The organism is Neisseria bergeri (assembly GCA_003044455.1).
Taxonomy (GTDB): domain Bacteria; phylum Pseudomonadota; class Gammaproteobacteria; order Burkholderiales; family Neisseriaceae; genus Neisseria; species Neisseria bergeri.
Genome location: POWY01000003.1, coordinates 1 through 54,377, shown reverse-complemented (window position 1 = coordinate 54,377; position 54,377 = coordinate 1). Strand labels below are relative to the sequence as shown.

Below are 54,377 nucleotides of genomic sequence, written 5' to 3'. Positions count from 1 at the left end.
ACCGATAGACGAAGAGTTGATTGTCCGCCTTGCCCGAAGCCACGACCGCATCGTTACCCTTGAAGAAAACGCCGAACAGGGCGGCGCAGGCAGCGCGGTGCTGGAAGTGTTGGCGAAACACGGCATCTGCAAACCCGTCTTGCTTTTGGGCGTTGCCGATACCGTAACCGGACACGGCGATCCGAAAAAACTTTTAGACGATTTGGGCTTGAGTGCCGAAGCAGTGGAACGGCGTGTGAACGGTTGGTCGGCACGTCAGGTCTGAACGGATACGGAAATGCCGTCTGAAACCCGATTCGGGCTTCAGACGGCATTGTTGCGGTTTTGTTCGGCAAGCTTACCAAATTCCGTCAAAGTTCCTCGTACCGCGCCAGAATTTCCACCTGTCCGCAGCGGTAAACGTCAGCGTGCCGCCGTTTAATCCGTCTGTGGCGATGTCCAGCCGTTTGATTTTGCCGGTGCGGACGGCTTCGTAGATCGGTGCGAACCAGCGTTCTTCCCACTGCTGCAATATTGCCGCATACCGTTCCCTGTCCCCTGTCAGGGCGGTCAGGCGCAAATCGTCCATAAACAGGATGTGGTGCGTATCGGGCAGGTGTGCCGCCGTTTCCGCATAAGCTCGGAAGCTGTCGGGCAATGCTCGGCGGTTCGGATGAAAACGGCTCCAAACCGTATCGGCGAAAAGCGTGCCGCCCTGCCCGCCACCGTTCAGACCGTCCCAAAGCCATAAGCCGTTCAATTCGGGCAGCCCGCGTTTTTTGCGGTTATGGTTGACGGGGTGCGCCGCCAGCCACATTTGGATTTCGGTTTGGACGCGCAGCCATTCCAACGCGTCTTCCCCGTCCGGCTGGTCGTCCGCGCCCAACAGTCCGCCCAAGTCCAAAACGGGCTTCGCGCCCCAGCGGTACGCGCGGGGAAGGGAAACCAGCCATAATTCGGGCAGGACGGGAACGAAACGCCACGGAATGTCGCCGTAAAACGCCGACAGATCGCGGCAGAGCCGTTCCGCTTCATCCGTACCGACATCCAAATATTCCGCCGTCAGCACATTTGCCTGATGCAGTCCCATTTTCTGCCACACGGGCGCGGCGAGCGCGACGGCTTCAGACGGCATATTCAGGCTTTGCGCCGCGCGTTCCGCCAGTCTGCCGCACCACAAATAACGCGCGTAAAATGCCGAAGCCGTGCAGCTTTGGCGGTGCAGCGAGCCGTATTGCAGGATTTTGTTGAAGGCGTGCAGGCAGAGAGGTATTCGGGTTTCGTCTTCATCCAAATTGAGCGAGGGGAGGGCGAGGGTGAGTTTCATCGTTTGACGTTTCAGAAATGCAGGTCAGGCGCAACATTATAGAGGATTCGGCGCAAACGCCGTCAAAAAGGAACAATATGGCTGTCTTCCCACTTTCGGCAAAACATCGGCGATACGCGTTGCGTGCGCTTGCCGTTTCCATTATTTTGGCTTCGGCGGCGGTCATCGCCCTGTCGGGGCGGACGGAGCGCGTCAGGCGGCAGCGCGTGGAACAAGAACTGCCGCCGCTGTCTTGGGAGGGGAGCGGCGTTCAGACGGCATATTGGGTGCAGGAGGCGGTGCAGCCGGGCGACTCGCTGGCGGACGTGCTGGCGCGTTCGGGTATGGCGCGGGACGAGATTGCCCGAATCACGGAAAAATATGGCGGCGAAGCCGATTTGCGGCATTTGCGTGCCGACCAGTCGGTTCATGTTTTGGTCGGCGGCGACGGCGGCGCGCGCGAAGTGCAGTTTTTTACCGACGAAGACGGCGAGCGCAATCTGGTCGCTTTGGAAAAAAAAGGCGGCATATGGCGGCGGTCGGCTGCTGAGGCGGATATGAAGGTTTTGCCGACGCTGCGTTCGGTCGTGGTCAAAACTTCGGCGCGCGGCGCGTTGGCGCAGGCGGAAGTACCCGTCGAAATCCGCGAATCCTTAAGCGGGATTTTCGCCGGCCGCTTCAGCCTTGACGGTTTGAAGGAAGGCGATGCCGTGCGCCTGCTTTACGACAGCCTGTATTTCCACGGGCAGCAGATGGCGACGGGCGATATTCTGGCGGCGGAAGTCGTCAAGGGCGGCACAAGGCATCAGGCGTTCTATTACCGTTCGGACAAGGAAGGAGGAGGGGGCGGCAATTATTACGATGAAGACGGCAGGGTGTTGCAGGAAAAAGGCGGCTTCAACATCGAACCGCTGGTTTACACCCGTATTTCTTCGCCGTTCGGCTACCGTATGCACCCCATCCTGCACACTTGGCGGCTGCACACGGGCATCGATTATGCCGCACCGCAGGGAACTCCGGTCAGGGCTTCCGCCGACGGCGTGATTGCCTTTAAAGGCCGGAAGGGCGGATACGGCAACGCGGTGATGATACGCCACGCCAACGGTGTGGAAACGCTGTACGCGCACTTGAGCGCGTTTTCGCAGGCACAAGGCAATGTGCGCGGCGGCGAGGTCATCGGTTTTGTCGGTTCGACCGGGCGTTCGACCGGGCCGCACCTGCATTACGAGGCGCGCATCAACGGGCAGCCCGTCAATCCTGTTTCGGTCGCATTGCCGACACCCGAATTGACGCAGGCGGACAAGGCGGCGTTTGCCGCGCAGAAACAGAAGGCGGACGCGCTGCTTGCGCGCTTGCGCGGCATACCGGTTACCGTGTCGCAATCGGATTGAAGTTTGAACCGCGACGACAAAAACAATGCCGTCTGAAAATCTGCAAACAGGTTTTCAGACGGCATTTATAGTGGATTAACAAAAATCAGTACGGTGTTGTCTCGCCTTGCCGTACTACGCGCCTCCAATGCAGAAGAATAGAAAATGCCGTCTGAAAAAATCAGACGGCATTTTATCGGAAGCGCATCAGAAAAAACGGATAGCGATATATGCGGTAAAAGCAAGGGCAACTACATAGATAAACCCCTTTATAAATTCAAAAGTCTCATCTATATCGCTATATTTTTCTTTCAGTTTGTCAGATTTTCGATAACGTTTCATTTTCAAGACCACTTTATGACCGACAAGACCATAAATATTATTCTCAAAGCCGCCGACAAAGCAAGCGGACAGTTCCAGCGCGTCAGCAAAGCCGCAAGCGTCTTGGTTTGTACTGTCTGCGGCTTTGTCGCCTTGTTCTGATTTTTGTTAATCCACTATGTAGTTGGTTAAAATAAAACTAAGCCAAGGAAGCACTGCCGTCATTCCCGTACCGGCGGGAATCCGGACACCACGGCACGGAAACCCATCCGCCGTCATTCCCGCGAAAGCGGGAATCTAGAAACACAACGCGGCAGGAGTTTATCGGAAATGACTGAAACCCAACGCACCGGATTCCCGCTTTCGAGGGAATGGCGAAGTGGCGGGAATCCAGATTTATCCGTTCCGGCAGTGTTTGCAAATATAGTGGATTAACAAAAACCAGTACGGCGTTGCCTCGCCTTAGCTCAAAGAGAACGATTCTCTAAGGTGCTGAAGCACCAAGTGAATCGGTTCCGTACTATCTGTACTGTCTGCGGCTTCGTCGCCTTGTCCTGATTTTTGTTAATCCACTATAAAAGAAAGCCCAACCGTCCCGATTCCCGGCAGGGCTGTTTACGGATTTTGCAGCGAGGGCACGGGGCGGTCTTGCGCCTGTTTGGTTTGCAGGGCCGTCAGTTTTTTCGTCAGCAGATTCAGTATCACGCCGTAGGCAGGCAGGAAGAAGAGGGTGCAGACGGTGAGTTTGAACAGATAATCGACAAATGCGATGCCCTGCCAGTTTGCCGCCATAAATTCATCGCTGCTGGCGTAAAAGGCAACGGCGAAAAATACCAACGTATCCAAGGCGTTGCCGATGACGGTTGATGCGGTTGGTGCAATCCACCACGCTTTCAGACGACGTAATTTGTTGAACACAAAAATATCAAGGATTTGTCCGAGCGCGTAGGCGGCAAAACTGGCTAAGGCGATGCGTCCGACAAAGGTGTTGAATTCGGACAGCGCACCCAAGCCTGTCCAACTGCCGTTGTGGAACAAAACGGAAAAGATGTAGGACAGTAAAAGGGCGGGGAACATGACCCAAAAGATAATCCGCCGTGCCAAGTGCGAACCGAAAATGCGGACGGTCAGGTCGGTGGCAAGGAAGATGAAGGGGAAGGAAAACGCACCCCAAGTGGTGTGGATGCCGAAAATTTGGAAGGGGAACTGCACCAGATAGTTGCTGGCGGCGATGATGAGGATATGAAAAAGCACCAGCCAGAAGAGTGCCTTCTGTTGCTGTGCGGCGGTAAATGCGTACATAAAAATCTTTCGGAAAGGCGTTCAGACGGCATATCGTATCGAAGGAATGCCGTCTGAAATATGGGAAGGATGGTTTATTGTGCGTCGTGCTCAAACAGGCGTTTGCGTGCCAATACTTCAAACTCTGTGCCTGCTTTGCCGTAGTTGGCAAAGGGGTGGATGGCGATGCCGCCGCGCGGTGTGAACTCGCCGAACACTTCGATGTATTTCGGATCCATCAGGGCGATGAGGTCTTTCATAATGATGTTGACGCAGTCTTCATGAAAATCGCCGTGGTTGCGGAAGCTGAAGAGGTAGAGTTTCAGGGATTTGCTTTCCACCATTTTGATGTGCGGAATGTAGCGGATGACGATGGTGGCGAAGTCGGGCTGCCCGGTCATGGGGCAGAGGCTGGTGAATTCGGGGCAGACGAATTTGACGAAATAGTCGTTGTCGGGATGTTTGTTGTCGAACGCTTCCAAAATTTCGGGCGCGTATTCGGCCGGATATTGGGTTTTTTGATTGCCCAAAAGCGAGATGCCTTGCAGCTCTTCGTTGTTGCGGGACATAGGGTTTCCTTAGTTTTTTAGTGTGGGAGGTTTTCGAACCACGGGCGGCGATTGTAATATAAGTGGCGGTATCTGTGTAGTTTTCTTCAGACGGCATGGTTCGGGCGGCGGTGTTTTCCGTGTCATATATAGTGGATTAACAAAAACCAGTACGGCGTTGCTTCGCCTTAGCTCAAAGAGAACGATTCTCTAAGGTGCTGAAGCACCAAGTGAATCGGTTCCGTACTATTTGTACTGTCTGCGGCTTCGTCGCCTTGCCCTGATTTTTGTTAATCCACTATATAAACGAAATATATTTTCAGTTTTGCCGCCTGAAGCGTTGTTTTTTGAATATTGCATCTAAAATACTGACTTGATTGCGTTATTGCGCGGATATAGAATCTGCTTCCTATTGAAAGAACATTGTTTATATGAAATCAGGAAATTCGGAACCCAATCTTATGGAAACGCACACGGACGAAACAAAACTTCAAAACACGCAAGCCAAACGCAAACGCCGCCTGACGGCATTGACGCTGCTGTTCGCGCTTGCCGCCGTAGCCGCCGGGTCGGCGTTTTTTTTATGGTGGCAGCACGAAGAGGAAACGGAAGACGCTTATGTTGCCGGACGCGTGGTTCAGGTTACGCCGCAAACGGGCGGTACGGTGCGGAAGGTGTTGCATGATGATACGGATGTTGTGAAGAAAGGCGATGTGTTGGCCGTATTGGACGACGGCAATTATGTGTTGGCGTATGAACGGGCGAAAAACGAGCTGATTCAGGCGGTGCGGCAAAACCGCCAGCAAAATGCCGCCACTTCTCAGGCGGGGGCGCAGGTTGCTTTGCGCCGCGCGGATTTGGCACGTGCGCAGGATGATTTACGCCGCCGGTCTGCTTTAGCGGAATCAGGAGCCGTGTCCGCCGAAGAGCTGGCACATGCCCGTGCGGCAGTGTCTCAGGCTCAGGCGGCAGTTAAGGCGGCTTTGGCGGAAGAATCTTCGGCGCGTGCGGCTTTGGGTGGTCAGGTCGCTTTGCGCGAACAGCCGGCGGTTCAGACGGCAGTCAGCAGGTTGAAAGATGCGTGGTTGAACCTTCAGCGGACGCAAATCCGCGCGCCTGCGGACGGTCAGGTGGCGAAGCGTTCGGTGCAGGTCGGGCAGCAGGTGGCGGCAGGCGCGCCGCTGATGGCGGTGGTGCCGTTGTCGGATGTGTGGGTTGATGCCAATTTTAAAGAGACGCAGTTGCGGCATATGAAAATCGGACAGCCTGCCGAGCTGGTGTCCGATTTGTACGGTAAACAAACCGTTTATCGCGGCAGGGTGGCAGGGTTTTCGGCAGGTACGGGCAGCGCGTTTTCGCTGATTCCGGCGCAAAATGCCACGGGTAACTGGATTAAAGTGGTGCAGCGTGTCCCTGTCCGTATTGAATTGAACCGTGAAGATGTGGACAGGCATCCGTTGCGCATCGGTTTGTCGATGACGGTAAAAGTGGATATTTCCGCCGCAGGCGCGCCTATTTCAAAAACGCCGGATGCCGTGTTGCCGGAAACTGAAGGCACGGATTGGTCGGAAGCCGACAGGCTGGTGGACGAAATTCTTGAGCAATACGCGCATTGATGCCGTCTGAAACGGAGAACGCAATGGATTATCCACCGCTTAAAGGTGCGGCATTGGCATGGATTACGCTGTCTTTGGGGCTTGCCGTATTTATGGAAGTTTTAGATACGACTATCGCCAATGTCGCCGTTCCCGTTATCGCCGGCAACCTCGGTGCGGCAACCACTCAGGGGACGTGGGTCATTACTTCTTTTGCTGTGGCAAACGCCGTTTCCGTGCCGTTAACGGGATTTTTGGCAAAACGTATCGGCGAGGTCAAATTGTTTACCGCCGCCGCCGTCGGTTTCGTCATCACATCGTGGCTGTGCGGCATCGCGCCCAACCTTCAGGCTTTGGTAATTTTCCGTATCTTGCAGGGCTTTATCGCCGGACCGCTGATTCCCTTGTCGCAAAGCCTGTTAATGGCATCCTATCCGCCCGCAAAACGGACGCTGGCACTGGCATTGTGGGCAATGACCGTCGTTGTCGCCCCTGTTCTCGGGCCGATACTCGGCGGTTGGATTTCCGGAAACTGGCATTGGGGTTGGATTTTCTTCATCAATATCCCTATCGGTATCATATCGGCATGGATTACATGGAAACATTTGAAATATCGGGAAACGGAAACCGTTAAAATGCCGACCGACTATGTCGGGCTTACATTGATGGTAGTCGGTATCGGCGCGTTACAGACGATGCTGGACAGGGGTAAGGAACTCGACTGGTTTGCTTCGGGAGAAATCATTACCTTGGGCATAACCGCGCTGGTGTGCCTGTCGTATTTTATTGTTTGGGAATTGGGAGAAAAATATCCGATTGTCGATTTATCGCTGTTTAAAGATCGGAATTTTACCGTCGGCGTCATTGCCACCTCATTGGGTTTTATGGTGTATATGGGGACGCTGACCCTGCTGCCGTTAGTGTTGCAGACCAACCTGGGCTATACCTCCACGTGGGCAGGGCTTGCCGCCGCACCTGTCGGCATCCTGCCTGTTTTCCTGTCACCCATTATCGGCAGATTCGGCAACAAGGCCGATATGCGCCTGCTCGTAACTGCCAGCTTCCTGACCTTTGCCTTTACTTTCTATTGGCGTACGGATTTTTATGCCGATATGGATATCGGCAACGTCATCTGGCCTCAGTTTTGGCAAGGTGTCGGTGTCGCCATGTTTTTTCTGCCGCTGACGACCATCACACTGTCGCACATGAAGGGCGGACAGATTGCCGCCGCCGGCAGCCTGTCGAATTTCCTGCGCGTGCTGATGGGCGGTGTCGGCGTATCCGTCGTCAGCACCCTGTGGGAACGGCGCGAAGCGTTGCACCACACGCGCCTTGCCGAACACATCACGCCCTATTCCGCAACATTGCACGAAACGGCGGTGCATTTGTCCCAACAAGGCATTTCCGACAGTCAAACCCTAGGCATCATCAACAACACCATCACGCAACAGGGCTTCATTATCGGATCGAATGAAATCTTTATGGCAGGCAGCCTGCTGTTCATCATCATGATTCCTGTCATATGGCTGGCAAAACCGCCGTTCCACAGCAGTGGCGGTGGTGGGCATTGAGGGATTTGAAAACTTGAAATGCCGTCTGAAAATACTGGAAATATGTTCGGACGGTATTTTGAATGCAGCAGTTCCCGAAATCCGCTATAATCGCGCGCCATCTGTTTTGCACCTGCAAACGTTCCGCAGATGCGACACTCGGGCGGCTTACCCGCGCAAAACAGCAGTTTTTCTTTAAAACACTTGAACTAACACTGTTTTTCGTGGTATAAATCGCGTTTTACTATTTTAGAAGTTTGGAGACTGATTATGGCACGAGTTTGCAAAGTGACTGGCAAACGTCCGATGTCCGGCAACAACGTATCGCACGCCAACAACAAAACCAAACGCCGTTTTTTGCCCAACTTGCAATCACGTCGTTTTTGGGTAGAAAGTGAAAACCGCTGGGTTCGCCTGCGCGTTTCCAACGCTGCATTGCGTACCATCGACAAAGTAGGCATTGATGTCGTATTGGCTGATTTGCGTGCTCGCGGCGAAGCTTAATTTAAACACTATTTAATTAAGGATTACTGCAATGCGCGATAAAATCAAACTGGAATCCAGTGCAGGTACTGGTCATTTCTATACCACTACCAAAAACAAACGCACTATGCCCGGCAAATTGGAAATCAAAAAATTTGACCCAGTTGCCCGCAAACACGTAGTGTATAAAGAAACTAAACTGAAATAATTTCCGTTTGGCAAACAAAGCCTCCGACTGTTCGGAGGCTTTGTTTTTAAGTATTGTAAATTTCTTATTTTCAGTCGGTGTCAGATGATATTGTGTAATCAGTCAATTTATACAGGGTAATGGATTTGTCTGTCGAACTTGAACGGCAATATAGCAGGCAGTCAAATAAAATGCCGTCTGAACATGTTTCAGACGGCATTTTTTATATGATTTTAACCGGTCAGTTGTTTGGTAATCAGCTTTTTCAGCGGCGGGAAATTGTTGCTGGCACGCAATACCAAGCCGCGCAACAGTTTTGCCGGTGCGGTCTCATTGGTAAACAGTTTCAGCATCATATTGGTTCCGTGATAAAGCGGATGGGCGTGCAGCATATGTTTGCTGCTGTATCTTTCCAACAAGGAAGCCGCGCCGATATCCTGACCGCGCTGTTCGGCTTCGAGTATCAGTTTGGCCAGAATATCCGCGCTGGACAGACCCAAGTTGAAACCGTGTGCGGTAACGGGGTGCATACCGACGGCAGCATCGCCAATCAGCGCGCTGCGTTTGCCGTAGAAACGTTTGGCAATCATACCGACAAGTGGGTAATGGTGGATGCTGCTGACCAGTTCCATGTCGCCGAGCCTGCCCTTGAGCTGTTCTTTTACGCTTGCCGCCAATTCTTCGGGCGAAAGGTTTTGAACGCTGTTGATTTTATCGGTATCGACGGTAATGACGGTATTGGTCAGGTGCTCTTCCAGTGGCAGCAGTGCGATGGTGCGTCCGTAATGGAAGCATTCGTAAGCGGTATGTTGGTTGGAAAGAGTATGTTTCATGCGGCAGACGAACATGGTTCGGCTGTAATCGTGCATATCGGAGGAAATGCCCAGTTGACGGCGTGTTTGCGAGAAGCGGCTGTCTGCCGCCAAAAGCAGGCGTGCAGTCAGGATTTTGCCGTTTTCCAAAATGACTTGTGCTTCGTTGTCAGATGTTTTGACTTCTTTGACAACCGTATCGGTCAGAATGCTGACATTGTCGAGTTGTGATACGACTTCATAGGCGGCGCGGCGGATATTGTGGTTGGAAATCAGATAGCCCAAACAGTCGGCAGGCTCGCCGCGCGCTTCAGTCGGTTGGGGAAAGTGGAGTTGGTAATCGGAACGTCCGTTCAGCACTTTGGCATCGCGCAAAGGGTAAATTTCATTTTCGGGAATTTTGTCCCACATACCCAAACGCTGCATGATTTCGCGGGAAAAATGGGTCAGGGCGATTTCGCGTCCGTCATATGGAGGATTTTGCAGAACAGTCAGTGGGCTGCGTTCGATCAGGGTAACTTTCAAACCGCTGCCGGCAAGTTCGGCTGCAAAACTTAAACCCGCCGGGCCTGCGCCGACGACGAGGATGTCGCTGTGTAAACTCATAAAATATCCTTTGCATAGACGGATGCCGATGATTTCAGACGGCATTTGTAAGGGTTTGAATGCCGTTTGAACTATCTGTAATAGATAGGCGATTATATCAAAACCCGCTGTTGAAGAAATATGCAGGGGAGGGTGTATGCGGATTTTTATAGTGGATTAACTTTAAACCAGTACGGCGTTGCCTCGCTTTGCCGTACTATCTGTACTGTCTGCGGCTTCGTCGCCTTGTCCTGATTTAAATTTAATCCACTATACTTTCAGCTTAATGTGTATCAAATCGGGTATGGGGGTATGTAAAAAGCCGCATCGTGAAAAGATGCGGCTTCAGGTGTCAGTTGGATTATTCTTCAGAACCGGTGTAAGGACGGATGCTGACAGTTTTACGGTTCAGCGCGCCTTTGGTTTTGAATTCGACATAACCGTCAACTTTGGCGAACAAAGTGTGGTCTTTGCCCATGCCTACGTTGTCGCCTGCGTGGAATTTGGTACCGCGTTGGCGTACGATGATGGAACCTGCGGGAATCAGCTCGTTGCCGTAGGCTTTAACGCCCAAGCGTTTGGCTTCTGAATCGCGACCGTTGCGGGTGCTGCCGCCTGCTTTTTTACTTGCCATTTGTAATGCTCCTAAGTTTTAAGGTTAGGCGATTGCCACGATTTCGATTTGGGTGAAATTTTGGCGGTGGCCTTGGCGTTTTTGGTAGTGTTTGCGGCGGCGCATTTTGAAGATGCGGACTTTTTCGCCACGACCGTGTGCCACTACTTTAGCTGTTACTTTTGCACCTTCGATAAAAGGTGCGCCAACTTTTACAGATTCGCCGTCAGCAATCATCAAAACTTCGGTCAGTTCGATTTGGCTGTCGAGTTCGGCTGGTATCTGTTCTACTTTCAATTTTTCGCCGACGGAAACTTTATACTGTTTGCCGCCGGTTTTTACGACCGCGTACATACTCAACTCCATAAGGGTTATGGTTAATATCCGCACACCATTGTGCGAAACTCAGCATTGTATTGTTATTTGCCTGTTTTGTCAAAGTTTGCGCGGTTCGGATAACCATATGCCGTCTGAAAAGATGTGCCCTGATGGCTTTGCTGATATAATTGCCCGCTATTTGAATCAGCTTTCAAGCGGTATCTGCCGTTTGACGGAAACGTAAACCTGAGAGTCTGCCATGCTCGAGAATCTGCCCTATTTCCGGCGACATCTGCCTGAAGACCTTGCCAAAGTCAATGAAGTCATCAACCGTGCGGTGCAATCCGATGTCGCACTGATTTCGCAAATCGGTACATATATCATCAGCGCGGGCGGCAAACGCCTGCGTCCGATTATGACGATTTTGGCGGGTAAGGCGGTCGGTTATGATGACGAGAAACTATATTCGCTGGCGGCGATGGTCGAGTTTATCCACACTTCGACGCTGCTGCATGATGATGTGGTCGATGAAAGTGATTTGCGCCGTGGGCGGGCAACGGCAAACAATCTGTTCGGCAATGCGGCGGCAGTGTTGGTTGGCGACTTTTTATACACGCGCGCCTTTCAGCTGATGGTTGCCTCGGGCAGTATGCGCGTTTTGGAAGTGATGGCGGATGCGACCAACATTATTGCCGAGGGCGAAGTCATGCAGCTGATGAACATCGGCAATACGGACATTACCGAAGAACAATATATCCAAGTCATCCAATATAAAACGGCAAAATTGTTTGAAGCTGCCGCTCAAGTCGGCGCAATTTTGGGCAATGCCCCGCCCGAACACGAACAGGCGTTGAAAGACTACGGTATGTACGTCGGCACGGCATTCCAAATTATTGACGATGTGCTGGATTATTCGGGGGAAACCGAAGAAACAGGTAAAAACGTCGGCGACGATTTGGCAGAAGGAAAACCGACCCTGCCTTTAATTTATCTGATGCGTCAGGGTTCCGAACAGGTTGCGAACGATGTGCGTACTGCTTTGGAAAATGCAGATCGCAGCTATTTTGAGAAAATCCACGATTATGTCGTCCGTTCGGATGCTTTGGCATATTCGATAGGCGAGGCGCGCAAAGCAGTCGATTGTGCCGTTGCCGCGTTGGATGCTTTGCCCGACAGCGAAGTGAAGGATGCCATGATTCAGCTGGCGAAGGAATCTTTGGTCAGGGTGTCGTAACCGATGAATTTCAGTTTTGTTCCCCTGTTTCTGGTTACGCTGATTCTGTTGGGTGTGGTCAGCAACAACAATTCGATTACCATCTCGGCAACCGTATTGCTGCTGATGCAGCAGACGGCATTGGCGCAGTTCGTCCCATTGGTCGAGAAGCACGGGTTGAATCTCGGTATCATTCTTTTGACCATAGGGGTTTTGAGTCCGTTGGTTTCAGGAAAGGCGCAGGTTCCTCCTGTTGCCGAATTTTTGAATTTTAAAATGATATCCGCCGTTTTTATCGGTATTTTCGTGGCTTGGCTGGCGGGACGCGGCGTGCCTTTGATGGGACAGCAGCCGGTATTGGTAACGGGCTTGCTGATCGGTACGGTCATCGGGGTGGCATTTATGGGCGGTATCCCTGTCGGGCCGCTGATTGCGGCCGGCATCTTGTCTTTTGTCGCCGGAAAGGTTTAAAATCTCCCTTTTCATTTCGGCTCGCCATAGTTCAACGGATAGAACGTATGCCTCCTAAGCGTAAAATACAGGTTCGATTCCTGTTGGCGAGGCAGAAGCCCTAAAAACGGGGTTTTCAAGCCGATGCAATGCGTAACAATCGGCAATAGCAAACCAAAGTAAAACAAGCCTTTCAGCGATATGAAAGGCTTTTTTGCGTCGTATGGAAACTTTTCTGCCCGGAAACGGGGTATGTTTTTCTGGGGTGCATTTTTTAATGTGGATGATATGGCAGAAGAAGAAAATATTAATTTTGATGATGGCATAAAACCTTTTTACTCGGCTGTCAACGGGGATGGTTAAAAAAGTAATGCACCCTTTGATGGGGCGCAATATATAAGGGAGGAAAGGCGTATGCCGTCCGTTTGCCGGGATATATGGAAATATGCCGAATTTGCAAGGCGGTTGTTTTTTTGATAATCTGTTCGCCGATAATATTCAATGACAAAAGTCATATTGGTATAACAATGAATAAATTTGGGGATAAGGTCGTATGAGCGTAGGTTTGCTGAGGATTCTGGTTCAAAACCAGGTGGTTACTGTTGAGCAGGCCGAGCATTACTACAAGGAGTCGCAGGCGGGTAAGGAAGTATTGCCGATGCTGTTTTCAGACGGCGTCATTTCGCCCAAGTCGCTTGCGGCATTGATTGCGAGGGTGTTCAGTTATTCGGTTCTTGATTTGCGCCATTATCCGCGCCACAGGGTGCTGATGGGGGTGTTGACGGAGGAGCAGATGGTGGAGTTCCACTGTGTGCCGGTTTTCCGTCGGGACAACAAAGTATTTTTTGCGGTTTCCGATCCGACCCAGATGCCGCAAATTCAGAAAACCGTTTCTGCCGCAGGGATTGCGGTTGAGTTGGTCATTGTCGAGGATGACCAGTTGGCGGGTTTGCTCGATTGGGTGGGTTCGCGTTCGACATCGCTGCTTCAGGAGCTTGGAGAGGAGCAGGAGGAAGAGGAAAGCCACACCCTGTATATCGACAATGAGGAGGCTGAGGACGGTCCTGTTCCGAGGTTTATCCATAAAACTTTGTCTGATGCCTTGCGCAGCGGGGCATCAGACATCCATTTTGAGTTTTACGAACACAATGCCCGTATCCGTTTCCGTGTGGACGGGCAGCTCCGCGAGGTGGTTCAGCCGCCCATTGCGGTAAGGGGGCAGCTTGCTTCCCGGATTAAGGTGATGTCGCGTTTGGACATTTCCGAAAAACGGATACCGCAGGACGGCAGGATGCAGCTGACCTTTCAAAAGGGTGGCAAGCCTATCGATTTCCGTGTCAGCACATTGCCGACGCTGTTTGGCGAAAAGGTCGTGATGCGGATTTTGAATTCCGATGCCGCGTCTTTGAACATCGACCAGCTCGGTTTTGAGCCGTTTCAGAAAAAATTGTTGTTGGAAGCGATTCACCGTCCTTACGGCATGGTGTTGGTAACCGGTCCGACGGGTTCGGGTAAGACGGTGTCGCTCTATACCTGTTTGAATATTTTGAATACGGAGTCGGTAAATATTGCAACGGCGGAAGACCCTGCCGAGATCAACCTGCCGGGCATCAATCAGGTTAACGTCAATGAGAAGCAGGGGCTGACTTTTGCCGCTGCTTTGAAGTCTTTCCTGCGTCAGGATCCGGACATCATTATGGTCGGTGAGATTCGTGATTTGGAAACTGCCGATATTGCGATTAAGGCGGCACAAACAGGGCATATGGTGTTTTCCACCCTGCACACCAATAATGCGCCGGCGACGTTGTCGCGTATGCTGAATATGGGTGTCGCGCCGTTTAATATTGCCAGTTCGGTCAGCCTGATTATGGCGCAGCGTCTTTTACGCAGGCTGTGTTCGAGCTGCAAACGGGAAGTGGAACGCCCGTCTGCCTCTGCTTTGAAGGAAGTCGGTTTCACCGATGAGGATCTTGCAAAAGATTGGAAACTTTACCGCGCCGTCGGTTGCGACCGTTGCCGGGGGCAGGGTTATAAGGGGCGTGCGGGCGTGTATGAGGTTATGCCCATCAGCGAAGAAATGCAGCGTGTGATTATGAACAACGGTACGGAAGTGGATATTTTGGACGTTGCCTATAAGGAGGGTATGGTGGATTTGCGCCGGGCCGGTTTGTTGAAAGTTATGCAGGGCATTACTTCATTGGAAGAGGTAACGGCAAATACCAACGATTAGGTTTGAGAATGAAAATGCCGTCTGAAGCGTGTTTGTTTCAGACGGCATTTGACTTTCAGGGTGCTTGCCGGGAAGGCGGGGCGGTCAGCGGTATGCCCCGTCGGGTTCGGATATTTCCGGCAAACTTTCCGTTTGGCCGGAAACCGTATATTTCCCGTCTGCCCATCCGCCCAAGTCGATCAGTTTGCAGCGTTGCGAACAGAACGGGCGGAATGCGTTTTCCGATTTCCATACTACTGCCGTTTGACAGGTCGGACATTTGACTTGAAGGCGTGTTTGCCGCGATTCAGCCATTGTGTTTTCCTTGTGTTGGTTTTAAGGCGAAAATCCCTGAATAAAACGCGTGCAGGCGCATTGTTTTCTCGCGCAGGCTTTTGAGGCTGCCGTCATTGAGCAGCACATCGTCTGCAAGCAGCAGGCGTTCGGATTCGGATGCCTGATGGCTGATGATGTCCGCCACTTCGCCGCGCGTCAGCCCGCTGCGTGCCATCACCCTGCCGATACGTTTTTCCAAAGGTGCGCTTATGGTCAGGACACGCCGTATCAGGTTGATAAATTGACGCTTTTCCGTCAGCAGCGGGATTTCGACAATGCCGTAGGCCGCATCGGTAAAGGTTTCTTGCTGTTTTTTGATTTCTAAGAAAATCAGCGGCAACATCACGGATTCGAGCAAGGCTTTGCGCGATGGGGAGGCAAAGATTTCTTTACGCAATATGTCGCGCCGCAACAAACCCTGTGTGTCGAAAACGGTGTCGCCGAACAGCCGCCTGATTTCCGGCAGGGCGATGCCGTCTGAAGCCGTTAGCGAGTGCGCCGCCGCGTCCGCATCGATGCGCGGCACGCCCAAATCGGCAAAACATTGCGCGGCTGCCGATTTGCCGCTGCCGATTCCGCCGGTCAGCCCGACCCATACCGTCATCTTACAGCACCGGATGGGTCAGCCACCAGTTGACCGCCCGCCATACGGAATCGTTTGCCGTAAAAATTATCCAGCCCGAAACTGTCAGTGCGGGGCCGAAGGCAAAATGCTGCCCCTTGGCGATACGCATAACGATTGCCGCAATCAAACCGATCAGTGAGGAAACAAAAATCAGCACGGGCAATGCGGATATGCCGAGCCACGCGCCCAATGCGGCAATCAGTTTGAAATCTCCGTTGCCCATACCGGTTTTTCCTGTGAGCAGTTTATACACTGCACATAAGAGCCATAATGAACCATAGCCGGCGACCGCACCTAAAACGGCAGACTGCAAAGGCACGAAGCCGCCGTCCAAATTAAATATCAGCCCCAGCCAAATCAAGGGCAGTGTCATCGAGTCGGGCAGGTATTGGGTGTCCGCATCGATAAAGGTCAGGGAAATCAGAAACGCGGTCAGCACCAATCCGCCCAGCGTAATCCAAGACCAGCCGTATTGCCAGGCGACCAGCCCGAACAATACGCCGGTCAGCAGCTCGATTAAGGGATAACGTATGCTGATTTTTGTGCGGCAGGAGGCGCATTTGCCGCGCAGGAGCAGGTAACTGACAATCGGGATGTTCTGCCACGCGCGTATCGGCACACGGCATTTCGGACAGCAGGAATCCGGTTTCATCAGGTTGAAGGTGCGGCTTTCCTCATCGGTCAGCGGCAGGTTTAAATGTTCTTTGGCAAATACCGTCCAGCCGCGTTCCATCATAACGGGCACGCGGTAAATGACGACATTCAGGAAGCTGCCGACCAGCAGCCCCAAAACCGCCGCCAAAGGTACGGCAAACGGAGGCAGTACAGATAAAGCAAACATATTTTGCCCTCGATATATTCAAAGCAAAAACAAACCGGCGCAGAACCAATCCGCGCCGGATCCGTATGACGGGTCAGCCGACCACGTTGCCCAAGTTGAACAGCGGCAGATACATAGCGACCAGAAGCGTACCGATGACCAAGCCCAAAATCACAATAATAATCGGCTCCATCATAGCGGACAGCCTGCCGACCGCATTGTCCACCTCGTCTTCATAAAATTCGGCGGCTTTGTTGAGCATATCGTCCAAAGAACCCGATTCCTCGCCGATGGAGGACATCTGCACCATCATATTGGGGAACAGTTCCGTCGCACGCATCCCGGAAGTCATGGACAGGCCTTGGATGACGCGCGTACGGATTTCCCGGGTGGCTTCTTCATAGATTAAATTGCCCGCCGCACCGGCGGTGGAGTCCAAGACATCGACCAAAGGCACGCCTGCCGCAATCAGTGTCGCCGTCGTCCTGCCCCAGCGGGCAATCGTCCCTTTACGGACGATGTCTCCGAAAATCGGCATACGCAGCAGCAGGGCATCCATACGCCGTTGGATTTTAATCGAACGCGCCTTCAATTTGAGGAAGCCGTATATGGCAAAGCCGAGTGCGATCAGCACCATCCAGCCGTATGAGACGAAAAAGTCGGACATATCCATCACTGTTTGGGTCAGTGCGGGAAGCTCCGCGCCCATATTGGCGTAAACCTCTTTAAAGGCGGGCAGTACGAAAATCATCATCACGAATACCAAACCGATGGCGACGGCGATGACGGATACCGGATAGGTCAGTGCGGTTTTTACCTTTTTGCGGATGGCCTGGGTTTTTTCCTTGTAAACTGCCAATTTGTCCAACAGGCTTTCCAACACGCCGCCCGTTTCGCCCGCCGCAACCAGGTTGCAGTAGAAGCGGTCGAAATATTTAGGGTGGTTGGAGAATGCGCGGCTCAACGTGCTGCCCTGTTCCACATTGTTGCGGATTTCCATCAGCATTTCCGTCATAGACGGGTTGCCGTGTCCGCGCGCCACAATTTCAAACGCCTGCATCAACGGAAGGCCCGCTTTAATCATCGTGGACAGCTGGCGGGTGAAGACGGTAATGTCTTCTTGTGTGATTTTGCGCTTGGAGCTTGTTTTCACACGGGTAATCTGCAATGGGCGGATGCCGCGTTTGGCCAGTTTTTTGCGTGCCTCTTCTTCGGTAAACGCGGATACTTCGCCGTTGACCAGTTTGTCGGAGGCGGAATGCCTGCCTTCAAAGATAAAGCGTTTTTCTTTCTTTGCGAACAAAGAAAATCCCCCATTTTTAGCCATATTCTAGCCCCGTAAAGTAATTGGAATAAAGTATAGAAATATTGTTAAAACAACAGTATCGGTGTTTTCCGATAATATAGGGTCAGCCGTCCGCCCGTTTGCGGAGTGCAAACGGGACGGAATCGGGTGCAATTATACCTTATTAAACGGTTGTCTGACATCTATGCATCTGCAATGTTTCAATATGCAGTGCCGCACACAAGGTGCAGCCCTTTATTGCCCTGATTTGGAAGGGTCTGTACTCCTTTCGAATAAACCAAAAATCTATTGTTTTCAGAGGTACGTTCTAACCGGTAAGGAAGTTTTTCGGAATGCCCGTTTATTTTTAAAAGACCGGTGTGAGGGTGTTTTGTGGTGTTCGGAAAACAAGATGCCGTCTGAAAACGGTTGTTTTCAGACGGCATGGGGCAGGCGGATGTATCAGGATTCGGACGGTTTGCCTTTGGTTTTGATGCCCAGCGTCAGGACGGCGGCGACGGCGAGGAAAATGCCGGCGAAGGTCATGGCGTTGGCAGGGTTTGCGCCGAGGAAGGTGTTGTAAACCCAGCCGAAGGTTACGGTTTCGATCAGCATGGGGATGACGATCATCATGTTGACGATGCCCATGTACACGCCGTAACGCGCTTTGGGGATGGAGTTGACGACAATCATGAACGGCACGCCCATCATACTTGCCCAACCTGCGCCGAAACCGATCATGGGTGCGAACATGAGGTATTTGTCGGAAATGTGGGGGATGGCCAACAGTGCGGCGGCAGCAAGGGAAACGGCGAAGGCGTGGACGTATTTGGCGGCGTATTTGCGCGCGAGCCACATCAGTCCGAACGCGGAAACGAAGGTTACGATGTTGTAGAAACCGTTGACCAGTCCCGTCCAGGCGACTGCCTGTTCGTAGGCGGTTTTGTCGGCGGCGGTCGAGTGCCAGACGGATTGGACGATGCTGTGGGAGATGTATTGCCAGTAGATGAAGAGGGCGTACCACTGGAAGAGGTACACAAGGGCGAGCTGCCACAGGGTTTGGGGCATTTCTTTGATGGCGGCGAAGATGTCTTTGACCGCGCCCAAGGGATTGCCCGTTTTGGCTTTCAACTCGGCGGCTTCTTTGCCTGTGGGCATTTTTTCCTGCGTGGAGAGGATGGTAATGAGCACCGAGCCGATGGAACAGACTGCGCCGATGTAGAAGGAGCCGAATACCCAGTAGGGGATGCCTGCTTCGGAGGTCTGCTTGAGCCAGCCGATTTGTTGGAAGATGTAGAGGGAGACGTTTGCCAGCGTGATGCCCAAGCCGGTAAACACGGACTGCATCAGAAAGCCGGTAGGCTGCTGTTTCTCGGGAACGGTGTCGGCAACGAAGGCGCGGAAGGGTTCCATGGCGGTGTTGTTGCTGATGTCCAAAAGCCAAAGCAGCATCACGGCGACCCACAGGGCGGTAACGTGCGGATAGATGAAGAGGCAGAGGCTGCACCCGATTGCGCCGATGAGGAAATACGGACGGCGGCGGCCCAGACCGGGTATCCATGTGCGGTCGGACATTGCGCCGATGATGGGCTGCACGAGCAGTCCGGTAATCGGTCCCGCCATATTGAGGACGGGCAGTTGTGCGGGGTCGGCCTGAAGGAAGCTGAAGATGGGGTTGATGGCGGTCTGCTGCAAACCGAAGCTGTATTGGATGCCGAAAAAACCAAAGTTCATCAGCATGATTTGGCGAAGCGTCATTGCCGTTTGTGGGGAAACCTTCATATCGACCTGCTCCTGAGGAAAATGGGAAGAAACAACAATTTGCGAAGCGGTGTGCCGCTTTCTTTTGCCAACCGTGCCGTCGTGCGGCATCTTGTAGGTATCTTACAGACGATAACCCCCGTCTTTCATTCGATTACAAAGAATAGCACAAGTCTTTTGCATCCTGCACCCCCCATCGGTATCCTGCTTGATAAAAATCAATTCTGCCGCCGTCTGAAAGCAGGGAGTAGTGTTTCCGTGATTCGCCAAAGCCGCTGCCATTTGTTAAACTACATTCTGCTACATTTTAATCCGGTTCTGAAAAATCAAGGAAAACAGATGGATGCCTTTACCCGTGCATGGCATGCGCTCGAACGCCACAATCAGGATACGCGTTATGTCCTTTTGCGCGACCGTTTTGCTGCCGACCCCGGCCGTTTTGAGCGTATGCATGAGCGTTTGGACGGGATGTTGTTCGATTACAGCAAGAACCGGCTTGGGGAAGATACGCTGCAACTGCTCTGTAACCTTGCAGATGCGGTAGGGCTCGGACGGAAAATGCATGATTTGCGGACGGGTGCGAAAGTCAACAACAGCGAGGGGCGTGCCGCGCTGCATACGGCTTTGCGCCTGCCCGACGGTGCGGATGCCGTTTATGCGGACGGCAGGGACGTGTTGCCCGAAATCCGCCGCGAGTTAAATCGTGCGTTGAAGTTTGCACACAGTTTGGACGACGGTTCGTACACGGGTGCGACGGGCAGGCAGATAAGGGATTTTGTCCACATCGGCATAGGTGGATCCGACCTCGGGCCGGCAATGTGCGTGCAGGCGCTTGAGCCGTTCAGACGGCATATCGCCGTCCATTTTGCCGCCAACGCCGATCCTGCCTGCCTGGATGCGGTTTTATGCCGTCTGAACCCCGAAACGACGGTGTTTTGCGTTGCCAGCAAGTCCTTCAAAACGCCTGAAACCCTGCTCAATGCACAGGCGGTCAAGGCGTGGTACCGCAATGCGGGATTTTCGGAATCGGAAACGGCGCGCCATTTTTGCGCGGTGTCTGCCGATACGGAAGCGGCGCAAAGTTTCGGCATTGCGGCGGAACGTGTGTTTGCGATGTACGACTGGGTGGGCGGACGCTATTCCGTCTGGTCGCCCGTCGGTTTGCCCGTGATGGTTGCGGTCGGCGGGGCGCGTTTCCGCGAGTTGTTGGCGGGGGCGCACGCGATGGACAGTCATTTTTTCCACACGCCGCCGCGCCGCAACATTCCCGTGCTGATGGCGCTGATTGCCGTGTGGTACAACAATTTCCAGCACGCGGACGGGCAGACCGCTGTTCCGTACAGCCACAACCTGCGCCTGCTGCCGGCGTGGCTGAACCAGCTCGATATGGAGAGTTTGGGCAAAAGCCGCGCTTCAGACGGCAGTCGCGCCGCGTGCAAAACGGGTGGCATCGTGTTCGGCGGTGAAGGGGTCAACTGCCAGCACGCCTATTTCCAACTGCTCCACCAAGGCACGCGCCTGATTCCCTGCGACTTTATCGTCCCGATGACGGCGCAGGGCAGGGAGGACGGACGCAGCCGTTTTACCGTTGCCAACGCCTTTGCCCAAGCGGAAGCCCTGATGAAGGGCAAAACCTTGGACGAAGCACGCGCCGAGTTGGCGGATTTGCCCGAAGCGGAACGCGAACGCCTCGCGCCGCACAAAGAGTTCCCCGGCAACCGCCCCAGCAACAGCATCCTGCTCGACCGCCTCACGCCCTACAATCTGGGTATGCTGATGGCGGCTTACGAACACAAAACCTTCGTCCAAGGCGCGATATGGAACGTCAACCCTTTCGATCAGTGGGGTGTGGAATACGGCAAACAGTTGGCAAAAACCATCATCGGCGAACTGGAAGGCGGAACGTCCGTACACGATGCCTCGACCGAAGGGCTGATGGCGTTTTACCGCGAATGCCGTCTGAAAGGCGGCGGCGCGGCATAAAGGTACTGCCGCCGTTCTGTATTGATTCGGGTGCGGAAAAGGCAATGCCCGCCGCCCGCCCGATTCCGAAACGCCAATGTTCGGCAACCGCCCGCGTATTGCTGACGAATATGCGTTTGCATGGCACAATAGCGCATTAATTCCCAATAAACGTACTGCCTGAAAATAACGGCAAACGTTCCGAAACATCTCACATAAGGAAACATTATGTCTTTGCAAAACATTATCGAAACCGCCTTTGAAAACCGCGCGGACATCACTCCGACCACCGTTACCCCCGAAGTCAAAGAAGCCGTGTTGGAAACCATCCGCCAACTCGATTCAGGCAAACTGCGCGTCGCCGAACGCTTGGGCGTGGGCGAATGGAAAGTCAACGAATGGGCGAAAAAAGCCGTGTTACTGTCCTTCCGCATCCAAGACAACGAAGTTCTCAACGACGGCGTGAACAAATACTTCGACAAAGTGCCGACCAAGTTTGCCGATTGGTCTGAAGACGAGTTCAAAAACGCAGGCTTCCGCGCAGTTCCGGGTGCGGTTGCGCGTCGCGGCAGCTTCGTTGCCAAAAATGTCGTGCTGATGCCGTCTTACGTCAACATCGGCGCATACGTTGACGAAGGTGCGATGGTCGATACTTGGGCGACCGTCGGCTCTTGTGCGCAAATCGGTAAAAACGTGCACTTGAGCGGCGGTGTCGGCATCGGCGGCGTACTCGAACCCCTGCAAGCCAGCCCGACCATCATTGAAGACAACTGCTTCATCGGCGCGCGTTCCGAAATCGTCGAAGGCGTGATTGTCGAAGAAGGCAGCGTGATTTCGATGGGCGTGTTCATCGGTCAATCCACCAAAATCTTTGACCGTACGACCGGAGAAATTTACCAAGGCCGCGTACCGGCCGGTTCGGTCGTCGTGTCCGGCAGTATGCCTGCCAAAGACGGCAGCCACAGCCTCTACTGCGCCGTCATCGTCAAACGCGTGGACGCGCAAACCCGTGCGAAAACCAGCGTGAACGAACTCTTGCGCGGCATCTGATGCCTTAAACCGTATTTGAAACGTCCAATGCCGTCTGAAATCCGCTTCAGACGGCATTGCCGTCTGCGTGCTGCAACGTGAAAACACAGAAACAGGGACAATTTGCTATAATCAACGGTTTAGAATGAACCGAACACTATTTGAAGGATACAAAATGGGTTTTCTGCAAGGCAAAAAAATTCTGATTACCGGCATGATTTCCGAGCGTTCCATCGCTTACGGCATCGCCAAAGCCTGCCGCGAACAAGGCGCGGAACTGGCGTTTACCTACGTTGTGGACAAACTGGAAGAGCGCGTCCGCAAAATGGCGGCGGAATTGGATTCCGAACTCGTGTTCCGCTGCGATGTCGCCAGCGACGACGAAATCAACCAAGTGTTCGCCGACTTGGGCAAGCATTGGGACGGCTTGGACGGTTTGGTGCATTCCATCGGCTTCGCACCGAAAGAAGCCTTGAGCGGCGACTTCCTCGACAGCATCAGCCGCGAAGCGTTCAACACCGCACACGAAATTTCCGCATACAGCCTGCCCGCATTGGCAAAAGCCGCCCGTCCGATGATGCGCGGCAGAAATTCCGCCATCGTCGCACTGAGCTACTTGGGCGCGGTACGCGCGATTCCGAATTACAACGTGATGGGTATGGCAAAAGCCAGCCTTGAGGCAGGCATCCGCTTTACCGCCGCCTGTTTGGGCAAAGAGGGCATCCGCTGCAACGGCATTTCCGCCGGCCCGATTAAAACGCTTGCCGCCTCCGGCATCGCCGATTTCGGCAAACTCTTGGGACACGTCGCCGCCCACAATCCCCTCCGCCGCAACGTTACCATCGAAGAAGTCGGCAATACCGCCGCCTTCCTGCTGTCCGACCTGTCGTCCGGCATTACCGGCGAAATCACTTACGTTGATGGCGGTTACAGCATCAATGCCTTGAGCACCGAGGGATAATCCGCCGTTTTCAAATCCGTGCGCCGTCCGTGCCGCGTATCGGTTTCGGGCGGCGGTTTGCCGTCTGAAGCGTATTTCCAGAGAAATGTCCGACTTGCGGCAGGCGGGATGGGAAATGCGGACGCTTGTTTTAACCGATTGCCTTTGTGCCGACTTGCGTCAGGCGCGGCGGAAACGGTCCGAACGCGAAAATGCCGTCTGAAACGCCAAACGGGTTTCAGACGGCATTTTTTTATTTAAAGTATCAGCACACTTCAACCAGCCAGCCGTATTTGTCTTCCGCCAAACCATACTGGATGTCGGTAATCGCTTTACGGATGGCATAGCCGCGTTCTTGGCTTTTCACTTCGATTTCTTTGCCGCCGATGACGAAGGAAGTAACGGGCGAGATGACGGCTGCCGTACCGGTCAAAATGGCTTCCGCACCGTTTTCCACTGCGGCTTTCAGTTCGTCAACCGTGAAATTGCGTTCGCTGACGGTGTAGCCCAAATCTTTGGCGACCGTCAGTACGGAATCGCGGGTTACGCCGTGCAAAAACTCGTCTGTCAGCGGTTTGGTAATGATTTCATCGCCGTTAATCAGGATAAAGTTGGACGCGCCGGTTTCTTGAACGTCGCCGTTGGGGCAGAACAGCACTTGGTTTGCGCCGTATTCGGCTTTCGCCTTCAGCACCCAGTGCATGGCGGAAGCGTAGTTGCCGCCGCATTTGACGCGGCCCATATGCGGGGCGCAGCGGATGTGTTCGGTTTCCACCAAAATCTTTACGGGCGAGCCGACTTTGAAATAGTCGCCGACGGGGGAAGCCAAAATATACAGCAGGGCGGTTTCGGACGGCGAGCCGGCCTTGCCGATAACGGGATCGGTACCGATTAAGGTCGGGCGCAGGTACAGGGCGGCAGGCGCATCGGGAATTTCGTCGGCGGCACGTTTGACCAATTCAACCAAAGCATCGAGATAAGCTTGGGTTTCGGGGCGGGGCAGGTGCAGGATGTCCGCACTTTGCCGCATACGCGCGATGTTGGCGGTCGGGCGGAACAGCACGATTTTACCGTCTGCCTGACGGAAGGCCTTTAAGCCTTCAAAGCATTCGCTGCCGTAATGCAGGGCATGCGCGCCGGGTGCGAGGGAGAGGTCTTGCGAAGATTGCCATTCGGTCGGCTGCCATTTGCCTTCGCGGTAGGCGAGGACGGGCATTTGGGCGTGAAAAACGCTGCCGAATACGGCGGGTACGGGTCTGCTCATGATGAAAAGCCTTTCTTATTCTGATATGAACGGTTTAAATTTGAAGACTGTAAAGATACGCCTGCAAACAGGGTTTTGACAAGTGTGCGGCGGGTTTTTCTGTCGATACGGTGTCCAATCCGTTATTTTTCAAATGGAAAGGAACGGTGTATTTGGTAAAATTGTCGGCAATCGCATACTCCGTATGCCGTCTGAACACGCTGCCGTATCCTATCCGAAACCGTGCAAATCGTTTAAACTAGCGCAATCTTGGTTCAGAGTGCGAAGCTGTCCGGGCGGTGTTTTTATTTACGGAGCAAACATGAAACTTATCTATACCTTCATCAAAATCATTATCCTGCTGCTCTTTCTGCTGCTTGCCGTTATTAACACAGATGCGGTTACCTTTTCCTATCTTCCGGGGCAGAGTGTCAATTTGCCGCTGATTGTCGTATTGTTCGGCGCGTTTGTCGTCGGCATCGTGTTCGGAATGTTTGCCCTGTTCGGGCGGCTGCTGTCCTTGCGCGGCGAAAACAGCCGCCTGCGTGCGGAAGTGAAGAAAAATGCGCGCTTGAGCGGACAGGAATTGACTGCGCCGCCGGCACAAAATGCTGCCGAATCTGCCAAACAGCCTTGAGAAAGCCGATATGGACAATGAATTGTGGATTATCCTGCTGCCGATTATCCTTTTGCCCGTTTTCTTCGCGATGGGCTGGTTTGCCGCCCGCGTGGATATGAAGACTGTATTAAAGCAGGCAAAAAGCATACCGTCGGGATTTTACAAAAGTCTGGATGCCTTGGTTGACCGCAACAGCGGACGTGCCGCCAGAGAGTTGGCGGAAGTCATCGACCAGCAGCCGCAGTCGTATGATTTGAACCTTACCCTCGGCAAACTCTACCGCCAGCGCGGTGAGAACGACAAAGCCATCAATATGCACCGGACGCTGCTCGACTCCCCCGACACGGTCGGTGAAAAGCGTGCGCGCGTCCTGTTTGAATTGGCGCAAAACTACCAAAGCGCGGGGTTGGTTGACCGTGCCGAACAGATTTTCCTCAGCCTGCAAGACGGTGAAATGGCGCGTGAAGCCAGACAGCACCTGCTCAATATCTACCAGCAGGACAGGGATTGGGAAAAAGCGATTGAAACCGCCCAACTTCTCAGTCACGACGAACAGACATATCAGTTTGAAATCGCACAGTTCTATTGCGAACTTGCCCAAGCCGCGCTGTTCAAGTCCAATTTCGATGTCGCGCGTTTCAATGTCGGCAAGGCACTCGAAGCCAACAAAAAATGCACCCGCGCCAACATGATTTTGGGCGACATCGAACACCGACAAGGCAATTTCCCTGCCGCCGTCGAAGCCTATGCCGCCATCGAGCAGCAAAACCATGCATACTTGAGCATGGTCGGCGAGAAGCTTTACGAAGCCTATGCCGCGCAGGGAAAACCTGAAGAAGGCTTGAACCGTCTGACAGGATATATGCAGACGTTTCCCGAACTTGACCTGATCAATGTCGTGTACGAGAAATCCCTGCTGCTTAAGGGCGAGAAAGAAGCCGCGCAAACCGCCGTCGAGCTTGTCCGCCGCAAGCCTGACCTCAACGGCGTGTACCGCCTGCTCGGTTTGAAACTCAGCGATTTGGATCCGGCTTGGAAAGCCGATGCCGATATGATGCGTTCGGTTATCGGACGGCAGCTACAGCGCAGCGTGATGTACCGTTGCCGCAACTGCCACTTCAAATCCCAAGTCTTTTTCTGGCACTGTCCCGCCTGCAATAAATGGCAGACGTTTACGCCAAACAAAATCGAAGTTTAACCACTACCGAGAGGAACACAAAAATGCGCTTACTCCATACTATGCTCCGTGTGGGCAATCTTGAAAAATCCCTTGATTTTTACCAAAACATCTTGGGTATGAAATTGTTACGCCGCAAAGACTATCCCGAAGGCAGGTTTACCCTTGCCTTCGTCGGTTACGGCGATGAAACCGACAGCACGGTTTTGGAACTGACGCACAACTGGGATACGGAACGATACGACTTGGGCAACGCTTACGGACACATCGCGATTGAAGTGGACGATGCCTACGAAGCCTGCGAACGTGTGAAGCGTCAGGGCGGAAACGTCGTCCGCGAAGCCGGCCCGATGAAACACGGCACAACCGTGATAGCCTTCGTCGAAGACCCCGACGGCTACAAAATCGAGTTTATTCAAAAGAAAAGCGGCGACGATTCGGTTGCCTATGCGAATACCTGATACCGCCGCCGCCAATGCCGTCTGAAGCCTTTAGGGGGTTCAGACGGCATTTTTTATAGTGGATTAACAAAAATCAGGACAAGGCGACGAAGCCGCAGACAGTACAAATAGTACGGCAAGGCGAGGTAACGCCGTACTGGTTTAAATTTAATCCACTATATTGCCGGCGGTTTGCTGTTTGAGCCTGTGCCGGGTCAAACTTTATCCGTTACACCGATAAGGCAAAAAAAGATGCCGTCTGAAACGGCATCCTTGATCTGCGAAAGGGCAGTTGGGAATCAAATACCCAATTCCTGCGCCAATGCTTGGGCACGTTTGAGTACGTCGCCTTCCGCTTCTTCCAGCAATTCCTGCACTGTCTCGGCAGCGGCATCGCGGTCGCCGATTTCGAGATACATTTTGGCAAGGTCGTATTTTGCTTCGGCCGGTGCGTCAGAACCCACAGATTCCGAAGTGAAACCGGTATCTGCATTGTTCGGGATATTCTCTTCCGCAAGGGAGATGCTCCAATCTACCGTTTCTTTTTCCCCGTCTTTCAGGAAGTCGGGCAAAGCGTCTGCCTCAGAGGTGTTGGAATCAGGCGTTTCCAAAGTGATTTCCGCTGCTTTTTCCTCAACGGCAGGTACTTCAGAAGGTTGCAGCAGCGCGGACAAATCATCGGCAACGGTTTCCGTTACATTTTCCTCAACGGTCGGTGCTTCAGCAGGTTGAAGCAGTGCGGACAAATCGTCTGCAACAGTGTGGAAATCGGGCGTTTCAGCAACGGTTTCCGTTACATTTTCCTCAACAGCCGGTGCTTCAGCAGGTTGAAGCAGTGCGGACAAATTGTCTGCAACAGTGTGGAAATCGGGCGTTTCAGCAATGGTTTCCGTTACATTTTCCTCAACGGCCGGTGCTTCAGCAGGTTGAAGTAATGCGGACAAATCGTCTGCAACGGTGTGGAAGTCGGGCGTTTTGGCAACAGTTTCCGTTACATTTTCCTCAACGGCCGGTGCTTCAGCAGGTTGCAACAGTGCGGACAAATCATCTGCGGCGGTGTGGAAGTCGGACGTTTCGGCAACAGTTTCCGTAACAGTTTCCGTTACATTTTCTTCAACAGCCGGTGCTTCAGAAGGCTGAAGCAATGCGGACAAATCGTCTGCGGTGGCGTTGAAATCAGGTATTTCGGCAACAGTTTCCGCGACGGCATCGGTTTCGTACACTTTCAGGAAATCGTGCAACTCTTCCGGTGTTTGGACTTCGGCAACTGTTTTTTCCAAGATGGTTTCGGGCGAGGAAGCCTTCAGGAAGCCTGCCAGTCCGGAGGGTGCGGCAGGTTTTGCGGAAGCTGTTTCTTCTGTTCCGATATGGTTGTTTGGGAACAGGTTGTTGTAGAAATCGGTATCGACGGTTTCCGGTTTGTTTTCGGCAGTTTGGGCGACAGATTCCGGTTTGGGCGTGTCGATGACGATTTTGACAGGGTTGTACGGGTTGAAGGTCTCGGGCTCGTACACGCTGTCTGTGGATTCAATTTTGTTCCAATCGGCATCCGCGCGTTTTTGGGTTTCTTCATCCTGCGTAAGTGCGCCGGACAAAATGCCGTTTTGCGCGGCTGCCAGGCTGTCAAAATCCAAGTCGATGCGGTTGGAAGGCGTATCGGTTTCGACATCGAACGTTTGTTTTGCCGACAACTCTTCTTCAGATTCCCCACCTAAGGCAAGTGTGTCGTTTACATCGTTTTTCGGAGCGGGTTCGGGCGTTGCCGGAGTTTCGACTTCGGCAAAGGTGATTTCTATGCCGTCGTCTGCCGCGTCGTCAAGGTCAAGCTCTTCTTCAGGGACGGATTCTTCGGTACGGCGCGCGCGTTTGGATTGGGCAAGGCGCAAAAGCAGTAGCAGGGCAATCAATGCCGCGCCTCCGCCGGCAAGCAGCAAGGTGTACGAACCGCCGAACAGACCGTCAAACAGTCCGCTTTCGGTTTCTTCTTCGGCAGGAACCTGTTCGACAGGTTCGGCAACGGGTTCGGCGGCAACTTCACTGGCTGTTTCCGCAACAGGTTCGGAAACGGCGTTGCCGATTTCGTCGGTCGGCGTGTCGATGGCAGAAGCAGCGGCTTCTTGGGGGGTGGATTCGGCAGCAGTTTCCGATGCGGCAGTATTTGCAGCGGGTACAGGTTCGGGTTGGTGTTCTGTCGCCGAAGCCGGAGTTTCGGACACTGCGGGTTTGGGTTCGGGTCGAACGGCCGGTTTTTCCGCTTTTGCTTCGGGCGCGGCAACTTTTGCTTCAGGTTTTTCAACCGGTTTTTCGACAGGTTTCTCTATCGGTTTCTCTACCGTTGCCTGTTTGGACGGTTCAGACGGCATGGATGCGGTTTCGGCTTTGGGTTTCGCCGTTTGCGGTTTGGGTTGTTCCGCTTTGATTTTTTTGGGTGCTGCCGCTTTGATCCTGTTCAGATTCGGAATGTGAAGCACGCTGCCCGCACGCAGCCTGCCGTGTGCGGAAACATTTGGGTTTGCCTTCAGCAGCGCATCGGCAACCTGTTCGAGCGTCAGGTGTTTCGGACGGATGGCGGCGGCAATCTGTTTGAGCGTTTCGCCTTTGCGGACGGTATGGGTTTTGCCGTTATGCGCCGGTTTGACGGCTGCGTTCGCGCTGTCTTTTTTATCGGTTTTGCGGTGTGTCTTGCCGTCTGAAAGTGCAGATTTGGTTTTGGGCGAGTAGTCGGCAGGATCGAGGATGGCGGTGTATTCGCGTACCTGCGCGCCTGCGCCGATGCGGAACACCAGGACGGGATCACGGACTGCCTGATCGGAAGAAACGGCAATGACGGCTTTGTCGCCCAACTTGCGGACTTTGGCGGTCAGGCCTTTTTCGGAAACGGTAACGCTGCCGCCGCCGAGCAGGGCTTTGGCTTCTTCGCCGGTTACGGTAATGCTGCCGGAAAAGGGTTCGTCAAGGTTGGACCGGATATTCAGTCCGCCCAGTCCCGCATGTGCCTGAAAGGATGCGGCAAGTGCGACGGAGGCGGCAATCAGTTTGATTTGTCTGTTGTTTTTCAAAATGTATCCCCTGTGGGTTGGCGGCTGAATACGGTTTGACCGCGTACAGTCTGTAAATTTCGTCATTAGGCATCGGCAATACGGACGATAGGGTGCGGATAGGCAGAGGTTCCGGCCGAAGCTGTATTTTAAAGCCAATTTTACAAATTATGACATATCTCCATCTTTTTTCAAAAACATCTGTGCATATTTGCATCAATCAAAACAAAATTTGTTGGTTTTGCAGGTGCAAAAATAGGGTTCTGCCTGTATGATTGGCGTTTATTTGATTTGCTTTCTCATTTGGATATGAAATTTGTCAGCGATCTTTTTTCCGTCATCCTGTTTTTCGCCACCTACACCGTTACCAAAAACATGATTACCGCAACGGCGGTCGCATTGGTTGCCGGTGTGGTTCAGGCAGTTTTCCTGTATTGGAAGCATAAAAGGCTGGATACGATGCAGTGGGTCGGACTGGTGCTGATTGTCGTATTCGGCGGCGCAACCATTGTTTTGGGCGACAGCCGCTTCATTATGTGGAAGCCGACAGTATTGTTCTGGTGCGGGGCGTTATTCCTGCTGGGCAGCCACCTTGCGGGTAAAAACGGTTTAAAGGCGAGTATCGGCAGGGAGATTCAGCTTCCGGATGCCGTATGGGCGAAATTGACTTATATGTGGGTCGGTTTTCTGATTTTTATGGGTATTGCCAACTGGTTTGTGTTTACTAGGTTTGAAGCGCAATGGGTTAACTATAAGATGTTCGGTTCGACTGCGCTGATGCTTGTTTTCTTTATTATTCAGGGTATTTATCTGAGTACCTATCTGAAAAAGGAGGATTGACTGTGGAATATTTTATGTTGCTGGCAACAGACGGGGAGAATGTGCATGAAGCGCGTATGGCGGCACGTCCCGAACACCTCAAACGGCTGGAAACGTTGAAATCGGAAGGGCGGTTGCTGACCGCAGGTCCGAATCCTTTGCCGGAGGATCCGAACCGCGTTTCGGGTAGTTTGATTGTGGCGCAGTTCGAGTCTTTGGATGCGGCGCAGGCTTGGGCGGAAGATGATCCCTATGTTCATGCAGGCGTGTATAGCGAGGTGCTGATCAAGCCGTTTAAAGCGGTGTTCAAATAATGCCGGCTGTCGATTTGATCCGCGAACGCCTGCAGACGCTCGATCCTCTGGTGTTGGAAATCGGCGATGAGAGCCATCTGCACAAAGGACACGCGGGCAATACCGGCGGCGGACATTATGCCGTTTTGGTCGTCAGCGGCCGTTTTGAAGGCGTAAGCCGCCTGAACCGCCAGAAAACGGTCAAATCGCTGCTCAAAGATTTGTTTTCAGGCGGCATGATTCACGCGCTCGGCATCCGGGCGGCTACCCCTGACGAGTATTTCCATACGGCGGACTGAATGAAGTCTGCCCGAACATTTCAATTTAAAATTTAAAGAGAGAAGATTATGAAAGCAAAAATCCTGACTTCCGTTGCACTGCTTGCCTGTTCCGGCAGCCTGTTTGCCCAAACGCTGGCAACCGTCAACGGTCAGAAAATCGACAGTTCCGTCATTGATGCGCAGGTTGCCGCATTCCGTGCGGAAAACAGCCGTGCCGAAGACACGCCGCAACTGCGCCAATCCCTGCTGGAAAACGAAGTGGTCAACACCGTGGTCGCGCAGGAAGTCAAACGTTTGAAACTCGACCAGTCGGCAGAGTTTAAAGATGCGCTTGCCAAATTGCGTGCCGAAGCGGAGAAGTCGGGCGACGACAAGAAACCGTCCTTCAAAACCGTTTGGCAGGCGGTAAAATATGGCTTGAACGGCGAGGCATACGCATTGCATATCGCCAAAACCCAACCGGTTTCCGAGCAGGAAGTAAAAGCCGCATATGACAATATCAGCGGTTTTTACAAAGGTACGCAGGAAGTCCAGTTGGGCGAAATCCTGACCGACAAGGAAGAAAATGCGAAAAAAGCGGTTGCCGACTTGAAGGCGAAAAAAGGTTTTGATGCCGTTTTGAAACAATACTCGCTCAACGACCGCACCAAACAGACCGGCGCGCCGGTCGGATATGTGCCGCTGAAAGATTTGGAACAGGGTGTTCCGCCGCTTTATCAGGCAATTAAGGACTTGAAAAAAGGCGAATTTACGGCAACGCCGCTGAAAAACGGCGATTTCTACGGCGTTTATTATGTCAACGACAGCCGCGAGGTAAAAGTGCCTTCTTTTGATGAAATGAAAGGACAGATTGCGGGCAACCTTCAGGCGGAACGGATTGACCGTGCCGTCGGTGCACTGTTGGGCAAGGCAAACATCAAACCTGCAAAATAATTCTGAAAACGGGATATGGCGGCAAGACGTTCAGACAGGCGTTTTGCCGCCGCGCAGGACAGGGAATACCATGAAACAGAAAAAAACCGCTGCCGCAGTTATTGCTGCAATGTTGGCAGGTTTTGCGGCAGCCAAAGCACCCGAAATCGACCCGGCTTTGGTGGATACGCTGGTGGCGCAGATCATGCAGCAGGCAGACCGGCATGCGGAGCAGTCCCAAAAACCGGACGGGCAGGCAATCCGAAACGATGCCGTCCGCCGGCTGCAAACTTTGGAAGTTTTGAAAAACAGGGCATTGAAGGAAGGTTTGGATAAGGATAAGGATGTCCAAAACCGCTTTAAAATCGCCGAAGCGTCTTTTTATGCCGAGGAGTACGTCCGTTTTCTGGAACGTTCGGAAACGGTTTCCGAAAGCGCACTGCGTCAGTTTTATGAGCGGCAAATCCGCATGATCAAATTGCAGCAGGTCAGCTTCGCAACCGAAGAGGAGGCGCGTCAGGCGCAGCAGCTCCTGCTCAAAGGGCTGTCTTTTGAAGGGCTGATGAAGCGTTATCCGAACGACGAGCAGGCTTTTGACGGTTTCATTATGGCGCAGCAGCTTCCCGAGCCGCTGGCTTCGCAGTTTGCAGCGATGAATCGGGGCGACGTTACCCGCAATCCGGTCAAATTGGGCGAACGCTATTATCTGTTCAAACTCAGCGAGGTCGGGAAAAACCCCGACGCGCAACCTTTCGAGTTGGTCAGAAACCAATTGGAGCAGGGTTTGAGACAGGAAAAAGCCCGCTTGAAAATCGATGCCCTTTTGGAAGAAAACGGTGTCAAACCGTAATGGCATTTCCGATACCGATGCCGTCTGAAGCCTTTTCAGACGGCATTGCACGTTCAGGTAAGGAGGACGGCTTATGCGTGCGGTCATACAGAAAACGGTAGGTGCAAAGGTGGATGTCGTGTCCGAAGCCGGCACGGAAACCTGCGGCAAAATCGACGGCGGATTCGTCGTGCTACTCGGTGTAACGCATAGCGACACAGAAAAAGATGCACGCTATATCGCCGACAAAATCGCCCATTTGCGCGTGTTTGAAGACGAAGCGGGCAAGTTGAACCTGTCTTTGAAAGATGTCGGCGGCGCGGTGCTGCTGGTGTCGCAGTTTACACTTTATGCCGATGCGGCAAGCGGGCGGCGGCCTTCGTTTTCCCAAGCCGCACCTGCAGAACAGGCGCAGCAGCTTTACCTGCGAACGGCGGAACTGTTGCGCGGACACGGGATTCATGTCGAAACAGGGCGTTTCCGCACGCATATGCAGGTGTCGCTCTGTAACGACGGGCCGGTAACCATACTGCTGGACTCTTTCATGACGCGGATTTCCCCAAAAATGAAGGTTGTTCCGGATTGAAATTGAATCCGCAATGGTGAAATATCGACAATGAACGACAACACGCAAACCCTTCCCCCGCGCCGCCTTTCCGTCGCCCCGATGCTCGACTGGACGGACAGGCACTACCGTTACCTTGCCCGCCAGATTACCCGAAATACTTGGCTGTACAGCGAAATGGTCAATGCCGGCGCGATTGTTTACGGCGACAAAGACCGCTTTTTGATGTTCAACGAAGGCGAGCTGCCCGTCGCCCTGCAACTGGGCGGCAGCGACCCGTCCGATTTGGCGAAAGCCGCCAAAGCCGCCGAGGCATACGGTTACAACGAGGTCAACCTCAACTGCGGCTGCCCCAGTCCGCGCGTGCAGAAAGGTTCGTTCGGCGCGTGTCTGATGAACGAAGTCATGCTGGTTGCCGACTGCCTTAACGCCATGCAGGACGCGGTCGGCATCCCCGTTACCGTCAAACACCGCATCGGTGTGGACAGGCAGACCGAATATCAAACCGTTGCCGATTTCGTCGGCACGCTGCGCGACAAAACCGCCTGCAAAACCTTCATCGTCCACGCCCGCAACGCTTGGCTGGACGGTCTTTCCCCCAAAGAAAACCGCGACGTTCCCCCGTTGAAATACGATTACGTTTACCGCCTCAAGCAGGAGTTTCCCGAGCTGGAAATCATCATCAACGGCGGCATCACCACCAACGAAGCAATCGCCGGACACCTGCAACACGTTGACGGCGTAATGGTCGGACGCGAGGCGTACCACAACCCGATGGTGATGCGCGAATGGGACAGATTGTTTTACGGCGACACCCGCAGCCCGATCGAATACGCCGATTTGGTGCAACGTCTCTACACATACAGCCAAGCCCAAATCCAAAGCGGACGCGGCACAATATTGCGCCACATCGTCCGCCACAGCCTCGGGCTGATGCACGGTTTGAAAGGTGCGCGGACTTGGCGGCGTATGCTTTCCGACGCGACGCTCTTGAAAGACAACGACGGCAGCCTGATTCTCGAAGCGTGGAAAGAGGTTGAGCGGGCAAATACGCGCGAATAGGGCGGGGCTGTATGTGTGAAATGCCGTCTGAAGGCTTCAGACGGCATTTGTGCGTTTGTCGGGCGGTGTTTAGGGGGTGGTAACGGCGTGTTTCGGCACTTTGTCCATATCCCAGTGCGCTACCGCCCAGTCGAGCAGTTCGGCAGGGCGGTCGGTTTCCGGTGCTTCGGGCAGCTTGAGGTAACGGAACACTTGGCGGAGGAGTTGTTCGCGGCGGTTTAAATCCAATGCGGGGGCGAGCGTCTGTTTCGACCACTTCTGCCCTTGTGCGTTGGTCAGCAGCGGCAGGTGGGCATATTGCGGTGTCGGAACGCCCAAACACTGCTGCAAATAGATTTGGCGCGGCGTGGAAACGAGCAGGTCTTGTCCGCGGACGATGTGGGTAATACCCTGTTCGGCATCGTCGGCAACGACGGCGAGCTGGTATGCCCAGTAACCGTCTGCACGGAACAGGACGAAATCGCCGATGTCGCGGGCGAGGTTTTGGGCGTAACCGCCGACGATGCCGTCTGAAAAACCGATAACGCGGTCGGGGACGCGGATGCGCCACGCCGGATGTTTGCCTTGCAGTGCAGGGCGTTGGTTGGGGTGGCGGCAACGTCCGTTATAGACGAACCCGTCTGCGCCCCGCTTTGCCTCGGTCTGCCAGTCTTTGCGGCTGCAATGGCAGGGATAGACCAGTCCGGCGGTTTTCAGACGGCATAGTGTTTCTTCGTACAGGGCGTAACGGCGGCTCTGATAGGCGACTTCTCCGTCCCACTCGAATCCGAATGCCTCAAGCGTGTGCAGGATATGGCTTGCCGCCCCCGGCATTTCGCGCGGCGGATCAAGGTCTTCCATGCGGACCAGCCATTTGCCGCCGTTTGAGCGTGCATCGGCATAGGAAGCGACAGCGGTCAGCAGCGAGCCGATGTGGAGCAGCCCGGTCGGGCTGGGGGCGAAACGTCCTGTGTACATATCCGGTACAGCCCTTTTATTTAAGACTATTAATCAAAGCCATTATCTCATCTTTATTCAGTTCCATCCCGGGCTCTTCAAGCAAGGTTAAATCATATAGGGCATTATATTGCTCTTCGGTAGCTGAATCATCCATAAGAGCAGGCGAGAAAAAATCAAAGGCTCTATCTGCAATTCTCTCATTACTTGCATTTCTACTAACCAGTTTCGTCAATTCTGTATATTTTGAAAAGTTTATGGAAAAATAAAACAGCGAAAAAGTTTTGGTTTCGCTGTTTTTGATTTAATTAGCACTGATAATCTTCAAATTCCCACGAAAAAAAACGAAGTAAATAAGTCAATGACTTTTCCCAAGTTTCTTTTGAACATTCTTTAAGAATTTTCTCAATTTCCGATTTAATAACAGAATGATTAAATTCATTCATAATCATCATACCCGCTCCCCATTTAACCCTTTGATTTTGGAAACAATTATGCAAAATCCATTTAGGAGAGCATATGCGAACAGAAAATATATCTGCAGCATCACTATCATCAGTTCCTATGTCTAAATCAATTCCCACACAAAAATTGTCTTTGATTTCGGGAACGAAATCTTCAAAGGCACAATCGTAAAGATTGATGGCTTTCAATTCTAGGTTAATCATTTTATATTCAATAGTATGGGGAGGTACCGGATCCTTAAAAATCAGATCTGAATAAATTTCATCGGGTGAAATGATTTCGAGTGCTTTTGCTATGATTCTATTTCCTTTTGTGTTGGTGGATAATGTCGTGCATTAACTTCTTGTTGATTAATATTTTTAGGGCGAATCCTTGATATGCCGCACTGTGTCCGGTCAAACGGTCGATGCCGTCTGAAAGCCTTTCAGACGGCATCGGGGAAATGCCTAAGCCAAGGGCGCGAGCAGTTTTTCAAACGCTTCTTCAAACTGTTTTAAACCGTCTTCCTGTAAACGCGCCGCCAAGGTTTCGACATCGATGCCGAGCGCGGCGGTTTCTGCAAGCTGCGCTTGTGCTTCTTCTACACCTTCGGTCAGCGTGGCTTTGGCTGTGCCGTGGTCGATAAAGGCTTTGAGTGTGGCATCGGGAACGGTGTTGACGGTGTGCGCGCCGATTAGGCTGTCAACGTAGAGCGTGTCGGGATAGGCTGGGTTTTTCACGCCGGTAGATGCCCATAAAAGCTGCACGCGGTTTGCGCCTTGGGCTTCCAGTGCGGCAAATTCGGGGGCGGTGAAATATTGTTCCCAATCTTGATAGGCGGCTTTGGCAAGGGCGATGGCGATTTTGCCTTTGAGGTGGTCGGGCAGTGTTGTGTCCAGCGCGCCGTCCACACGGGAGATGAAGAAGCTGGCGACGACGTGGATATGGGCAACGCTTTGTCCGGTTGCCAAGCGTTTGGCAATGCCGCGCGCGTAGGCGGCGTAGGCTTTGAGGGTTTGGGTGCGTGAGAACAGCAGGGTCAGGTTCACGCTGATGCCGTCTGAAACGAGGGTTTCGAGCGCATCGATGCCTGCGTCGGTGGCAGGCACTTTAATCATCGCGTTTTTGCACCCGATGGCGGCGTAGAGGCGGCGCGCTTCTTCTACCGTGCCTTGCGCGTCTTTGGACAATTCGGGCGAAACTTCGAGGCTGACGAAGCCGGTTTTGCCGCCGGTGGATTCGTGTTCGGCAAGGCAAACGTCGCAGGCGGCACGCACATCGGCAACCGCCATGGTTTCGTAACGTTGTTTGGGGCTGAGGTTTTGCTGCTTGAGGGCGGCGATTTCATCGGCGTAAAGCGCGTCGCCGGCGAAGGCTTTTTGGAAAATGGCGGGATTGGAAGTTACGCCGCACACGCCTTGTTTCAGCATTTCTGCCAATCCGCCGCTTTGCACCAGCGAGCGTGAAAGGTTGTCCAGCCAGATTTGTTGTCCCAATGCTTTAACGTCCGATAAAATAGTCATTTCTGATTCCTTTGGATGGATGGGCGGGGTTTGAGGGCTTATGCTACCCCGATTCGGAAAATTTTGGTAGTTTTGTTACAGCAAAGGCGGATTGCAATGGCAGAAAACGGAAAATATCTCGACTGGGCGCGTGAAGTGTTGCACACCGAAGCGGAAGGCTTGCGCGAAATTGCAGCGGAATTGGACGAAAACTTCGTCCTTGCGGCAGACGCGTTGTTGCACTGCAAGGGCAGGGTTGTTATCACGGGCATGGGCAAGTCGGGACATATCGGGCGCAAAATGGCGGCAACCATGGCTTCGACTGGCACGCCTGCGTTTTTCGTCCATCCTGCGGAAGCGGCACACGGCGACTTGGGCATGATTGTGGACAACGACGTCGTCGTCGCGATTTCCAATTCCGGCGAAAGCGACGAAATCGCCGCCATCATCCCCGCACTCAAACGCAAAGACATTACCCTTGTCTGTATCACTGCCCGCCCCGATTCAACCATGGCGCGCCATGCCGACATCCACATCACGGCGTCGGTTTCCAAAGAAGCCTGCCCGCTGGGGCTTGCCCCGACCACCAGCACCACCGCCGTCATGGCTTTGGGCGATGCGTTGGCGGTCGTCCTGCTGCGCGCACGCGCGTTCACGCCCGACGATTTCGCCTTGAGCCATCCTGCCGGCAGCCTCGGCAAACGCCTGCTTTTACGCGTTGCCGACATTATGCACAAAGGCGGCGGCCTGCCTGCCGTCCGACTCGGCACGCCCTTGAAAGAAGCCATCGTCAGCATGAGCGAGAAAGGTTTGGGCATGTTGGCGGTAACGGACGGGCAATGCCGTCTGAAAGGCGTATTCACCGACGGCGATTTGCGCCGCCTGTTTCAAGAATGCGACAATTTTATCGGTCTTTCGATAGACGAAGTCATGCATACACACCCTAAAACCATCTCAGCCGAACGCCTCGCCACCGAAGCCCTGAAAGTCATGCAGGCAAACCATGTGAACGGGCTTCTGGTTACCGATGCAGACGGCGTGCTGACAGGTGCGCTGAATATGCACGACCTGCTGGCGGCACGGATTGTATAAGGCGTTGCAGCCGTTTCAGACGGCATTTGTGGTAAGATATGCCGTCTGAAAACAAGGAAATCCCATGCAGGCAATTTCTCCCGAATTACAGGCGCGCGCCGCCAAAATCAAACTGCTGATCCTGGATGTGGACGGCGTTTTGACCGACGGGCGCATCTTTATCCGCGATAACGGCGAAGAAATCAAATCGTTTCACACACTGGACGGACACGGTCTGAAAATGCTTCAGGCAAGCGGCGTGCAGACTGCGATTATCACAGGTCGGGACGCGCCCTCCGTCGGCATCCGCGTCAAACAGTTAGGCATAAATTACTACTTCAAAGGCATTTCGGACAAACGCGCCGCGTATGAAGAGCTGCGCGTGCAGGCAGGCGTGGAAGAAGCCGAGTGTGCCTTTGTCGGCGACGACGTGGTCGATTTACCGGTGATGGTGCGCTGCGGATTGCCGGTTGCCGTCCCCGACGCGCATTGGTTTACGCTGCAACACGCCGCCTATATTGCCAAACGCCCCGGCGGTGCGGGCGCAGTGCGCGAAGTGTGCGACCTGATTATGCGCGCGAAAGGTACGCTGGGCGCGGCTTTGAACGAGTACATCAAATGAAAGTAAGATGGCGGTACGGAATTGCGTTCCCATTGATATTGGCGGTTGCCTTGGGCGGTCTGTCGGCATGGTTGGGTCGTATCAGCGAAGTCGAAATCGAGGAAGTCAGGCTCAATCCCGACGAACCTCAATACACAATGGACGGCTTGGACGGCAGGCGGTTTGACGAACAGGGATACTTGAAAGAACATTTGAGCTCAAAGGGCGCGAAACAGTTTCCGGAAAGCAGCGATATACATTTCGAGTCGCCGCACCTTTCCTTCTTCCAAGAAGGTAGGTTGTTGTACGAAGTTGGCAGCGACGAAGCCGTCTACCATACTGAAACCAAACAAGTTCTCTTTAAAAACCATGTCGTCCTGAACAAAACCGGCGACGGCAGGCGGCAGGCGGGTACGGTAAAAACCGACAAGCTTCATGTTGATACCGAATCGCAATATGCCCAAACCGACACGCCCGTCAGCTTTCAATACGGCGCGTCGCACGGGCAGGCGGGCGGCATGACTTACGACCACAAAACAGGCCTGTTGAACTTCTCATCTAAAGTGAAAGCCACGATTTATGATACAAAAAATATGTAAAATTTTTGTTTTAATAGCATTTTTTTCGGCATCCCCCGCTTTTGCCCTTCAAAGCGACAGCAGGCAGCCTATTCAGATTGAGGCCGACCAAGGTTCGCTAGACCAGGCAAACCAAAGCACCACCTTTAGCGGCAATGTCGTCATCAGGCAAGGTACGCTCAATATTGCCGCCGCCCGCGTCAACGTAACGCGTAATGGCAAAGGCGAACAGTTTATGAAGGCCGACGGTTCGCCCGTCCGCTTCAGTCAAACGTTGGACGGCGGCAAAGGCACGGTGCGCGGGCAGGCAAACAACGTTACCTATTCCTCCGCAGGCAGCACCGTCGTTCTGACCGGCAATGCCAAAGTGCAGCGCGGCGGCGACCTTGCCGAAGGCGCGGTGATTACATACAACACTAAAACCGAAGTCTATACCATCAGCGGCAGCACAAAATCCGGCGCAAAATCCGCTTCCAAATCCGGCAGGGTCAGCGTCATCATCCAGCCTTCGAGTACGCAAAAATCCGAATAATCCCAAAATGCCGTCTGAAACATAAACCCGGTTCGGACGGCATATGCCGACCGAAGATATTGAAGAGATATTTATGAGCGCAAACGTCAGCCGCCTTGTTGTTCAAAACCTGCAAAAAAGTTTCAAAAAACGCCAAGTCGTTAAAAGCTTCTCCCTCGAAATCGAAAGCGGGGAAGTCGTCGGCCTGCTCGGGCCCAACGGCGCTGGTAAAACCACCAGTTTCTACATGATTGTCGGACTCATTGCCGCCGATGCGGGCAGCGTGATGCTGGACGGGCAGGAATTGCGCCACCTGCCCATACACGAACGCGCCCGCCTCGGTGTCGGCTACCTGCCGCAGGAAGCCTCGATATTCCGCAAAATGACAGTTGAACAGAATATCCGCGCCATCTTGGAAATCAGAACCAAAGATAAAAATCAAATCGACAGCGAAATCGAAAAACTGCTCGCCGACCTCAATATCGGACACCTGCGTCGCAGCCCCGCACCGTCGCTGTCCGGCGGCGAACGGCGGCGCGTCGAAATCGCCCGTGTCCTCGCCATGAAACCACGCTTCATCCTTTTGGACGAACCCTTTGCAGGTGTCGATCCGATTGCCGTCATCGACATCCAGAAAATCATCGGTTTCCTCAAATCGCGCGGCATCGGCGTACTGATTACCGACCACAACGTCCGCGAAACCCTCAGCATTTGCGACCGCGCCTACATTATTTCGGACGGTGCGGTGCTGGCATCCGGCAAGCCCGACGACTTGGTCGGCAATGAAAAAGTCCGCGCCGTCTATTTGGGCGAGAACTTCAAATATTGAAGCGTTTTGCCGTCTGAAAAGCAGAACATCGCCGAACAAACGGCAAAAAAACCGATTTGCACCATTTTTCTGTGAAATTAATTTAAACTTAAAACATCGACTTAGTCGGTTGGGTAAAAAATATCGACAAATCCGCTTGCGTGTTTTCCCGAAATTTGGTTTAATACGCATCTCTTAACGAGACAGATTAAAGGCCAGATAGCTCAGTTGGTAGAGCAACGGATTGAAAATCCGTGTGTCGGCGGTTCGATTCCGCCTCTGGCCACCAAAAACCGCGTTTAAGCGGTTATTTTTTTGCCTGCCGTTTTTGGGAAGTTGTCCGTGTTGGACACGTTTTGTGTCTGACCGTTATGTAGAAGGACAAAAGCGATAATAACCGCCCCGTTGCGTTTTGGAGAAGAGGGTAAAGGCAGAAAGCATATGCCGTCTGAATGATATTTCAGACGGCATTTTATATTGCGGCGGCACTCAGTCCGTGTCGTCTTCAGGTAATTCTGCCGAACCCATGCGTTTGAGCACAATATTGGTTTTGTTGCGCAGCCGTTTGCTTTTCGGATGGTCGGCGTAGTAGAGCGGGGCAGGGACGCGCGCCGTCAGTTTTGCCGCCTGCTGTTTGGTCAGCTTGGCGGCGGGTATCTTATAAAAATACCGGGATGCGGCTTCCGCGCCGAAAACGCCGTAGTGCCATTCGATTGAGTTTAAATACAGCTCAAAAATCCTGTCTTTGTCGGTAACGGCTTCCATCATCGCGGTAATCGCCGCTTCTTCGCCTTTGCGGATATAGCTGCGGCTTTCGTTTAAAAACAGGTTTTTGGCAAGCTGCTGGCTGATGGTCGATCCGCCCGCCTTCACTTCGCTGCTGTTCCGGTTGCGCCTGATGGCGTTTTGAATGCCGCCCCAATCGAAGCCGCCGTGTCCGGCAAAATGGGCATCTTCGGAAGCAATCAGGGCTTTTTTCAGGTTGACCGAAATGCGGTTGTAAGGCACCCAGCGGTAATCCAGTGCGACATCGCGCCCTTCTTGTTCGAACTGCTTCATCCGCATCGACATAAAGGCAGTCCGATGGGGCGCGACGGCGCGGTAGGTGATGATGTTGCCGTACACATAGGCATTGAAAAAGATAAAGATGCCGACGGGCAGGGCAATCAGCCATTTGACGATACGGAACATATTACATGGCTTTCATGTATTCGATGATGGGGCGGATATCGGGCGTAAATCCGCGCCAGAGGGAGTAGGAAGCGGCAGCCTGACCGACCAGCATGCCCAGGCCGTCTGAAACTTCGGCTGCGCCGTTGCTTTGGGCAAAGTTCAAAAACGCCAGCGCCGCTTCGCCGTAAACCATATCGTAGGCAAGGCGGCAGTCGCGGAAAATTTCAGGGCTGACGGCCGGAAGCTGACCGCTCAAGCCGCCGGACGTGCCGTTGATGATGATATCGAAACCGCCGTTCAAATCCGCCATCGGGACGGCTTCAATGCCGAAAAGCTGCGCCAATTCCTCGGCTTTGGCATGGGTACGGTTGGCAATGACGATACGGGCAGGGCGGTGTTCTTTCAAAACCGGAATCACGCCGCGTACCGCGCCGCCTGCGCCCAAAAGCAAAATGGTTTTGCCCTCGATGGCAATATTTTTGACCTGCGTGATGTCGTTGGCCAAACCGATACCGTCGGTGTTGTCGCCGCGCAGTTTTCCGTTTTTCAGCAAAATCAGCGTGTTGACCGCGCCTGCCGCCAATGCGCGTTCGGAATGCTCGTCCGCCAGATGAAACGCTTCCTGTTTGAACGGTACGGTAACGTTTGCCCCGCAGCCGCCGTCGGCAAAAAACGCTTCAACCGCCTGCGCGAAACCGCCGATGTCGGCGCAAATGCGTCCGTATTCGATTTCAACGCCTTCCTGAAGGGCAAACTGCCGATGGATTTGCGGCGATTTGCTGTGGGCGACGGGGTTGCCGAAAACGGCGTAGCGGGGGAGGGCGGTCATGGTCGTGTTCCAAAAGACGAGGAGGCTATTTTATAACGGCGGCGTACAGATGGAAACGATGCCGTCTGAAACGGTTGTCAGGTAGCATGACGGAATGTTTTTTTTCTTGAAAAAAGTCGTTTTTTTTTTTTTACAATTTAACTTTATTTTGTTGACAAGGACGAAAGGGTCGGACATGAAAAAGATGTTGTGCTTGGCAGTATTTGCATTAGGGTTGGCAACGCCGGCGGTGGCGGCGGATTGGGTGTGGTTAGGTATTGACAGTGACAATAATACCACGTTTGGTGATGCAGACAGCCGTACGGACAACAGAGCATGGTTTGAAACAAGGTTCGCCAAGCCGCAAAAGATTGGCAATGGAAAATTTTTTAATACAGTGAGAGCATTGCAAGAAATGGATTGCAGTGGTAAACGTCGGAGGATTTTGACGATAACGTGGTATTCCAAATCGGGAAACCCTATCGGCTCTAATACACGATCCTATGCCGAATGGAATTATGTTATTCCCGGTACGCTTGGAGAGCGTATGTACGAATTTGTCTGCAACCGCTATCCCCGTTGACCGTTTTCAAACCAAACAACAGATGCCGTCTGAACTGCTTTCAGACGGCATCTGTTTTGTCGGCATTCGGACAAAAGGGCGGGCATTCCGCTTTGGAACAGACAAACCGAAGCATATTGTTGACAATCTTGCCGTCTGAAACTATATTTTCCAGCTTGGAATTTGACGCAGGGCCAGTTTCAGACGGCATGGACGTGGTAGAATCGTGCCGACTTTGCGTCAAGCCGCCGCGTTCCGCATATTTTGCTATTTCCCTTTTCCAGGAGCTGAAAAATGTCTATTAAAAACGCCGTAAAATTGATTGAAGAAAGCGAAGCCCGCTTTGTCGATTTGCGCTTTACCGATACCAAAGGCAAGCAGCACCACTTTACCGTGCCTGCGCGCATCGTGTTGGAAGACCCCGAAGAGTGGTTTGAAAACGGTCAGGCGTTTGACGGTTCGTCTATCGGCGGCTGGAAAGGCATTCAGGCTTCCGATATGCAGCTTCGCCCCGATCCCGCCACGGCGTTTGTCGATCCTTTTTATGATGATGTTACCGTCGTCATTACCTGCGACGTTATCGATCCCGCCGACGGTCAGGGTTACGACCGTGACCCGCGCTCCATCGCACGCCGCGCCGAAGCTTATTTGAAATCTTCCGGTATCGGCGACACCGCATACTTCGGTCCCGAGCCTGAATTCTTCGTTTTTGACGGCGTGGAATTTGAAACCGATATGCACAAAACCCGTTATGAAATCACGTCCGAAAGCGGCGCGTGGGCAAGCGGTCTGCATATGGACGGTCAAAACACCGGCCACCGCCCCGCCGTCAAAGGCGGTTACGCGCCTGTTGCGCCGATTGACTGCGGTCAGGATTTGCGTTCGGCGATGGTGAACATTTTGGAAGAACTCGGTATTGAAGTGGAAGTGCACCACAGCGAAGTCGGCACCGGCAGCCAAATGGAAATCGGCACGCGCTTTGCTACTTTGGTCAAACGCGCCGACCAAACCCAAGATATGAAATACGTTATCCAAAACGTTGCCCACAACTTCGGCAAAACCGCCACCTTTATGCCCAAACCGATTATGGGCGACAACGGCAGCGGTATGCACGTCCACCAATCCATCTGGAAAGACGGTCAAAACCTGTTCGCAGGCGACGGCTATGCCGGTTTGAGCGACACCGCGCTCTACTACATCGGCGGCATCATCAAACACGCCAAAGCCCTGAACGCGATTACCAATCCGTCCACCAACTCCTACAAACGCCTTGTGCCGCACTTTGAAGCGCCGACCAAACTGGCTTATTCCGCCAAAAACCGTTCCGCTTCCATCCGCATTCCGTCTGTGAACAGCAGCAAGGCGCGCCGCATCGAAGCGCGTTTCCCCGATCCGACCGCCAACCCGTATTTGGCATTTGCCGCCCTGCTGATGGCGGGTTTGGACGGTATTCAAAACAAAATCCATCCGGGCGACCCTGCCGATAAAAACCTGTACGACCTGCCGCCGGAAGAAGACGCGCTCGTCCCGACCGTCTGCGCTTCTTTGGAAGAAGCACTCGCCGCCCTCAAGGCCGACCACGAATTCCTGCTGCGTGGCGGCGTGTTCAGCAAAGACTGGATCGACAGCTACATCGCCTTTAAAGAGGAAGATGTCCGCCGCATCCGCATGGCACCGCATCCGCTGGAATTTGAAATGTATTACAGCCTGTAAGCACGTCGGGTTTTCAGAAAAGCAATGCCGTCTGAACGCAGTTTCAGACGGCATTTTGCATTGGAACGGCAAACCGGCGGCGCGGGGCGGCGTTTTTCAGCAGGCGGGCGATATTTGCTACAATAGGTTTTTATTTCTTGGCTGCACGAACGATGACTGCATCGAAATCAGGTTTTATCGGGCAAATCTTTTCCCGCAATATGCTCGTCTGTATTTTTACGGGGTTTGCCTCGGGATTGCCGCTGTATTTTCTGATTAACCTGATTCCGGCGTGGTTACGCAGCGAGCAGGTGGATTTGAAGAGCATCGGGCTGATGGCGTTAATCGGACTGCCGTTTACTTGGAAATTTTTGTGGTCGCCGCTGATGGACGCGGTCAGGCTGCCCGTTTTGGGACGGCGGCGCGGGTGGATGCTGCTGACGCAGGCAGGGTTGCTGGCGGCTTTGGCGGCATATGCCTTTTTAAACCCCCGTAATCATCTGCCGCTGATTGCCGGTTTGTCGGTGCTTGTCGCGTTTTTTGCCGCCAGTCAGGACATTGTATTGGATGCGTTCAGGCGCGAGATTTTGTCGGACGAAGAATTGGGTTTGGGCAACTCGGTTCACGTGAACGCCTACCGGGTTGCCGCTTTGGTTCCGGGTTCGCTCAGTCTGGTGTTGGCAGACAGGATGCCGTGGTCAGAAGTATTTGTTATCACTTCATTATTTATGCTGCCCGGCCTTCTGATGACGCTGTTTCTCGCGCGCGAACCCGTGTTGCCGCCTTCCGTTCCTAAAACGTTGAAGCAGACCGTGGTAGAGCCGTTTAAAGAATTTTTTACGCGCAAGGGCATCGCTTCGGCGATATGCGTGCTGCTGTTTATCTTCCTCTACAAACTCGGCGACAGTATGGCAACCGCGTTGGCAACGCCGTTTTATCTGGATATGGGTTTCAGCAAGACCGACATCGGTTTGATTGCGAAAAATGCAGGACTGTGGCCGGCAGTGGCGGCAGGTATCTTGGGCGGCGTGTGGATGCTGAAAATCGGCGTAAACAAAGCCTTGTGGCTATTCGGCGCGGTGCAGGCTGTAACCGTTTTGGGGTTTGTATGGCTGGCAGGGTTTGGGCATTTCGACACGGTCGGTACGAGCGAGAGGCTGATGCTGGCGGCAGTTATCGGCGCAGAGGCAGTCGGCGTGGGTTTGGGGACGGCGGCGTTCGTATCGTATATGGCGCGCGAGACCAATCCCGCATTTACCGCAACGCAGCTCGCACTGTTTACCAGCCTGTCCGCTGTTCCCCGTACGGTCATCAATTCCTTTGCCGGTTATCTGATTGAATGGCTCGGGTATGTACCGTTTTTCCAGCTGTGTTTCATACTTGCCCTGCCGGGTATGCTGCTGCTGCTGAAAGTTTCGCCTTGGAACGGGGAAAAAACTCAGGATACAGGCGGATGAACGCGTCAAACTGGAGCGTTTACCTGATATTGTGTGAAAACAGCGCGTTCTATTGCGGCATCAGCAAGAATCCGCAACAGCGGCTTGCCGCCCACACAGCCGGTAAAGGCGCGAAATATACCCGCGTATTCAAACCGGTAGCGATGCGTATCGTTGCAGGCGGGATGGATAAAGGCACTGCGCTCAAACAGGAAATCGCTGTCAAAAAACTGACCGCCGCACAAAAACGGCAATTGTGGGAACAGGCAGAAAAAATGCCGTCTGAAACCTGACGGTTCAGGTTTGGACGGCAGTTGGCAGCAATCAGGGAAAAGCGGGGCAGGCTGCAAGGAAAACCGATGTTTCAACGCACAGGACGGCACATAAAGCGTCGCCCTATGAAAGTGAAGGCATATATCGGTATTTTTTATACGTCAACAGAAAAGAAGACGATGAACTGTTTGTTGGATTTGTATTAATCAATCAGTATATTTTTTATGCCGGGGTATTTTTCCTTATCGGTATCCCTTCTTTTATGAGGATGCCTGCCGCTCATATAAAGAACGGGGAAGACCCGATGGGAAAATATGGTACAGCCCTCGATATCGCACAATATGTCAACTTATTTGTTTGTTTTATTGGGCAGCAAAAAGGGAATTTTTTGTGTTCAAAACTTTCGACTCCACTTAAAGTCTTGCAGGATAAGGCTTGCAGGGGTTTCTAGCCCCTTTTTTGTCCTATATGCCGCTTATTCAATATTTAAAAGATATAATGGGAAATAGTGGATTATTCTCATCCCATGCTACCTCATAATTAACAAATATATTTTTTAATGTTTTAATGAAAGGAATGTTTAATTCAAATTTCTTTCCATTCCACTCTTCAAACGCCTCTGGAATATATTCCTTTATTAAATCTATCCCTTTTTTTGTTAATACAATTTCCCCCTGATACCACACCTCATTATCATTATTAAAAGGACTTTGTTTTGCTAAATTATGGCAAAAGTCTAAAATATCATTTTTCGTTTCAAAGTTGATAGGTTCAAGAGTTGCTAATTGACATATTAATAATCTATATATGAATTCAACTGCAAATTGCCAATCTTTGTTTCCTTGACCATGCGATGCAAAATGCATTGGAAAATAACCATCTAATGCTAAATACTCAAATTCGCATTGAATATTTTCTGCTGTCTCTAAATTCATTAAAACATCCTTATCTAGCAGGGAATTTAAATTTTAACTCTGTTGGCTTGCCTTTTAAATTAATATTTAAGTTATTTAATGTGTATTTCCGTTTTTTGGATTGTGGTTTTCAATTTGTAGCGAATCGGATTCGGCATATACGGCATTGCAAAAAGCGTCTGACTCTCCAATGCCGTCTGAAAAAATGCCGTCTGAAAACCGGTTTCAGACGGCATTTGCGTTCAGTTAAGAAAGGCCGCGCCTGCCGCCCGAACGTCTCGCCGCAGCCTCTGCATAACGGCTCACCTCTTTTTCCAAATTTTCCAAGTTCAAAGGAAAATCAGGCAGTTTGTCTCCCTGTTTCTCTTCGCGGATAATCCGCCCGCCATCCAAATACCACGTCTGTTGCGCATGATAGGTCTGTATATCCGCCGTTACGCCATCCGCTTTCAATGCTACCGTCGAAGATTGTGCAATAAAAAGATTTCCGTTTTTCAAATAATATTCGAAACTCTGGCGTTTTTTTCCATTGTCGAAACTCCAATAGACTTTTTGCGGCAGACCGTCCGCATCATAGCCGACCACAAGACTGTTCGCCTTCATCCACCGGGGCATCAATTCCCGCATATTCTGATAAAACACAGAATCGCGCGAGTCCGACGCAATCCGGTTGCTCTCTTCGCGGAAGTCCCAAACCTTCTGCTCGTCATTCGCGACATCCCGGTATTTCGCCAAATATATCTGGGCCATCTGATAACACCCGAGACAATGCTCATAAACATCTTCCCCGATTTTCCCGTACCCCGCCGCATCAAATACCGAACCGTCCGGTTGCCAAACAACCCGATATTCTCCTGTCGTTTCATAATTTTCCCCGTGAGCCGTTCCGCCGTACACATTTACAGAAAACGGACGATCGTTTCGATACAGATATTCGGCATTAACAAACGCTTCCGGCGAGCGTTGCGAAAGCGAAACCGCAACCAAACCGCCCTCACCGATATGGTAATTCAGCCAAACCTCTTTCCCATGTTCCTGCTCCGTTACGTGAAACCATTTCACCTTTTCTTTCAAACGACTGAGTCGGATAGCGAGCGCGAGATAATCCTTCTCCGACTGCAACGGACCGTCATCCACAGTTTCGGCAAGGCTTTCCTCCGTCCTCATCGATTCTTTCACGATGACAACCGCCCTGTCGGCATTTCGGAACAGGCGGGCAAGTTTCGCCACAAAAGTATTCGGATTTTCAGGTACTTCAGTTGCCGTATCGCTCAAAAACCAATGCGGATTAATCTCATAGGCAATACCCGTTCCCAGCCAAAAGGCAAATACAAGTGCAAAAAATGACAACAATACCGGTTTGAATTTTTTAAACATATTTATTTTCCGTTTAACAGGATATATCGATTATATCAGGCGGGCTTTGATTGTTTGATTTTTAATCTAATCTACGGTTGCTGCCGTACTTTAAAAAACTATGCAGGCTGCGGCTTGTTACCCTTGTTTGCTTCGATTCAAATTTTTGACTAATTCAAATGCTTCGGATTGATATTGCCTTTGCCATTTTTCCCAATCTAACGGTTTTCCCGAGCGTTCCCAATCTTCTAAAACCGACATTTTGAACGTTTCCATTTCCCACCAATATTCGGCATATAAACGTGATTGATTGGGAATGTCGGCTTCTGCCCGATCGGCAAAATGCAAAAAATGAGAAATATCGCAAACTATATTATTTTCAGGAACTTCTTCGGCAAATAGATGCTTGACTGACTATAACGCTTCGGTCTGATATTTTTCTGTCCATTTTTCCCATTTTTCAGGCTTTCCCGATATTTCCCAATCTTCCAATACGGAAGCATTCAAGATTTCCAATTTCCACCAACAGTCGTAATAATGGGAGGATTGGTTAGGAATTTTATTTTCTGCTTCGGAAACAAATTGGGCAAAACTAAAAATATCCTTAACGATTTTTTCAAATCTATTTTCCATAGGTTGCCGCCCCCTCCAAATTGTTTGCCAACAACTTCGGCAAAATCAAGCCGGCAAGCCCCGGCATCCTGTACCAATCGGAGAAAATGCCGTCTGAAAGCCGAATACCGCTTCAGACGGCATTTTGATTGCCGGGGTTTGCTATTTTTTGTTGTAATAATCAAATCGCACGTTGACTATGTCTATCTCGGTAAAAATATAACGGAGCATTACTCTGAACCTTTCATAACGCTCATCAATTTTGACACTTTTAGGTAACCAAGGGGAAGATTTAATTGTAAAAAGTTTCCAATTTGGAACCATTAAAAACTCAATAATGGTACCGATTCCAATCACGATATCCCTTGGTATATCCATCGGATAAGGATATTTTCTCCTAACCTCGATTAAAGCATTCTCCAATTTCCAATATTCTTCATCATCCCACACCCCGTCATCATACCATTTGCCAATAAATGAATTTTCGTCATACTCTTCAAAACAAGGGATGTTTCTTCTAAAATCCTTGAACTCACACATCATAATTAATCTCCAATACGATTTAGGTTTTTATCAAATGTACCGTTTCTTGTTTCTTTTCTGTAATGTTATTCATCGTAGTAAGGTTCTGTCGAATAATTGTCTTTGCCCCCGGCAATGATAGTAACAATTTTCCCTTTTGCTTCCCATGCTTGTACTCCTATTTCATCAAACTCATAGACATATGTCGGATAAGATTCATTTGATAAATAATATTTATCAACACCGTATGATTTAGGGTGATGGAAAAGCTGTTTAAAATCTTCAAAATTCAGACCTATTATATTAACGCCCATAAAATATAGCTCCTGATAACAAAATATAGAAATAATTTTGTTTTTTTCGACGGAAATGAGTAAATTTGAGTCGGGAGATTCATAATATTCTGTTCTAAACTCATCAGGAGGTTCATACATAAAAGTTTCCAGTATGTTTTTGTACTCTGTTATATCCGCACCAAAACGGAATATTCCTACAGAAGTAAAAGGTAAAAATTCGGGAGTTTTAACGACCGCGTCGACCATGCTCTTCTCCTTTTGCTTTTCGATTGGCATTTTTTGCAATATTTCTGATTTTTTGCTTAATCTTTAAGCGTTCATTTTTGGACATTCCGGGAATAATTTTATTTTTTAATTCAGCAATTCTTGATTCCGCTGATATTTGACTTCGACCGCCATCTCCATGTTTTTCATTCTTGGAGCTTCCTGTTCTTTTAGGCGGACACGCATTATGAACCCAAACCCCTTCCGTTTCCGCCTGATTGCCCTTGACGAAGTAAGTATGCCAGTCGGCAACGGTCAGATTGTAGGCTTTGAGTGGTTTTGGTTTGACAATGATGTTGCGGACGGTTTGGGTTCTGCCGCTTTCGGAATACAGCCTGCTTCCCGCTTTCAAATCTTCCGCTTTAACCCATTTGCCGTCCGAATAAAACGGATGGATGAGGTTGGAAATCAGGGTTTGGCTGTTGCCGATGCCGTCTGAAAGCCGAATACCGCTTCAGACGGCATTTTGATTGCCGGGTTTTGCTATTTTTTGTTGTAATAATCAAATCGCACGTTGACTATGTCTATCTCGGTGAAGATATAACGGAGCATTGTTTTAAGCCTTTCATAACGTTCGTTAATTCCCACGCTATCAGGTAGCCAAGGGGAAGCTTTAATTTCGAAAAGCTCCCAATTTGGAACCATTAAGAAATCAATAATGGTACCGATTCCAATGACAACATATCTTGGTATGTCCATCGGATAAGGATATTTTTTTCTAACCTCAATTAAATCATTCTCCAACTTCCAATATTCTTCATCATCCCACACCCCGTCATCATACCATTTGCCAATAAATGAATTTTCGTCATACCCCTCAAAATAAGGAACGTTTCTTATAATATCCTTGAATTCACACATAATAATGTATCTCCAATATAATTAAACTTTTCATCTCAATCTACCTTTACTATGTTGTATTGGAAAGTAAAAAAATTTCCAGTCCTCTACATCTAAATCAGTAAAAATATAACGGAGCATTACTCTGAACCTTTCATAACGCTCATCAATTTTGACACTTTTAGGCAACCAAGGGGAAGCTTTAATTCCAAAACGTTTCCAATTTTGAACCATTAAAAAATCAATAATGGTACCGATTCCAATCACGATATCCCTTGGTATATCCATCGGATAAGGATATTTTCTCCTAACCTCGATTAAAGCATTCTCCAATTTCCAATATTCTTCATCATCCCACACCCCGTCATCATACCATTTGCCAATAAATGAATTTTCGTCATACTCCTTAAAACAAGGGATGTTTCTTCTAAAATCCTTGAACTCGCACATAATAATTAATCTCCAATACGATTGAGGTTTTCATCAAATGTACCGTTTCTTGTTTCTTTTCTGTTCAGTTTTTCGGGTGAAGATGCTTCTTTCCAAGCCCCTCCATTATGTGAATCTACATCGCGTGATATATAACTCTTTCCTTTTTTAAAAATAGCAGCATCATTTCTCGTTCTTTCTTTTATTTTTCTATATCCCAATTTCTTTGCTGCTGCATATGCTTCTGAATCATTCCCATATACGGGGGTAGATGGTGTTTTTCTTGGCGGACACGCATTATGAACCCAAACCCCTTCCGTTTCCGCCTGATTGCCCTTGACGAAGTAAGTATGCCAGTCGGCAACGGTCAGATTGTAGGCTTTGAGCGGTTTTGGTTTGACAACGATGTTGCGGACGGTTTGGGTTTTGCCGCTTTCGGAATACAGCCTGCTTCCCGCCTTTAAGTCTTCCGCCTTAATCCATTTGCCGTCCGAATAAAACGGGTGGATGCGGTTGGAAATCAGGGTTTGGCTGTTACCGATGCCGTCTGAAATTTCAATGTAAACGGTTTCTTGATACGGATTGCCGTATCGGGCGGTAACGGGTTTGTATCCTGTTTTTCCACTGGTTTCATCTTTGGCAAAGACGTACTCTCCAGTTTGGATATGTGCGATGGCTTTGTAGCCGTCTGCCGTTTTGACCAAGGTGCTGCCGTGGAAGGAGCAGGTGTAGGATTTTTGAAGAACTTAGTTCTCAATATCCTGTTTCAAATGAAGGAAAGGTCGTCTGGAAATTAAAAGCAGTTTCAGACGACCTTTTGATTGTGGGATTTTCAGCCCAACCTATGCTTATTCAACTAAACTGTCAATCAATTCTTTTATGTCATTACGGGTCAGTTCCATACCCGGTTCACCGATAAGTGCTAAATCATATATTATATTACGCGATTCTGGAGAATTATCTTTTGACCAAGCATACAGAAAATCAAAAGCAAGATTCGCAATTTTTTCATCCGAAGCGTTTTGATTGAACAATCTGAGTAGTTCAGAATATGCGTATTGTTGAGTTATTTTTTCCACGAATCTAATTCCTGTTTTGTTGGTGGATAATGCTGAGAGGTTACACTTTGTCCGTTAATTGATTTAGGATGAACCATAGTTACGTTCCCGCTATGATCATAACTTTCCATCCATTGTCGGGTACTGCCTGTTTTAGGATTATATTCTGTAACAAAGCTATTACCCCTCGTTTTTCCCTCGGTTCTAGCAAATCGCTCAGCTTCATAATACCTGATTCTCCCATCAGGTAAAGTTTTTGTCCTAGATGCACTATTTTGAGCACCTTCCAAACCTGACAATTTCTTAGCTAATGCCGATTGGGCATTGGCAGAATGCGCATCCCCATATTGCTTGTATTTGGCTTGTGTGGCGGCTGAGAAATCCCCGCTAACCGCAGCCTTCCCCGGTTTTGCCGCCTTTGCCAACTTCGCGGCTTTGGCTGCTTTTGCCGCCTTTGTCAGGTTTTTGACTTTGGCAAACGGCAGGACGTTGACCAGGGCTTCGACGGTTTCGGCGGCATTGGGGTTTTCCTGCATCCACTGGTCAACGGCTTCGCCCGCGCTGATAAAGGGGTTGAGTGCTCCGGCGGCGATGCCGTTGACAAACTCCATGCTGTTGCCCCAGCGGTCGAGCTTGGCATTGTGCTCGAACATTTTTCTGTTGGCTTCATCGGCGCGGTCGGAGAAATTGCTGCCGAGGTTGCTGTAATTGTCGGATATGCGTTGCCGGATGCTGCGGGTGTCGGTCGGATTGAGTTTGATGCTGCGGGCTGTGCCATTGACGTGATAGGTGTATTCGTCCCTTGCGCCCGTGGGGTCGGGATAGTCGCTGCCTT

General features: G+C 51.6%; 64 protein-coding genes, 2 tRNA genes, 3 pseudogenes and 1 riboswitch (1 of these 70 running past the window's edge). Of the genes and pseudogenes, 35 read left to right on the top strand and 34 right to left on the bottom strand.

Going from position 1 to position 54,377, the window contains the following annotated elements; genetic code table 11:
• A protein-coding gene (gene dxs, locus DBY86_RS04585) for a 1-deoxy-D-xylulose-5-phosphate synthase (protein ID WP_107819084.1) crosses the window boundary here: on the top strand, positions 1–265 show its final stretch. 1,634 nt of this gene lie to the left of the window's left edge; the window shows 265 of its 1,899 coding nt (coding positions 1,635–1,899); its start codon lies off the left edge, out of view; it ends in the stop codon at positions 263–265.
• Positions 266–337: 72 nt separating this feature from the next.
• On the opposite strand, the gene DBY86_RS04580 is transcribed toward dxs, so the two are convergent.
• Complete coding sequence (locus DBY86_RS04580; protein WP_107819083.1) at positions 338–1,306, bottom strand: hypothetical protein; 969 nt, start codon at positions 1,304–1,306, stop codon at positions 338–340.
• Positions 1,307–1,383: 77 nt separating this feature from the next.
• Here DBY86_RS04580 and DBY86_RS04575 point away from each other — a divergent pair, with 77 nt between their 5' ends.
• Positions 1,384–2,676 (top strand): M23 family metallopeptidase, encoded by a 1,293-nt coding sequence (locus tag DBY86_RS04575; RefSeq protein ID WP_107819082.1) that lies wholly within the window; start codon positions 1,384–1,386, stop codon positions 2,674–2,676.
• A 144-nt stretch (positions 2,677–2,820) separates the two neighbouring features.
• Positions 2,821–3,138, top strand: coding sequence for a hypothetical protein (locus DBY86_RS12920; protein WP_159068549.1), 318 nt, complete (start codon positions 2,821–2,823; stop codon positions 3,136–3,138).
• A 453-nt stretch (positions 3,139–3,591) separates the two neighbouring features.
• On the opposite strand, the gene DBY86_RS04565 is transcribed toward DBY86_RS12920, so the two are convergent.
• Both DBY86_RS04565 and queF read right to left on the bottom strand, forming a co-directional pair.
• Complete coding sequence (locus DBY86_RS04565) at positions 3,592–4,278, bottom strand: 7-cyano-7-deazaguanine/7-aminomethyl-7-deazaguanine transporter (RefSeq protein WP_107819081.1); 687 nt, start codon at positions 4,276–4,278, stop codon at positions 3,592–3,594.
• Between the two features lie 74 nt (positions 4,279–4,352).
• The gene (queF, locus tag DBY86_RS04560; protein WP_107819080.1) at positions 4,353–4,826 is read right to left on the bottom strand and encodes a preQ(1) synthase; all 474 of its coding nucleotides are present in this window, start codon (positions 4,824–4,826) and stop codon (positions 4,353–4,355) included.
• A gap of 3 nt (positions 4,827–4,829) precedes the next feature.
• Positions 4,830–4,874: riboswitch (PreQ1 riboswitch) on the bottom strand.
• Positions 4,875–5,266: 392 nt separating this feature from the next.
• Between queF and DBY86_RS04555 the strand changes: the two genes are divergently transcribed.
• The 4 genes from DBY86_RS04555 (at position 5,267) to rpmG (ending at position 8,641) form a co-directional block, all read left to right on the top strand.
• Complete coding sequence (locus DBY86_RS04555) at positions 5,267–6,421, top strand: HlyD/EmrA/EmrK family protein (RefSeq protein WP_107819079.1); 1,155 nt, start codon at positions 5,267–5,269, stop codon at positions 6,419–6,421.
• Positions 6,422–6,444: 23 nt separating this feature from the next.
• A complete protein-coding gene (farB, locus tag DBY86_RS04550) occupies positions 6,445–7,971 on the top strand; it encodes a fatty acid resistance MFS efflux transporter permease subunit FarB (protein ID WP_107819078.1) in 1,527 nt (508 codons plus the stop codon).
• Between the two features lie 249 nt (positions 7,972–8,220).
• Positions 8,221–8,454, top strand: a complete 234-nt coding sequence (gene rpmB, locus DBY86_RS04540; protein ID WP_002216391.1) for a 50S ribosomal protein L28 — start codon at positions 8,221–8,223, stop codon at positions 8,452–8,454.
• Positions 8,455–8,485: 31 nt separating this feature from the next.
• A complete protein-coding gene (rpmG, locus tag DBY86_RS04535) occupies positions 8,486–8,641 on the top strand; it encodes a 50S ribosomal protein L33 (protein ID WP_002212306.1) in 156 nt (51 codons plus the stop codon).
• Between the two features lie 212 nt (positions 8,642–8,853).
• Here rpmG and ubiM read toward each other — a convergent pair whose 3' ends face one another.
• The 4 genes and pseudogenes from ubiM to rplU form a co-directional block, all read right to left on the bottom strand.
• A complete protein-coding gene (gene ubiM, locus DBY86_RS04530; RefSeq protein WP_107819206.1) occupies positions 8,854–10,038 on the bottom strand; it encodes a 5-demethoxyubiquinol-8 5-hydroxylase UbiM in 1,185 nt (394 codons plus the stop codon).
• Positions 10,039–10,187: 149 nt separating this feature from the next.
• Positions 10,188–10,295 (bottom strand): annotated as a pseudogene (locus DBY86_RS12910) (IS5/IS1182 family transposase); the annotation flags it as partial.
• An 83-nt stretch (positions 10,296–10,378) separates the two neighbouring features.
• Entirely contained in the window at positions 10,379–10,651 is a 273-nt protein-coding gene (gene rpmA / locus DBY86_RS04525; protein WP_002212328.1) for a 50S ribosomal protein L27, read from the bottom strand.
• A 24-nt stretch (positions 10,652–10,675) separates the two neighbouring features.
• The gene (gene rplU, locus DBY86_RS04520; protein WP_002216394.1) at positions 10,676–10,984 is read right to left on the bottom strand and encodes a 50S ribosomal protein L21; all 309 of its coding nucleotides are present in this window, start codon (positions 10,982–10,984) and stop codon (positions 10,676–10,678) included.
• 223 nt (positions 10,985–11,207) lie between these two features.
• Between rplU and ispB the strand changes: the two genes are divergently transcribed.
• From ispB to pilB, 4 genes are all read left to right on the top strand, one after another.
• Positions 11,208–12,182: an octaprenyl diphosphate synthase gene (gene ispB, locus DBY86_RS04510; RefSeq protein ID WP_107819076.1), complete on the top strand. Its 975-nt coding sequence runs from the start codon at positions 11,208–11,210 to the stop codon at positions 12,180–12,182.
• 3 nt (positions 12,183–12,185) lie between these two features.
• On the top strand, positions 12,186–12,632 hold the full coding sequence (locus DBY86_RS04505; protein WP_107819075.1) for a DUF441 domain-containing protein: 447 nt from the start codon (positions 12,186–12,188) through the stop codon (positions 12,630–12,632).
• Positions 12,633–12,652: 20 nt separating this feature from the next.
• Positions 12,653–12,724: transfer RNA gene (locus DBY86_RS04500), tRNA-Arg, on the top strand.
• A 440-nt stretch (positions 12,725–13,164) separates the two neighbouring features.
• Positions 13,165–14,841: a type IV-A pilus assembly ATPase PilB gene (gene pilB, locus DBY86_RS04495; protein ID WP_107819074.1), complete on the top strand. Its 1,677-nt coding sequence runs from the start codon at positions 13,165–13,167 to the stop codon at positions 14,839–14,841.
• A gap of 84 nt (positions 14,842–14,925) precedes the next feature.
• Here pilB and DBY86_RS04490 read toward each other — a convergent pair whose 3' ends face one another.
• The 6 genes from DBY86_RS04490 to DBY86_RS04470 all read right to left on the bottom strand — a co-directional run bounded on the left by DBY86_RS04490 (position 14,926) and on the right by DBY86_RS04470 (position 19,668).
• Positions 14,926–15,135, bottom strand: a complete 210-nt coding sequence (locus tag DBY86_RS04490; RefSeq protein ID WP_107819073.1) for a DNA gyrase inhibitor YacG — start codon at positions 15,133–15,135, stop codon at positions 14,926–14,928.
• Positions 15,128–15,760: a dephospho-CoA kinase gene (gene coaE / locus DBY86_RS04485; RefSeq protein WP_107819072.1), complete on the bottom strand. Its 633-nt coding sequence runs from the start codon at positions 15,758–15,760 to the stop codon at positions 15,128–15,130. Before coaE ends, DBY86_RS04490 begins: the two co-directional genes overlap by 8 nt.
• A 1-nt stretch (position 15,761) precedes the next feature.
• Positions 15,762–16,622: a prepilin peptidase gene (locus tag DBY86_RS04480; RefSeq protein ID WP_107819071.1), complete on the bottom strand. Its 861-nt coding sequence runs from the start codon at positions 16,620–16,622 to the stop codon at positions 15,762–15,764.
• Positions 16,623–16,695: 73 nt separating this feature from the next.
• A complete protein-coding gene (gene pilG, locus DBY86_RS04475; RefSeq protein ID WP_107819070.1) occupies positions 16,696–17,928 on the bottom strand; it encodes a type 4 pilus assembly protein PilG in 1,233 nt (410 codons plus the stop codon).
• Between the two features lie 179 nt (positions 17,929–18,107).
• The gene (locus DBY86_RS12905; RefSeq protein WP_153063558.1) at positions 18,108–18,332 is read right to left on the bottom strand and encodes a hypothetical protein; all 225 of its coding nucleotides are present in this window, start codon (positions 18,330–18,332) and stop codon (positions 18,108–18,110) included.
• Positions 18,333–18,348: 16 nt separating this feature from the next.
• Positions 18,349–19,668, bottom strand: a complete 1,320-nt coding sequence (locus DBY86_RS04470; RefSeq protein ID WP_107819205.1) for an MFS transporter — start codon at positions 19,666–19,668, stop codon at positions 18,349–18,351.
• A 318-nt stretch (positions 19,669–19,986) separates the two neighbouring features.
• Between DBY86_RS04470 and pgi the strand changes: the two genes are divergently transcribed.
• From pgi to fabI, 4 genes are all read left to right on the top strand, one after another.
• On the top strand, positions 19,987–21,630 hold the full coding sequence (pgi, locus tag DBY86_RS04465) for a glucose-6-phosphate isomerase (protein WP_107819069.1): 1,644 nt from the start codon (positions 19,987–19,989) through the stop codon (positions 21,628–21,630).
• Positions 21,600–21,770, top strand: a complete 171-nt coding sequence (locus DBY86_RS13305; RefSeq protein WP_199901048.1) for a hypothetical protein — start codon at positions 21,600–21,602, stop codon at positions 21,768–21,770. Before pgi ends, DBY86_RS13305 begins: the two co-directional genes overlap by 31 nt.
• Before the next feature lie 67 nt (positions 21,771–21,837).
• Positions 21,838–22,659 carry a 2,3,4,5-tetrahydropyridine-2,6-dicarboxylate N-succinyltransferase gene (gene dapD / locus DBY86_RS04460; RefSeq protein ID WP_107819068.1) on the top strand — a complete coding sequence of 274 codons (822 nt, stop codon included), beginning with the start codon at positions 21,838–21,840 and terminating at the stop codon, positions 22,657–22,659.
• A 154-nt stretch (positions 22,660–22,813) separates the two neighbouring features.
• Positions 22,814–23,599: an enoyl-ACP reductase FabI gene (gene fabI, locus DBY86_RS04455; protein WP_002223367.1), complete on the top strand. Its 786-nt coding sequence runs from the start codon at positions 22,814–22,816 to the stop codon at positions 23,597–23,599.
• 244 nt (positions 23,600–23,843) lie between these two features.
• On the opposite strand, the gene ilvE is transcribed toward fabI, so the two are convergent.
• The gene (gene ilvE, locus DBY86_RS04450) at positions 23,844–24,842 is read right to left on the bottom strand and encodes a branched-chain-amino-acid transaminase (protein WP_107819067.1); all 999 of its coding nucleotides are present in this window, start codon (positions 24,840–24,842) and stop codon (positions 23,844–23,846) included.
• Positions 24,843–25,143: 301 nt separating this feature from the next.
• On the opposite strand from ilvE, the gene DBY86_RS04440 reads away from it, so the two are divergent.
• From DBY86_RS04440 to gloA, 3 genes are read left to right on the top strand one after another with little or no spacing between them, the layout of a single operon-like run.
• Complete coding sequence (locus tag DBY86_RS04440) at positions 25,144–25,458, top strand: lipopolysaccharide assembly protein LapA domain-containing protein (protein ID WP_107819065.1); 315 nt, start codon at positions 25,144–25,146, stop codon at positions 25,456–25,458.
• Positions 25,459–25,468: 10 nt separating this feature from the next.
• Complete coding sequence (gene lapB, locus DBY86_RS04435) at positions 25,469–26,638, top strand: lipopolysaccharide assembly protein LapB (protein WP_107819204.1); 1,170 nt, start codon at positions 25,469–25,471, stop codon at positions 26,636–26,638.
• Positions 26,639–26,661: 23 nt separating this feature from the next.
• Entirely contained in the window at positions 26,662–27,078 is a 417-nt protein-coding gene (gloA, locus tag DBY86_RS04430; RefSeq protein ID WP_234403384.1) for a lactoylglutathione lyase, read from the top strand.
• A gap of 278 nt (positions 27,079–27,356) precedes the next feature.
• Here gloA and tspA read toward each other — a convergent pair whose 3' ends face one another.
• Positions 27,357–30,116, bottom strand: a complete 2,760-nt coding sequence (gene tspA / locus DBY86_RS04425) for a FimV/HubP family polar landmark-like protein TspA (protein ID WP_199901047.1) — start codon at positions 30,114–30,116, stop codon at positions 27,357–27,359.
• A gap of 288 nt (positions 30,117–30,404) precedes the next feature.
• Here tspA and DBY86_RS04420 point away from each other — a divergent pair, with 288 nt between their 5' ends.
• The 7 genes from DBY86_RS04420 (at position 30,405) to dusA (ending at position 34,856) form a co-directional block, all read left to right on the top strand.
• Positions 30,405–30,935: a septation protein A gene (locus DBY86_RS04420; RefSeq protein WP_107819062.1), complete on the top strand. Its 531-nt coding sequence runs from the start codon at positions 30,405–30,407 to the stop codon at positions 30,933–30,935.
• A gap of 2 nt (positions 30,936–30,937) precedes the next feature.
• Positions 30,938–31,228: a YciI family protein gene (locus DBY86_RS04415; protein ID WP_192882205.1), complete on the top strand. Its 291-nt coding sequence runs from the start codon at positions 30,938–30,940 to the stop codon at positions 31,226–31,228.
• Positions 31,228–31,506, top strand: a complete 279-nt coding sequence (locus DBY86_RS04410) for a BolA family protein (protein ID WP_002216424.1) — start codon at positions 31,228–31,230, stop codon at positions 31,504–31,506. The genes DBY86_RS04415 and DBY86_RS04410 overlap by 1 nt, the downstream gene beginning before the upstream one ends.
• 48 nt (positions 31,507–31,554) lie before the next feature.
• Positions 31,555–32,421 carry a peptidyl-prolyl cis-trans isomerase gene (locus DBY86_RS04405; protein ID WP_107819061.1) on the top strand — a complete coding sequence of 289 codons (867 nt, stop codon included), beginning with the start codon at positions 31,555–31,557 and terminating at the stop codon, positions 32,419–32,421.
• Positions 32,422–32,491: 70 nt separating this feature from the next.
• Positions 32,492–33,250 carry a peptidyl-prolyl cis-trans isomerase gene (locus DBY86_RS04400; protein ID WP_002231706.1) on the top strand — a complete coding sequence of 253 codons (759 nt, stop codon included), beginning with the start codon at positions 32,492–32,494 and terminating at the stop codon, positions 33,248–33,250.
• Positions 33,251–33,323: 73 nt separating this feature from the next.
• Complete coding sequence (dtd, locus tag DBY86_RS04395; protein ID WP_002224881.1) at positions 33,324–33,815, top strand: D-aminoacyl-tRNA deacylase; 492 nt, start codon at positions 33,324–33,326, stop codon at positions 33,813–33,815.
• Positions 33,816–33,845: 30 nt separating this feature from the next.
• Positions 33,846–34,856 carry a tRNA dihydrouridine(20/20a) synthase DusA gene (gene dusA, locus DBY86_RS04390; RefSeq protein WP_107819060.1) on the top strand — a complete coding sequence of 337 codons (1,011 nt, stop codon included), beginning with the start codon at positions 33,846–33,848 and terminating at the stop codon, positions 34,854–34,856.
• A 69-nt stretch (positions 34,857–34,925) separates the two neighbouring features.
• On the opposite strand, the gene gluQRS is transcribed toward dusA, so the two are convergent.
• From gluQRS to tal, 5 genes are all read right to left on the bottom strand, one after another.
• Complete coding sequence (gene gluQRS / locus DBY86_RS04385) at positions 34,926–35,813, bottom strand: tRNA glutamyl-Q(34) synthetase GluQRS (protein ID WP_107819059.1); 888 nt, start codon at positions 35,811–35,813, stop codon at positions 34,926–34,928.
• A gap of 16 nt (positions 35,814–35,829) precedes the next feature.
• Positions 35,830–36,096: a hypothetical protein gene (locus DBY86_RS04380; protein ID WP_234402970.1), complete on the bottom strand. Its 267-nt coding sequence runs from the start codon at positions 36,094–36,096 to the stop codon at positions 35,830–35,832.
• Between the two features lie 4 nt (positions 36,097–36,100).
• Positions 36,101–36,460 carry an immunity 8 family protein gene (locus DBY86_RS04375; protein WP_002221979.1) on the bottom strand — a complete coding sequence of 120 codons (360 nt, stop codon included), beginning with the start codon at positions 36,458–36,460 and terminating at the stop codon, positions 36,101–36,103.
• 97 nt (positions 36,461–36,557) lie between these two features.
• Complete coding sequence (locus DBY86_RS13920) at positions 36,558–36,692, bottom strand: hypothetical protein (RefSeq protein ID WP_300905295.1); 135 nt, start codon at positions 36,690–36,692, stop codon at positions 36,558–36,560.
• A gap of 11 nt (positions 36,693–36,703) precedes the next feature.
• Complete coding sequence (gene tal / locus DBY86_RS04370; protein WP_107819057.1) at positions 36,704–37,759, bottom strand: transaldolase; 1,056 nt, start codon at positions 37,757–37,759, stop codon at positions 36,704–36,706.
• A 96-nt stretch (positions 37,760–37,855) separates the two neighbouring features.
• Between tal and DBY86_RS04365 the strand changes: the two genes are divergently transcribed.
• The 6 genes from DBY86_RS04365 to DBY86_RS04340 all read left to right on the top strand — a co-directional run bounded on the left by DBY86_RS04365 (position 37,856) and on the right by DBY86_RS04340 (position 41,596).
• Positions 37,856–38,830 carry a KpsF/GutQ family sugar-phosphate isomerase gene (locus DBY86_RS04365; protein WP_107819056.1) on the top strand — a complete coding sequence of 325 codons (975 nt, stop codon included), beginning with the start codon at positions 37,856–37,858 and terminating at the stop codon, positions 38,828–38,830.
• Positions 38,831–38,894: 64 nt separating this feature from the next.
• Positions 38,895–39,431 (top strand): KdsC family phosphatase, encoded by a 537-nt coding sequence (locus DBY86_RS04360; RefSeq protein ID WP_003676541.1) that lies wholly within the window; start codon positions 38,895–38,897, stop codon positions 39,429–39,431.
• Positions 39,428–40,009, top strand: coding sequence for an LPS export ABC transporter periplasmic protein LptC (lptC, locus tag DBY86_RS04355; RefSeq protein WP_107819055.1), 582 nt, complete (start codon positions 39,428–39,430; stop codon positions 40,007–40,009). Before DBY86_RS04360 ends, lptC begins: the two co-directional genes overlap by 4 nt.
• Entirely contained in the window at positions 39,990–40,520 is a 531-nt protein-coding gene (gene lptA, locus DBY86_RS04350) for a lipopolysaccharide transport periplasmic protein LptA (protein ID WP_107819054.1), read from the top strand. Before lptC ends, lptA begins: the two co-directional genes overlap by 20 nt.
• Before the next feature lie 73 nt (positions 40,521–40,593).
• Positions 40,594–41,328 carry an LPS export ABC transporter ATP-binding protein gene (gene lptB, locus DBY86_RS04345; protein ID WP_107819202.1) on the top strand — a complete coding sequence of 245 codons (735 nt, stop codon included), beginning with the start codon at positions 40,594–40,596 and terminating at the stop codon, positions 41,326–41,328.
• A gap of 192 nt (positions 41,329–41,520) precedes the next feature.
• Positions 41,521–41,596, top strand: a tRNA-Phe gene (locus DBY86_RS04340).
• 200 nt (positions 41,597–41,796) lie between these two features.
• Here DBY86_RS04340 and mtgA read toward each other — a convergent pair.
• On the bottom strand, positions 41,797–42,498 hold the full coding sequence (mtgA, locus tag DBY86_RS04335) for a monofunctional biosynthetic peptidoglycan transglycosylase (protein ID WP_107819053.1): 702 nt from the start codon (positions 42,496–42,498) through the stop codon (positions 41,797–41,799).
• Position 42,499: 1 nt separating this feature from the next.
• Positions 42,500–43,309, bottom strand: a complete 810-nt coding sequence (gene aroE, locus DBY86_RS04330) for a shikimate dehydrogenase (protein ID WP_107819052.1) — start codon at positions 43,307–43,309, stop codon at positions 42,500–42,502.
• A 175-nt stretch (positions 43,310–43,484) separates the two neighbouring features.
• Here aroE and DBY86_RS04320 point away from each other — a divergent pair, with 175 nt between their 5' ends.
• The 4 genes from DBY86_RS04320 to DBY86_RS04300 all read left to right on the top strand — a co-directional run bounded on the left by DBY86_RS04320 (position 43,485) and on the right by DBY86_RS04300 (position 47,271).
• Positions 43,485–43,871 carry a surface-adhesin E family protein gene (locus DBY86_RS04320; protein WP_096109202.1) on the top strand — a complete coding sequence of 129 codons (387 nt, stop codon included), beginning with the start codon at positions 43,485–43,487 and terminating at the stop codon, positions 43,869–43,871.
• Between the two features lie 273 nt (positions 43,872–44,144).
• Entirely contained in the window at positions 44,145–45,563 is a 1,419-nt protein-coding gene (glnA, locus tag DBY86_RS04310; RefSeq protein ID WP_101122889.1) for a type I glutamate--ammonia ligase, read from the top strand.
• A gap of 152 nt (positions 45,564–45,715) precedes the next feature.
• Entirely contained in the window at positions 45,716–46,999 is a 1,284-nt protein-coding gene (locus tag DBY86_RS04305) for an MFS transporter (protein WP_107819200.1), read from the top strand.
• On the top strand, positions 46,996–47,271 hold the full coding sequence (locus tag DBY86_RS04300; protein WP_107819050.1) for a GIY-YIG nuclease family protein: 276 nt from the start codon (positions 46,996–46,998) through the stop codon (positions 47,269–47,271). The genes DBY86_RS04305 and DBY86_RS04300 overlap by 4 nt, the downstream gene beginning before the upstream one ends.
• 459 nt (positions 47,272–47,730) lie before the next feature.
• Here DBY86_RS04300 and DBY86_RS04290 read toward each other — a convergent pair whose 3' ends face one another.
• The 12 genes and pseudogenes from DBY86_RS04290 to DBY86_RS04235 all read right to left on the bottom strand — a co-directional run.
• Positions 47,731–48,186: a hypothetical protein gene (locus DBY86_RS04290; RefSeq protein WP_070843107.1), complete on the bottom strand. Its 456-nt coding sequence runs from the start codon at positions 48,184–48,186 to the stop codon at positions 47,731–47,733.
• A 71-nt stretch (positions 48,187–48,257) separates the two neighbouring features.
• Positions 48,258–48,401: a hypothetical protein gene (locus DBY86_RS12900; RefSeq protein WP_159068548.1), complete on the bottom strand. Its 144-nt coding sequence runs from the start codon at positions 48,399–48,401 to the stop codon at positions 48,258–48,260.
• Positions 48,402–48,411: 10 nt separating this feature from the next.
• The gene (locus tag DBY86_RS04285; RefSeq protein WP_107819049.1) at positions 48,412–49,542 is read right to left on the bottom strand and encodes a hypothetical protein; all 1,131 of its coding nucleotides are present in this window, start codon (positions 49,540–49,542) and stop codon (positions 48,412–48,414) included.
• A 117-nt stretch (positions 49,543–49,659) separates the two neighbouring features.
• Positions 49,660–50,154: pseudogene (locus DBY86_RS04280) on the bottom strand (hypothetical protein).
• A 141-nt stretch (positions 50,155–50,295) separates the two neighbouring features.
• Entirely contained in the window at positions 50,296–50,673 is a 378-nt protein-coding gene (locus tag DBY86_RS04275; RefSeq protein ID WP_002224313.1) for an immunity 41 family protein, read from the bottom strand.
• Between the two features lie 68 nt (positions 50,674–50,741).
• Positions 50,742–51,197, bottom strand: a complete 456-nt coding sequence (locus DBY86_RS04265; protein ID WP_013448463.1) for a hypothetical protein — start codon at positions 51,195–51,197, stop codon at positions 50,742–50,744.
• A 190-nt stretch (positions 51,198–51,387) separates the two neighbouring features.
• Positions 51,388–51,663 (bottom strand): annotated as a pseudogene (locus tag DBY86_RS13630) (polymorphic toxin-type HINT domain-containing protein); the annotation flags it as partial.
• 35 nt (positions 51,664–51,698) lie between these two features.
• Positions 51,699–52,076 carry an immunity 41 family protein gene (locus DBY86_RS04255; protein ID WP_107819048.1) on the bottom strand — a complete coding sequence of 126 codons (378 nt, stop codon included), beginning with the start codon at positions 52,074–52,076 and terminating at the stop codon, positions 51,699–51,701.
• A 30-nt stretch (positions 52,077–52,106) separates the two neighbouring features.
• Positions 52,107–52,505, bottom strand: a complete 399-nt coding sequence (locus DBY86_RS04250; protein ID WP_107819047.1) for an immunity 41 family protein — start codon at positions 52,503–52,505, stop codon at positions 52,107–52,109.
• A 5-nt stretch (positions 52,506–52,510) separates the two neighbouring features.
• Complete coding sequence (locus tag DBY86_RS14100) at positions 52,511–53,188, bottom strand: polymorphic toxin-type HINT domain-containing protein (protein ID WP_107819046.1); 678 nt, start codon at positions 53,186–53,188, stop codon at positions 52,511–52,513.
• Between the two features lie 144 nt (positions 53,189–53,332).
• The gene (locus tag DBY86_RS04240; RefSeq protein WP_002259487.1) at positions 53,333–53,563 is read right to left on the bottom strand and encodes a hypothetical protein; all 231 of its coding nucleotides are present in this window, start codon (positions 53,561–53,563) and stop codon (positions 53,333–53,335) included.
• On the bottom strand, positions 53,551–54,377 hold an 827-nt coding region (locus DBY86_RS04235; RefSeq protein ID WP_159068547.1), incomplete at its 5' end, for a MafB family polymorphic toxin. The genes DBY86_RS04240 and DBY86_RS04235, both read right to left, overlap by 13 nt.

Bases quoted from the DNA above. Each gene is read 5' to 3' on its own strand.
- DBY86_RS04580 (WP_107819083.1), bottom strand. From the start codon at position 1,306: ATGAAACTCACCCTCGCCCTCCCCTCGCTCAATTTGGATGAAGACGAA.
- DBY86_RS04575 (WP_107819082.1), top strand. From the start codon at position 1,384: ATGGCTGTCTTCCCACTTTCGGCAAAACATCGGCGATACGCGTTGCGT.
- DBY86_RS12920 (WP_159068549.1), top strand. From the start codon at position 2,821: ATGCCGTCTGAAAAAATCAGACGGCATTTTATCGGAAGCGCATCAGAA.
- DBY86_RS04565 (WP_107819081.1), bottom strand. From the start codon at position 4,278: ATGTACGCATTTACCGCCGCACAGCAACAGAAGGCACTCTTCTGGCTG.
- queF (WP_107819080.1), bottom strand. From the start codon at position 4,826: ATGTCCCGCAACAACGAAGAGCTGCAAGGCATCTCGCTTTTGGGCAAT.
- DBY86_RS04555 (WP_107819079.1), top strand. From the start codon at position 5,267: ATGGAAACGCACACGGACGAAACAAAACTTCAAAACACGCAAGCCAAA.
- farB (WP_107819078.1), top strand. From the start codon at position 6,445: ATGGATTATCCACCGCTTAAAGGTGCGGCATTGGCATGGATTACGCTG.
- rpmB (WP_002216391.1), top strand. From the start codon at position 8,221: ATGGCACGAGTTTGCAAAGTGACTGGCAAACGTCCGATGTCCGGCAAC.
- rpmG (WP_002212306.1), top strand. From the start codon at position 8,486: ATGCGCGATAAAATCAAACTGGAATCCAGTGCAGGTACTGGTCATTTC.
- ubiM (WP_107819206.1), bottom strand. From the start codon at position 10,038: ATGAGTTTACACAGCGACATCCTCGTCGTCGGCGCAGGCCCGGCGGGT.
- rpmA (WP_002212328.1), bottom strand. From the start codon at position 10,651: ATGGCAAGTAAAAAAGCAGGCGGCAGCACCCGCAACGGTCGCGATTCA.
- rplU (WP_002216394.1), bottom strand. From the start codon at position 10,984: ATGTACGCGGTCGTAAAAACCGGCGGCAAACAGTATAAAGTTTCCGTC.
- ispB (WP_107819076.1), top strand. From the start codon at position 11,208: ATGCTCGAGAATCTGCCCTATTTCCGGCGACATCTGCCTGAAGACCTT.
- DBY86_RS04505 (WP_107819075.1), top strand. From the start codon at position 12,186: ATGAATTTCAGTTTTGTTCCCCTGTTTCTGGTTACGCTGATTCTGTTG.
- pilB (WP_107819074.1), top strand. From the start codon at position 13,165: ATGAGCGTAGGTTTGCTGAGGATTCTGGTTCAAAACCAGGTGGTTACT.
- DBY86_RS04490 (WP_107819073.1), bottom strand. From the start codon at position 15,135: ATGGCTGAATCGCGGCAAACACGCCTTCAAGTCAAATGTCCGACCTGT.
- coaE (WP_107819072.1), bottom strand. From the start codon at position 15,760: ATGACGGTATGGGTCGGGCTGACCGGCGGAATCGGCAGCGGCAAATCG.
- DBY86_RS04480 (WP_107819071.1), bottom strand. From the start codon at position 16,622: ATGTTTGCTTTATCTGTACTGCCTCCGTTTGCCGTACCTTTGGCGGCG.
- pilG (WP_107819070.1), bottom strand. From the start codon at position 17,928: ATGGCTAAAAATGGGGGATTTTCTTTGTTCGCAAAGAAAGAAAAACGC.
- DBY86_RS12905 (WP_153063558.1), bottom strand. From the start codon at position 18,332: ATGCCGTCTGAAAACAACCGTTTTCAGACGGCATCTTGTTTTCCGAAC.
- DBY86_RS04470 (WP_107819205.1), bottom strand. From the start codon at position 19,668: ATGAAGGTTTCCCCACAAACGGCAATGACGCTTCGCCAAATCATGCTG.
- pgi (WP_107819069.1), top strand. From the start codon at position 19,987: ATGGATGCCTTTACCCGTGCATGGCATGCGCTCGAACGCCACAATCAG.
- DBY86_RS13305 (WP_199901048.1), top strand. From the start codon at position 21,600: ATGCCGTCTGAAAGGCGGCGGCGCGGCATAAAGGTACTGCCGCCGTTC.
- dapD (WP_107819068.1), top strand. From the start codon at position 21,838: ATGTCTTTGCAAAACATTATCGAAACCGCCTTTGAAAACCGCGCGGAC.
- fabI (WP_002223367.1), top strand. From the start codon at position 22,814: ATGGGTTTTCTGCAAGGCAAAAAAATTCTGATTACCGGCATGATTTCC.
- ilvE (WP_107819067.1), bottom strand. From the start codon at position 24,842: ATGAGCAGACCCGTACCCGCCGTATTCGGCAGCGTTTTTCACGCCCAA.
- DBY86_RS04440 (WP_107819065.1), top strand. From the start codon at position 25,144: ATGAAACTTATCTATACCTTCATCAAAATCATTATCCTGCTGCTCTTT.
- lapB (WP_107819204.1), top strand. From the start codon at position 25,469: ATGGACAATGAATTGTGGATTATCCTGCTGCCGATTATCCTTTTGCCC.
- gloA (WP_234403384.1), top strand. From the start codon at position 26,662: ATGCGCTTACTCCATACTATGCTCCGTGTGGGCAATCTTGAAAAATCC.
- DBY86_RS04420 (WP_107819062.1), top strand. From the start codon at position 30,405: ATGAAATTTGTCAGCGATCTTTTTTCCGTCATCCTGTTTTTCGCCACC.
- DBY86_RS04410 (WP_002216424.1), top strand. From the start codon at position 31,228: ATGCCGGCTGTCGATTTGATCCGCGAACGCCTGCAGACGCTCGATCCT.
- DBY86_RS04405 (WP_107819061.1), top strand. From the start codon at position 31,555: ATGAAAGCAAAAATCCTGACTTCCGTTGCACTGCTTGCCTGTTCCGGC.
- DBY86_RS04400 (WP_002231706.1), top strand. From the start codon at position 32,492: ATGAAACAGAAAAAAACCGCTGCCGCAGTTATTGCTGCAATGTTGGCA.
- dtd (WP_002224881.1), top strand. From the start codon at position 33,324: ATGCGTGCGGTCATACAGAAAACGGTAGGTGCAAAGGTGGATGTCGTG.
- dusA (WP_107819060.1), top strand. From the start codon at position 33,846: ATGAACGACAACACGCAAACCCTTCCCCCGCGCCGCCTTTCCGTCGCC.
- gluQRS (WP_107819059.1), bottom strand. From the start codon at position 35,813: ATGTACACAGGACGTTTCGCCCCCAGCCCGACCGGGCTGCTCCACATC.
- DBY86_RS04375 (WP_002221979.1), bottom strand. From the start codon at position 36,460: ATGATTAACCTAGAATTGAAAGCCATCAATCTTTACGATTGTGCCTTT.
- DBY86_RS13920 (WP_300905295.1), bottom strand. From the start codon at position 36,692: ATGCCGTCTGAAAGGCTTTCAGACGGCATCGACCGTTTGACCGGACAC.
- tal (WP_107819057.1), bottom strand. From the start codon at position 37,759: ATGACTATTTTATCGGACGTTAAAGCATTGGGACAACAAATCTGGCTG.
- DBY86_RS04365 (WP_107819056.1), top strand. From the start codon at position 37,856: ATGGCAGAAAACGGAAAATATCTCGACTGGGCGCGTGAAGTGTTGCAC.
- DBY86_RS04360 (WP_003676541.1), top strand. From the start codon at position 38,895: ATGCAGGCAATTTCTCCCGAATTACAGGCGCGCGCCGCCAAAATCAAA.
- lptC (WP_107819055.1), top strand. From the start codon at position 39,428: ATGAAAGTAAGATGGCGGTACGGAATTGCGTTCCCATTGATATTGGCG.
- lptA (WP_107819054.1), top strand. From the start codon at position 39,990: ATGATACAAAAAATATGTAAAATTTTTGTTTTAATAGCATTTTTTTCG.
- lptB (WP_107819202.1), top strand. From the start codon at position 40,594: ATGAGCGCAAACGTCAGCCGCCTTGTTGTTCAAAACCTGCAAAAAAGT.
- mtgA (WP_107819053.1), bottom strand. From the start codon at position 42,498: ATGTTCCGTATCGTCAAATGGCTGATTGCCCTGCCCGTCGGCATCTTT.
- aroE (WP_107819052.1), bottom strand. From the start codon at position 43,309: ATGACCGCCCTCCCCCGCTACGCCGTTTTCGGCAACCCCGTCGCCCAC.
- DBY86_RS04320 (WP_096109202.1), top strand. From the start codon at position 43,485: ATGAAAAAGATGTTGTGCTTGGCAGTATTTGCATTAGGGTTGGCAACG.
- glnA (WP_101122889.1), top strand. From the start codon at position 44,145: ATGTCTATTAAAAACGCCGTAAAATTGATTGAAGAAAGCGAAGCCCGC.
- DBY86_RS04305 (WP_107819200.1), top strand. From the start codon at position 45,716: ATGACTGCATCGAAATCAGGTTTTATCGGGCAAATCTTTTCCCGCAAT.
- DBY86_RS04300 (WP_107819050.1), top strand. From the start codon at position 46,996: ATGAACGCGTCAAACTGGAGCGTTTACCTGATATTGTGTGAAAACAGC.
- DBY86_RS04290 (WP_070843107.1), bottom strand. From the start codon at position 48,186: ATGAATTTAGAGACAGCAGAAAATATTCAATGCGAATTTGAGTATTTA.
- DBY86_RS12900 (WP_159068548.1), bottom strand. From the start codon at position 48,401: ATGCCGTCTGAAACCGGTTTTCAGACGGCATTTTTTCAGACGGCATTG.
- DBY86_RS04285 (WP_107819049.1), bottom strand. From the start codon at position 49,542: ATGTTTAAAAAATTCAAACCGGTATTGTTGTCATTTTTTGCACTTGTA.
- DBY86_RS04275 (WP_002224313.1), bottom strand. From the start codon at position 50,673: ATGTGTGAGTTCAAGGATTTTAGAAGAAACATCCCTTGTTTTGAAGAG.
- DBY86_RS04265 (WP_013448463.1), bottom strand. From the start codon at position 51,197: ATGGTCGACGCGGTCGTTAAAACTCCCGAATTTTTACCTTTTACTTCT.
- DBY86_RS04255 (WP_107819048.1), bottom strand. From the start codon at position 52,076: ATGTGTGAATTCAAGGATATTATAAGAAACGTTCCTTATTTTGAGGGG.
- DBY86_RS04250 (WP_107819047.1), bottom strand. From the start codon at position 52,505: ATGTGCGAGTTCAAGGATTTTAGAAGAAACATCCCTTGTTTTAAGGAG.